General features: G+C 42.9%; 50 protein-coding genes and 3 tRNA genes (1 of these 53 running past the window's edge). 27 read left to right on the forward strand and 26 right to left on the reverse strand.

Annotated features, from left to right (window positions below):
- The 10 genes from A8O23_RS18090 to A8O23_RS18140 form a co-directional block, all read left to right on the forward strand.
- Positions 1–614, forward strand: a 614-nt coding sequence (locus A8O23_RS18090; protein WP_204377719.1) for a hypothetical protein, incomplete at its 5' end; no start/stop codon positions are given.
- A gap of 82 nt (positions 615–696) precedes the next feature.
- Positions 697–1,290 (forward strand): hypothetical protein, encoded by a 594-nt coding sequence (locus tag A8O23_RS18095; protein WP_066624481.1) that lies wholly within the window; start codon positions 697–699, stop codon positions 1,288–1,290.
- An 89-nt stretch (positions 1,291–1,379) separates the two neighbouring features.
- Complete coding sequence (locus A8O23_RS18100; protein WP_066624483.1) at positions 1,380–2,228, forward strand: T9SS type A sorting domain-containing protein; 849 nt, start codon at positions 1,380–1,382, stop codon at positions 2,226–2,228.
- Between the two features lie 644 nt (positions 2,229–2,872).
- A complete protein-coding gene (locus tag A8O23_RS18110; RefSeq protein WP_066624488.1) occupies positions 2,873–3,526 on the forward strand; it encodes a hypothetical protein in 654 nt (217 codons plus the stop codon).
- Positions 3,527–3,607: 81 nt separating this feature from the next.
- Positions 3,608–4,261 carry a tetratricopeptide repeat protein gene (locus A8O23_RS18115; RefSeq protein ID WP_066624489.1) on the forward strand — a complete coding sequence of 218 codons (654 nt, stop codon included), beginning with the start codon at positions 3,608–3,610 and terminating at the stop codon, positions 4,259–4,261.
- A 123-nt stretch (positions 4,262–4,384) separates the two neighbouring features.
- Positions 4,385–4,765, forward strand: a complete 381-nt coding sequence (locus A8O23_RS18120) for a hypothetical protein (RefSeq protein ID WP_066624490.1) — start codon at positions 4,385–4,387, stop codon at positions 4,763–4,765.
- Positions 4,766–4,906: 141 nt separating this feature from the next.
- Positions 4,907–5,632 carry a hypothetical protein gene (locus A8O23_RS18125; protein ID WP_066624493.1) on the forward strand — a complete coding sequence of 242 codons (726 nt, stop codon included), beginning with the start codon at positions 4,907–4,909 and terminating at the stop codon, positions 5,630–5,632.
- A 31-nt stretch (positions 5,633–5,663) separates the two neighbouring features.
- On the forward strand, positions 5,664–7,628 hold the full coding sequence (locus A8O23_RS18130; protein WP_066624496.1) for a HEAT repeat domain-containing protein: 1,965 nt from the start codon (positions 5,664–5,666) through the stop codon (positions 7,626–7,628).
- A 417-nt stretch (positions 7,629–8,045) separates the two neighbouring features.
- On the forward strand, positions 8,046–8,756 hold the full coding sequence (locus A8O23_RS18135) for a hypothetical protein (protein WP_066624499.1): 711 nt from the start codon (positions 8,046–8,048) through the stop codon (positions 8,754–8,756).
- A gap of 307 nt (positions 8,757–9,063) precedes the next feature.
- Positions 9,064–9,435, forward strand: a complete 372-nt coding sequence (locus tag A8O23_RS18140; RefSeq protein WP_066624507.1) for a VOC family protein — start codon at positions 9,064–9,066, stop codon at positions 9,433–9,435.
- A gap of 330 nt (positions 9,436–9,765) precedes the next feature.
- On the opposite strand, the gene A8O23_RS18145 is transcribed toward A8O23_RS18140, so the two are convergent.
- The gene (locus A8O23_RS18145; protein ID WP_153042270.1) at positions 9,766–10,089 is read right to left on the reverse strand and encodes a hypothetical protein; all 324 of its coding nucleotides are present in this window, start codon (positions 10,087–10,089) and stop codon (positions 9,766–9,768) included.
- 321 nt (positions 10,090–10,410) lie between these two features.
- Complete coding sequence (locus tag A8O23_RS18150) at positions 10,411–10,971, reverse strand: GAF domain-containing protein (protein ID WP_066624510.1); 561 nt, start codon at positions 10,969–10,971, stop codon at positions 10,411–10,413.
- Between the two features lie 602 nt (positions 10,972–11,573).
- Between A8O23_RS18150 and A8O23_RS22110 the strand changes: the two genes are divergently transcribed.
- On the forward strand, positions 11,574–11,744 hold the full coding sequence (locus A8O23_RS22110) for a GAF domain-containing protein (protein ID WP_377132096.1): 171 nt from the start codon (positions 11,574–11,576) through the stop codon (positions 11,742–11,744).
- Positions 11,745–11,762: 18 nt separating this feature from the next.
- Here the strand turns inward: A8O23_RS22110 and A8O23_RS18155 are convergent, their stop codons facing one another.
- From A8O23_RS18155 to A8O23_RS18180, 5 genes are all read right to left on the reverse strand, one after another.
- On the reverse strand, positions 11,763–12,179 hold the full coding sequence (locus tag A8O23_RS18155) for a hypothetical protein (RefSeq protein WP_066624512.1): 417 nt from the start codon (positions 12,177–12,179) through the stop codon (positions 11,763–11,765).
- A 29-nt stretch (positions 12,180–12,208) separates the two neighbouring features.
- Positions 12,209–12,496 carry a hypothetical protein gene (locus A8O23_RS18160; protein WP_239693443.1) on the reverse strand — a complete coding sequence of 96 codons (288 nt, stop codon included), beginning with the start codon at positions 12,494–12,496 and terminating at the stop codon, positions 12,209–12,211.
- 888 nt (positions 12,497–13,384) lie between these two features.
- A complete protein-coding gene (locus A8O23_RS18170; RefSeq protein ID WP_066624520.1) occupies positions 13,385–13,783 on the reverse strand; it encodes a response regulator in 399 nt (132 codons plus the stop codon).
- Positions 13,784–14,077: 294 nt separating this feature from the next.
- Positions 14,078–15,154: a sensor histidine kinase gene (locus A8O23_RS18175; RefSeq protein WP_066624531.1), complete on the reverse strand. Its 1,077-nt coding sequence runs from the start codon at positions 15,152–15,154 to the stop codon at positions 14,078–14,080.
- A gap of 646 nt (positions 15,155–15,800) precedes the next feature.
- Positions 15,801–16,184, reverse strand: a complete 384-nt coding sequence (locus A8O23_RS18180) for a DUF305 domain-containing protein (protein WP_153042271.1) — start codon at positions 16,182–16,184, stop codon at positions 15,801–15,803.
- Positions 16,185–16,751: 567 nt separating this feature from the next.
- Here A8O23_RS18180 and A8O23_RS18185 point away from each other — a divergent pair.
- The gene (locus A8O23_RS18185) at positions 16,752–17,033 is read left to right on the forward strand and encodes a hypothetical protein (protein ID WP_066624533.1); all 282 of its coding nucleotides are present in this window, start codon (positions 16,752–16,754) and stop codon (positions 17,031–17,033) included.
- Between the two features lie 95 nt (positions 17,034–17,128).
- Here the strand turns inward: A8O23_RS18185 and A8O23_RS18190 are convergent, their stop codons facing one another.
- The 7 genes from A8O23_RS18190 to A8O23_RS18220 form a co-directional block, all read right to left on the reverse strand.
- Entirely contained in the window at positions 17,129–18,208 is a 1,080-nt protein-coding gene (locus tag A8O23_RS18190; protein ID WP_066624536.1) for a sensor histidine kinase, read from the reverse strand.
- 570 nt (positions 18,209–18,778) lie between these two features.
- Complete coding sequence (locus tag A8O23_RS18195; protein WP_153042272.1) at positions 18,779–19,243, reverse strand: site-specific integrase; 465 nt, start codon at positions 19,241–19,243, stop codon at positions 18,779–18,781.
- Positions 19,244–19,381: 138 nt separating this feature from the next.
- On the reverse strand, positions 19,382–19,708 hold the full coding sequence (locus A8O23_RS18200) for a hypothetical protein (RefSeq protein WP_066624539.1): 327 nt from the start codon (positions 19,706–19,708) through the stop codon (positions 19,382–19,384).
- Positions 19,709–19,736: 28 nt separating this feature from the next.
- Complete coding sequence (locus tag A8O23_RS22115) at positions 19,737–20,099, reverse strand: hypothetical protein (protein WP_066624540.1); 363 nt, start codon at positions 20,097–20,099, stop codon at positions 19,737–19,739.
- A gap of 267 nt (positions 20,100–20,366) precedes the next feature.
- Complete coding sequence (locus A8O23_RS18210; RefSeq protein WP_066624548.1) at positions 20,367–20,858, reverse strand: hypothetical protein; 492 nt, start codon at positions 20,856–20,858, stop codon at positions 20,367–20,369.
- A gap of 10 nt (positions 20,859–20,868) precedes the next feature.
- Positions 20,869–21,930, reverse strand: coding sequence for a cobalamin B12-binding domain-containing protein (locus A8O23_RS18215; protein ID WP_066624697.1), 1,062 nt, complete (start codon positions 21,928–21,930; stop codon positions 20,869–20,871).
- 9 nt (positions 21,931–21,939) lie between these two features.
- On the reverse strand, positions 21,940–22,239 hold the full coding sequence (locus tag A8O23_RS18220; protein ID WP_066624550.1) for an antibiotic biosynthesis monooxygenase family protein: 300 nt from the start codon (positions 22,237–22,239) through the stop codon (positions 21,940–21,942).
- A 574-nt stretch (positions 22,240–22,813) separates the two neighbouring features.
- Here A8O23_RS18220 and A8O23_RS18225 point away from each other — a divergent pair.
- From A8O23_RS18225 to A8O23_RS18245, 5 genes are all read left to right on the forward strand, one after another.
- Positions 22,814–23,203 (forward strand): hypothetical protein, encoded by a 390-nt coding sequence (locus A8O23_RS18225; RefSeq protein ID WP_153042273.1) that lies wholly within the window; start codon positions 22,814–22,816, stop codon positions 23,201–23,203.
- 175 nt (positions 23,204–23,378) lie between these two features.
- Entirely contained in the window at positions 23,379–24,359 is a 981-nt protein-coding gene (locus A8O23_RS18230; protein WP_239693447.1) for an aspartyl protease family protein, read from the forward strand.
- A 26-nt stretch (positions 24,360–24,385) separates the two neighbouring features.
- Positions 24,386–25,828: a glycogen-binding domain-containing protein gene (locus tag A8O23_RS18235; RefSeq protein WP_161486766.1), complete on the forward strand. Its 1,443-nt coding sequence runs from the start codon at positions 24,386–24,388 to the stop codon at positions 25,826–25,828.
- 151 nt (positions 25,829–25,979) lie between these two features.
- On the forward strand, positions 25,980–27,131 hold the full coding sequence (locus A8O23_RS18240; protein ID WP_066624562.1) for a transglutaminase domain-containing protein: 1,152 nt from the start codon (positions 25,980–25,982) through the stop codon (positions 27,129–27,131).
- A 49-nt stretch (positions 27,132–27,180) separates the two neighbouring features.
- Positions 27,181–27,915, forward strand: a complete 735-nt coding sequence (locus A8O23_RS18245; protein WP_066624565.1) for a ThuA domain-containing protein — start codon at positions 27,181–27,183, stop codon at positions 27,913–27,915.
- Positions 27,916–27,979: 64 nt separating this feature from the next.
- Here A8O23_RS18245 and A8O23_RS18250 read toward each other — a convergent pair whose 3' ends face one another.
- A complete protein-coding gene (locus A8O23_RS18250; protein ID WP_066624568.1) occupies positions 27,980–28,489 on the reverse strand; it encodes a YciE/YciF ferroxidase family protein in 510 nt (169 codons plus the stop codon).
- Positions 28,490–28,684: 195 nt separating this feature from the next.
- Positions 28,685–31,504, reverse strand: coding sequence for a DUF4961 domain-containing protein (locus A8O23_RS18255; RefSeq protein WP_066624569.1), 2,820 nt, complete (start codon positions 31,502–31,504; stop codon positions 28,685–28,687).
- A 202-nt stretch (positions 31,505–31,706) separates the two neighbouring features.
- Between A8O23_RS18255 and A8O23_RS18260 the strand changes: the two genes are divergently transcribed.
- Positions 31,707–33,728: an alpha amylase C-terminal domain-containing protein gene (locus tag A8O23_RS18260; RefSeq protein WP_066624570.1), complete on the forward strand. Its 2,022-nt coding sequence runs from the start codon at positions 31,707–31,709 to the stop codon at positions 33,726–33,728.
- Between the two features lie 174 nt (positions 33,729–33,902).
- Here A8O23_RS18260 and A8O23_RS18265 read toward each other — a convergent pair whose 3' ends face one another.
- Entirely contained in the window at positions 33,903–35,222 is a 1,320-nt protein-coding gene (locus A8O23_RS18265; RefSeq protein ID WP_082883153.1) for a glycosyltransferase family 4 protein, read from the reverse strand.
- 215 nt (positions 35,223–35,437) lie between these two features.
- On the opposite strand from A8O23_RS18265, the gene A8O23_RS18270 reads away from it, so the two are divergent.
- On the forward strand, positions 35,438–37,870 hold the full coding sequence (locus tag A8O23_RS18270) for a glycoside hydrolase family 31 protein (RefSeq protein WP_239693444.1): 2,433 nt from the start codon (positions 35,438–35,440) through the stop codon (positions 37,868–37,870).
- Between the two features lie 127 nt (positions 37,871–37,997).
- On the opposite strand, the gene A8O23_RS18275 is transcribed toward A8O23_RS18270, so the two are convergent.
- Positions 37,998–39,797 (reverse strand): glycosyltransferase, encoded by a 1,800-nt coding sequence (locus tag A8O23_RS18275; protein ID WP_066624573.1) that lies wholly within the window; start codon positions 39,795–39,797, stop codon positions 37,998–38,000.
- Positions 39,798–40,199: 402 nt separating this feature from the next.
- On the opposite strand from A8O23_RS18275, the gene A8O23_RS18280 reads away from it, so the two are divergent.
- Positions 40,200–40,631, forward strand: a complete 432-nt coding sequence (locus A8O23_RS18280) for an acyl-CoA thioesterase (RefSeq protein ID WP_066624575.1) — start codon at positions 40,200–40,202, stop codon at positions 40,629–40,631.
- Between the two features lie 69 nt (positions 40,632–40,700).
- On the opposite strand, the gene A8O23_RS18285 is transcribed toward A8O23_RS18280, so the two are convergent.
- Positions 40,701–43,259: a PAS domain-containing sensor histidine kinase gene (locus A8O23_RS18285; protein WP_066624580.1), complete on the reverse strand. Its 2,559-nt coding sequence runs from the start codon at positions 43,257–43,259 to the stop codon at positions 40,701–40,703.
- A 469-nt stretch (positions 43,260–43,728) separates the two neighbouring features.
- Here A8O23_RS18285 and A8O23_RS18290 point away from each other — a divergent pair, with 469 nt between their 5' ends.
- Positions 43,729–45,315: a M20/M25/M40 family metallo-hydrolase gene (locus tag A8O23_RS18290; RefSeq protein WP_082883154.1), complete on the forward strand. Its 1,587-nt coding sequence runs from the start codon at positions 43,729–43,731 to the stop codon at positions 45,313–45,315.
- 230 nt (positions 45,316–45,545) lie between these two features.
- Positions 45,546–46,901: a sensor histidine kinase gene (locus A8O23_RS18295; protein ID WP_082883155.1), complete on the forward strand. Its 1,356-nt coding sequence runs from the start codon at positions 45,546–45,548 to the stop codon at positions 46,899–46,901.
- Positions 46,902–47,268: 367 nt separating this feature from the next.
- On the opposite strand, the gene A8O23_RS18300 is transcribed toward A8O23_RS18295, so the two are convergent.
- On the reverse strand, positions 47,269–48,927 hold the full coding sequence (locus A8O23_RS18300) for a M1 family metallopeptidase (RefSeq protein ID WP_066624582.1): 1,659 nt from the start codon (positions 48,925–48,927) through the stop codon (positions 47,269–47,271).
- Positions 48,928–49,337: 410 nt separating this feature from the next.
- Here A8O23_RS18300 and cysM point away from each other — a divergent pair, with 410 nt between their 5' ends.
- The 3 genes from cysM (at position 49,338) to A8O23_RS18315 (ending at position 51,684) form a co-directional block, all read left to right on the forward strand.
- Complete coding sequence (gene cysM / locus A8O23_RS18305; protein ID WP_066624584.1) at positions 49,338–50,216, forward strand: cysteine synthase CysM; 879 nt, start codon at positions 49,338–49,340, stop codon at positions 50,214–50,216.
- 173 nt (positions 50,217–50,389) lie between these two features.
- On the forward strand, positions 50,390–51,055 hold the full coding sequence (locus A8O23_RS18310) for a site-2 protease family protein (protein ID WP_239693445.1): 666 nt from the start codon (positions 50,390–50,392) through the stop codon (positions 51,053–51,055).
- A 14-nt stretch (positions 51,056–51,069) separates the two neighbouring features.
- On the forward strand, positions 51,070–51,684 hold the full coding sequence (locus A8O23_RS18315) for a MarC family protein (RefSeq protein ID WP_074988432.1): 615 nt from the start codon (positions 51,070–51,072) through the stop codon (positions 51,682–51,684).
- Positions 51,685–51,704: 20 nt separating this feature from the next.
- Here A8O23_RS18315 and A8O23_RS18320 read toward each other — a convergent pair whose 3' ends face one another.
- The 6 genes from A8O23_RS18320 to A8O23_RS18345 form a co-directional block, all read right to left on the reverse strand.
- Entirely contained in the window at positions 51,705–52,580 is an 876-nt protein-coding gene (locus A8O23_RS18320; RefSeq protein ID WP_066624586.1) for a universal stress protein, read from the reverse strand.
- Positions 52,581–52,598: 18 nt separating this feature from the next.
- Entirely contained in the window at positions 52,599–54,245 is a 1,647-nt protein-coding gene (locus A8O23_RS18325; protein ID WP_066624588.1) for a BCCT family transporter, read from the reverse strand.
- 18 nt (positions 54,246–54,263) lie between these two features.
- A complete protein-coding gene (locus A8O23_RS18330) occupies positions 54,264–55,412 on the reverse strand; it encodes a hypothetical protein (RefSeq protein ID WP_066624590.1) in 1,149 nt (382 codons plus the stop codon).
- Between the two features lie 359 nt (positions 55,413–55,771).
- Positions 55,772–55,845 (reverse strand) — tRNA-Arg (locus tag A8O23_RS18335).
- Positions 55,846–55,910: 65 nt separating this feature from the next.
- Positions 55,911–55,984 (reverse strand) — tRNA-Pro (locus A8O23_RS18340).
- A 113-nt stretch (positions 55,985–56,097) separates the two neighbouring features.
- Positions 56,098–56,185: transfer RNA gene (locus A8O23_RS18345), tRNA-Ser, on the reverse strand.
- A 281-nt stretch (positions 56,186–56,466) separates the two neighbouring features.
- Here A8O23_RS18345 and A8O23_RS18350 point away from each other — a divergent pair.
- Both A8O23_RS18350 and A8O23_RS18355 read left to right on the forward strand, forming a co-directional pair.
- The gene (locus tag A8O23_RS18350) at positions 56,467–57,435 is read left to right on the forward strand and encodes a vWA domain-containing protein (protein ID WP_066624592.1); all 969 of its coding nucleotides are present in this window, start codon (positions 56,467–56,469) and stop codon (positions 57,433–57,435) included.
- Positions 57,432–57,671, forward strand: partial view of a tetratricopeptide repeat protein gene (locus A8O23_RS18355; protein ID WP_066624595.1) — the beginning only. It continues 672 nt past the right edge of the window; only the first 240 of its 912 coding nucleotides appear in the window; the start codon lies at positions 57,432–57,434; its stop codon lies beyond the right edge, outside the window. Before A8O23_RS18350 ends, A8O23_RS18355 begins: the two co-directional genes overlap by 4 nt.

The raw sequence follows: 57,671 nt of genomic DNA on the forward strand, positions 1-57,671 counted from the left end.
AATCATGCTACGGCCGACGGCCTAGCACGTTGTATTTTTATACGAGACCGTTGGCATTAGTTATAAAAAATATGAAAGTCTATTTTATAGCTCTTTTGCAATTCTTTCTTTTATTCCCTTTGCAAAGGGATAGAATTAAAATGCCAAAGGAATTCGAAAAACCAGAAAAATGGTTGGAGGCTGACAAAAGAGCTAGTTTAGGATATTTCCAAAAACCAAACCCCGAATTACAAACAATGGATTTGGCGAAAGTAATTTCTATCGTCAATTCGGAACGCGATTTGAAAAAGCTATTTTTAGCAAGAGATTGGTGCAGAGAGAATTATCAATTATGCTTCCCGATACTGATAGAGAAGCTTACTGATACTACATATGTCGGTTTAACGAATTTTATTGACCTAATGGTGCCTGGAAGAAATGAGAAATCATGGATTTATGGCCACGGTGGGGTTGTGAATGAGGACATATACATTAGGGCTGGCAGGGCCTCATATATCCTGAACCAAATAACAGGTGAGGACTTTGCTGTAGTAAGGGTAAAAACAGATTACAATATACTAAAGCAATTTAAAAAGGCTTGGAATGCTTATGTAAAAGCATTAAAGAAAAAATAACATCTGCCAACATTGTTTAAAATTATGCACCGGCCGACGGCCTAGCACACTTTTTACACGAGTCCGCTATGCAATAGTAATCATGAAGGTTCCTAAAGGTTGTCTAATTCCCATAGTTGTATTGGAGGTGCTTTTTGGAGCCCTTTATATATCAGGCTTAAATACTGAATATTACTATGCAGAATTGTCTAGTGGCAAAGAGAATTTAGTTTTAGTTAATGATGAAAATTTTAAATTAACGTTTGCTTTAAGTATAGATAAGGATACAGAGAGCTCAAAAGCTGGTTTAATATTAGCTGGGTTTACCCTGACAAGTGTTAATAATGACGTCAGAATTGATACAGCAGAAATTATGACTTTTAATTCTATTGGAGAGCCTTTAGAATTAGATAGTGTTTATGCCATTGATGGATTTTATAGTTGGAAGGAAGAGATGAATTATAAATCAAAATCTTTTCCCTTGCTTCCAGATAAATTCAAGACAGTCAGTAAAAGTATTGAAGCTTACTTTGTTTACAGTTGGCGCTTCAAGATAAACAAAATACATGTCGACACTGTGCAGGTAAAGGTTAATACCACAGTTAAATCTAAGAACAGAACTTATAGGATTGAAGAGACTTATCCCTTTGAATTGAAGTCAAGGATTTATTTTAGAAGTCCAATAAGAGCACATTAAAAACTACAGCATAGAACATTGTATAAACATCAGCTCCGCCGACGGCTGTCGCCGTCGTTTATACTAAGCGTTGATAATAATAAGCAAGTATGAAAAGAAGCCATCCATTCCTATTCATGTTAGCGATCATATTTGTGTTTAGCTCTTGTGATGGGCAGCTTACCTCCATCGACAGGGTTAGCTTTGACAACTTCTTCCCCAAGCCCAATAAAGATCTGTCTAAAATTATTGGAAACACTTTACTCTTGAAAAGCGGGTCAGATACAATATATCTTTCTATATCATCAGACAAGGATATAAATCTTATAACTGAGACGCTATCTGGCGACACTGTCTTCTACGGCAAAGTGAATAAGTTCAGGGGGTTGTACTACTTTAGTCAAGCTGTGAACGACACCTCTTATCTGATTCATGCTGTTAAAATTTCAGATAATTTAATCTATGGACTTACATCTGTTTTTCAGCAAACAGCTCTTATCGATGATGAAATAAGAAAAGGGAAGTTTCCCAAACTTGTAAAGTACATCCCCACGGACAGCAGCATTTTTATGCTAAGAACTGATAAGAGAGAGATGAGAAAGTTATATAGCAGCATAATAGGCACGATAAAACCTGACACAGTACTTCAGGATCAGCAAAAAGGAGGAGTTGAATTAGATGCAGTTGCTGCTAAAGAACAGATCATGGATGCGGAAGAATCAGAGCTCTTCTTCAAGGTATACCCAAACCCTGTCTCAGACTTTGTGAATGTAATGCTGCAAGAGCAAAACATAAATTACCAGCTTATTGACTTAAATGGAAAGACAATGGCTACAGGAATATTAAGCAAACAGACAAACAGAATTAGCACAGCAACGCTGACGAATGGCATCTACATATTAAACCTTACAGGTGCAGGTGGTAAAACAAAAGAATCTGTTAGAATAGTAAAGAATTAGTATTGTTAACCACACCTTTACCATAGCTACGCAATGGCAAAGCCAATCCGTTGGCAGAAATTTTAAATATGAACTTGAATATTGCATGCGGTATAAAATGGTTGAAATAATAGGTAGTTATAGATTTCTGATTATTGTAGCAACCTTGTTAATTACTACGTTGATAATCGAGTCTCCTTTTACATTTCGACATACAGAAGAACCACCTACACTTTTATATTTCGCAATATTATTTATTACTACAATTGTTTACCTTATCCCATCCGACAAATTAATAACTGCAGAAAAATTAATATTAAGTCTGTTTATCGTAAGCTTATCGATGCTTGGAGGATTATGGTTTACAAATTTTACTTTGGGAGCTCTCTATGGTTACGACGATTATTTTGGTTATCTTGAGTCGCCCGACCTTTTAGAAAGCTTTACATTTTATTTTACTTCTTCTTTATTAAGCATTGGGGCATTCTCAATTATCCTAAAATAGGAAACAAGCAATTAAAAAAACTTCTGCCAACAACGTGTGAACCTCACCTCGGCCGACGGCTTTGCACGCCTCATGCACGAGGCCGTTGGCACCAATTAAAAATTATGAAATGAAGTCTATTATTAGATTAATCTTCTTAAGCATAATTTGCACTTCTTGTATGTTTAAGGTTCCGTCCGATTTAAAGCAAAATTTTAAATATTGCTTTAATGGGGGAAACACTGGCTTGGACTCATTGATAAATTTACAGGGTTATTATACAATGGGATATATAAGTGGTAATTATCCCTATATTAAAAACAAAAATTATTATTCGAATAACATTTCTAAACGTCAATTTGATTACAATACCATCGAAAATATTGATACATTAGATATTCATTTAATGTTTTTTAAAGATGGCACCTTCCTATATAATTTTTTTTCAGGAAATCGTCAAAAGAGCATTTCTGAATATTTCAAATGGATTGTAGAAGCTGCCGATGAAAGAGAAAAGAATAGATTTTACAAAGGTTACCGTTGGGGTAGCTATATTGTATCTAATGATACTATTAAGGCTCAATGGTTCAATATACCAGGAAGTTTAAATGATTCTTGGTATAGTGGAGAAGTCTGGTTTCAAATACTCTCCAAAAATGAGTTGCAGGAAATAAATCATCCAAAAAGTATGGAGCAAAAAGAAAAAGCGAAAAAGGGAGGAATTGCTAGATTCAATTCACTTCCAGCCAGATTTACTCCAGTAGAAATATTACCCAATCCTGATGCCAAAATCAAAGAAGAGGAATGGTTTTGGTGCAAACCTACCAAAATATAATAAAATAACAGGTGCTAATCACACCTATACGGCAGCTAGGTCGCTGCATAGCCAAGTACTTGGGCAATATTGAAAAGAATTATGAAAAGCATTTTACCCCTTCTTGTATCTATTATTCTAATTGCTTCATGTTCTACCCAGAAAGAGCAGATAAACCTATTGCCAATGTATGGGCATGCGAAGAAGAAACCATATCAGTTGGAGGCTGATAAAGCTTTCCTTGAAAGGGTGGATAAAGAATTCAGTAATAGAAAAGAAGCATCTGAGCATTATTCAGAGCTTGCTTGGGGCTATTATGAAAAAGGCGATTTGGCGACTGCCATGAGGCGCTTTAATCAGGCATGGCTTCTTGACAGCCTTAACTGCCAACCTTATTGGGGATTCGGAAACATATATGGAATACAGGGTAAAGTTGAGGAGTCAATAGATTTCCTTAAAAAGGCAATGGAGCTAAACTGTACAAACCCAGGTATTCTTGAAGCCTTCACCTCCAATTGGCTTGAACTGTACGTAAGACGCAAGGACAACCAATACTTAGATAATGCAGAGAAGTCAATCAGTGAAAGTTTGAAATCAGACCCAACTAACGCCCGGATACTCTATCAGAAGGCTGAATACTTTTACCATCGGGAAAATTTCGACTCTGCATATGTGTATGCTGACAAAGCTATAAAAATTGACTCTTCTTCTGTTTCTTCTGAATTCATGCAAATTTTAAAGACTAAGAAGAAATAAAAGGTTTATTGGTAGTTAAAGTTAAGAAAAACATTGGCTAACGGCCTAGTGTAAAAGGCATCTTCGGCCGACGACCTTCGCCGCCGTTTACACTAGCGTTAGCCAAAACTGAAAAATGAAAAATTGGGAGAATATAAAAGACCATATGATTCGCCGCCTCCAAGGTCATATAAGGCTTGGCTTAACGACCTTGGACTGAACTGCGTTGGCAACTGCCCACCCGATGATGAGGTGTTTACTTTCGACGATTTCAGTTCAATACCAGAAGTAAAACTCTATAAAATCAAAGAAACTGACCTTTACGAATTCTGGAGACAATACGGTGATGTGTGGGGTGAAAGAAGGACTGTTGAGGAATGGCTTAACGACTTAGAACTTGAAATAATTGACCCGACAGAGGAAGAGTTAAAGGAATTAAATCTTTACCTGGGCTATGATGAATTTATGGATTGGGGAGCCGGGATTATTACAGGAAAAATGAAAAACCAGATTTCAATCTTATAGATTTCCTCTCAAACCTCTTTAAAAAGAAGTGAGGCAGAACTAAAAAGAAAACCTACCCCTAACACTGTTTAAACGCCAGCATCGGCCGACGGCCTCGTCCGCCGTTTAGCCAAGACATTGTACTTCACAAAAAACAACAAAATGATAGAAGGATTGCCTAACTGGGTTAATGTGTTGTTTCTGCTAACAGTGGTAGCAACAGTTGTGTTGTTCTATTATGCAAATGGTAAAAGAACAAAACTGCTTTTTGGTTTTATACTTTGGAGCGTCTTGCAATCTGTTTTAGCCATTAATGGTTTCTATCAAATCACTGACACGCTTCCTCCTAGATTTATTTTGGTGTTATTACCAGCCGCCATCATGATGGTGATAGGGCTTTTGCCTAAGTACCGTACTAAGCTGTTAAAAAATAGAAATAGAACCCTAAGCACTTTACTTCATACGGTAAGAGTACCAGTAGAAGTCGTTCTATTTTACCTCTTCATATATGGAATGGTACCAGAACTCATGACTTTTGAAGGAAGGAATTTTGATATAGCAGCTGGGTTAACAGCACCAATTGTAGGAGTTTTGATTTTTACAAAAAGAGCTAGTAACAAAATGCTGATTGCCTGGAATGCTTTTGCCTTATGCTTAGTACTTTTTATTCTATTCAATGGAATATTGTCATCAGAATTGCCTTTTCAGCAATTTGGTTTCGAGCAACCCAATAGAGCCATTAACTATTTCCCGTTCATCCTCCTTCCAGCTGTTGTGGTGCCTACTGTTGTTTATACCCATTTATCTGATTTGATAGCACTTTTAAGTGAAAGAACAACAGTTAACCACAAGGCACAGATTCTAAATTCTGCTACGCCTCGGTCATAGTCTGTTCTAATCCTGGCAACCTTTGCAAAACATGATTCGACCAACCCTCATCTTTATCATTTTAGCTTTTACTCTTTCCACCCTAACAGTACAGGCAGACAGTTGGGTTGACCCTAACTGGAAAGAAATGATTGACAGTTCAGATGTTATTGCTCTGGTGGAATATACCTCAAATGGAGACTTCAGAGCCAAGGCAAAACCTATAACTATTTATAAGGGCCAACTAAGCTCAGGGGAGATTTGGATTTCAGGTTTCAGTAACCGTTATGGGCCCATAGACAAAATGAGCATTGGTGATAAGTACATTGTATTTCTCAACTACAATAAACCCACTGACAGATCACTAGAATATTGGCAAGAACAAATAAAGGAAGAACCTGAATTGACTGCTTATTATGAAGCACTAAAAGCAGGAAACGCCTACTATGTTTGGTCACCAACGTCAGGAGACTTAAAGGTGGAAGGAGGCAAAGTACAGTACGACTTGCTCCAAACCTCATATTACAACAACCAGGAATTTTATCCACTTGCTGAATTCGAAGACTTTTTAAAGGCCACTACTAAGAAAAAGAGCGCAAAATTTCATAAAGAGATTTTAAAGAAAGTAAACGTTGATGCTACTAAAGACAATTCAGCACAGCATTTAATGATGCTGCACCTAACGTCATTCAAAACTTATCACCCAATCTTCCAGGTCATTGCAGACGAACAAAAACCAGAAGCATGCTACGCGCTGGCTCAGTTGCTTGGTGCTATAAAGGGTGAAAAATCACGAAACATACTCGTACAGCTTCTCCATAATAAGAACAGCATTGTTCAAGGAGAAGTGGTTAGACAACTTTCAAACCAAGACCCTTCCTTCATAGGGCCTATTCTTCTTGCTCATTTAGATTCAGCAGGTGAAGGCGGCATTTATCCTTCAAACCTGATGGATCCTGTCATGAACAGAGTAGATGGTGGTAAAATTGAAATTATAAAGACACTTGGTAAACTTAAATATAAACCAGCCGCTAAAGCATTATTGCCTTTACTTGAAACAGAAGATGCCCACCTTTTTGAATTAGTCGTCAACGTACTTATTGAATTAGGTAATAAAGACTTTGTCCCCTACATCAATGACCATCTAAAGAAAAGAACACCCTCTCTCCTATTTAAAATATGTCAACTAATTACTGACCATAACCTAACAGCATGTAAGCCGGCCTTAATGGAGTTCATTTCTAATCATAACCGGAATGACCACCCTAGCTATGAATACTCTATTTCATCTTTTATGGGCTTGGCTCACTTTGATGATCAAGAAACAAGAGACTTTCTGTTGAAAGACTTCGAAAATCTTCTGACTAACCAGGAAATAGAAAGTGGTAAACTAAATGATTGGATTAGAGAATACATTGAGACATTCAAAGACTTAAAAAGCACCGAAGCGAGACCCCTCATTTATAAATCCCTTTTTAAATGGTTTGGGTTTAACTATGACTTTGCACTACATCCTGAGTTATTCGAGATAAAAAGGAAGATTGAAAACTCAATAAGTCAAAAAGCCCAAGCTATCTTAAGCGGAAATGGAGTAGAGGAAATACAAACCATTGTTTTCATAAACAATACAGAAGAATTCGGCAAAAACTTCTCTCCCTCCTACTACCCTATTATTTTGATCAAACTAGATCGTACCGAACTGAACCCAGAAGGTAACAATGAAATATGGGCCGTACTTAAAAATGTACAGGAGAAATTAAGTAAGGAGTTAACTATTCCTATGGAGCAGATAAGTTCCAAGAGCGGTTCTTATATTCATAACCTTGATGACAGATTTGAGGGTCAAATAGACTGGTCTCCAATGAACATGTTCTACCAGTACGCCAAGGAGTTGCCGAACGAGAATGATCTACTGTTCTTGAAATCTCTAAAACAAAGTGGTTTCGCAAAGGACGACTTTGATAAAAAACAACTGGACAGGGCAATCAAAGAAATAGAAGTAAAACTTAAAAAATAAAAGTATAGGCTGGTAACAAAACCCAGAACATAAGACAGACTCCACCCTTCGTAAGTTTTAAGCCCGTATGGTTATCATAAATTTAAAAAATGGTTCCACAGTACATTATAGTTACAAAGGCAACTGTTTTAGACCTATTTTCATAAAATCAGGGCAAAAACAGTAGATAAATGCAAAGCAACTTAACTTACTAATATCATCTAATGTGTACTCCTCACATATATGGTAGATTACTAACTCTCCTTTAAATTGAAGCCGAAGAATTAACGTAAGCCGAGGCCTTCGCCGCCGTGAGTATGAATGCGCTGGTTTAAACTTTAAAAAATGATGAGGCTATTAGTACTAATATTTATTTCTCTATTAAGCCATGAAGCAGAGATACCCAAGGTAAAGACCAGGGTAATAAAGAATTTTTTCGTGGAAAACGGGAAGAAGAACCTTACTGCTGTTACGAAAGAGAAATACAACAGAAACGGGGATCTGGAGTATTATAGTATCTATAAATCCACTAATAAAAGATTTACGGAAGTATTCTTCATCAACAGCTACGACTCATTGAACAGAAGAATTAACATCAAGGAATTTGCCGTTGAAAATAAAGATACCGTTAGGAAAACAAACAGAATAATTAAATATTACCCTAACCATACTGTAGAAAAAGTCTATGGCGGGAACGGCGAACTTCTGTCCAGAGTAGAAAAGCTATTCTCTGATTCCACCTCTCTACTGATCGCTAAAATCAGCTTTTCATTAGTACCTATAGAACCTTTCAATTCAGAATGGATGGAAAGTGAAAAATACTACTATGATTCCTCCAGAAGGCTTATTAGAATTTCCCGAATACGTACATTAGGCGCAGACGGCAGAGAGCTGAAATACGAATACACCGACGAAGCGACAACCATCTGTAAGCAGTATAACAACAACGGAAAGCCGGAAGTAGTGACAACCACAGTAAAGGAACCCAGACAAAAATTAGAGTTAACCGAAGTCTATTCTGATACCGATACCACCAAAGCCGGAACCAGAACAACCTATAACGCCTACGGATTAATTGAATCTTCTCATAATTACCCAGACCAGAACCAAGGTTTTCATGCAGAATATTCTTACCTATACTTTAAATAAGGTTTTTTATGGATATGAGGTTATATGCAGGCTTCAATGCTGAAATCAACTACAGCAGAATCTAGATTTTCAGCCGGAATTGTCAGCTCCCGTTCTGAAGCTCCTCATCTTATCATCCACAAACCTGCTGTACCAATTCATTATAGTAGGAACAATTACAATAGGCTTTAAGCACATGGGGGAATTCGGAAGGGTACTTTTCTCAAAGAACTTCCCCTTGTAGTTTGATAGTAGGTTCAATTTTTCCAGCGTTTGATACTGTAGGCGTGCAACAATAATCTAAACTACCACAGAGAAAAAAGACATTATGAAATTAGGTGCATTTTCAATTAGTCTCAGTGTCAAGAATCTGGAGACATCACAGCAATTTTATGAGAACCTCGGATTCAAGGTTTCTGCTGGAAGTATGGAGCAGAATTACCTCATCATGAAAAATGGAAATGCTCTTGTGGGTCTGTTCCAGGGCATGTTTGAAGGAAACATTTTAACATTTAATCCAGGTTGGGATGAAAATGCCAAAAACACTGAAGAGTTTGATGATGTAAGAGATATTCAGCGGCAATTGAAAAAGAACGGAGTAGAATTATTGAGCGAAGCTGATATTGAAACCTCTGGACCTGACAGTTTCATGTTAACTGACCCAGACGGAAATGTTATTTTAATTGACCAACATCGGTAAGCATTACACAAACCAAACACCCTGCTGCCCCAACTATAATAATAGCAGTAACTTTAATTCCGGAGGTAAGTTGGCTAAGGGAGAAATTTACCTGTATAGCTTGTTGCTAAAAGGAAAGACTTTGTCAAAGCTTCACCTGTTTCAAATAGGAAAAGCAAAAGCTGGCAATACATTAGAAGTTTCCACAATTTCATTTATTCACAATATTTTATTAATTCAATCGCCCAACCACTAAATAGGATTCAACAGGCTTGACTCTTAATTAAACCACAAGTGAAAATATTAGTGTAAAATATTTTACTACCATTTTTCTGCTAAAATTTTATTCAATCATTGTTTGTCTCCCTCGGATAACCCATTCGGCATTTGGCTATCTCTCAACCTTACTACAAACGCATGGGTGTTACACCCCAATTCTATAAAATAAAATTTAGCTTTTCGCTGCATTGAAAAATGGTTTGAAGACGAAGAAAAGACCATGTATGCGTAACGTGCAAGGGCTTCGTAGTTTCTCTTTCTGTAATAGTTTAATGCGTCTGCACTCATACTTTGAGCAATTTCAGCCACACCATACCTTCTAAGTACACTTTCAGGAGGATGCCCTATCCTATCTTCTTCTTGCAATTGATTGGCAAAAGCATTCGCAGTATGCATGGTAGTTGTATCGAGCTTGACCACCACATCTACTCCTGCTTCTTTGCTCCTTTGCTCTTTCAGTACTTTAATGTACGCCTTATTGAGTTTAATTAGTTCTTCTTTGGAACAGGTATCGCATAAATTATCTTGGCTATTGATACCAATGTAAGAATTTTAAAGGGTAGAATACATTTAAACCTGACCATCTTTCAATTTCAAACTTTAGAATTCAATTTGTTAATCGACATACAGATGGCACCCAATCAATAATTCCTATAAATAAAAAAAGCCTCTTAAATGAGGGGCTTAGTCTTTGAAGGATATACAAATGCAAATAATCTATTGGCCCCTAAGCTCTTTGTTCTCCAATTCAAGTTGGGTTATACGCTGGTAGCTTTTAGCCAAGGTTTTTCTGGCAGCCAGCCTTATCTCTATTTCATCAACTACAATGGATGCCAGGTCTTCCAGCATCTGCATCTGCTCCCTGCTCAGGTAGCGTTGCTTTTTGTCTATGACACAGAAGGTTCCGAGATTATACCCCTCTTTTGTAGTAAGGGGCGCAGCAGCATAGAAGCGTAACCCGAACTCTCCGCAGACCAGTGGGTTCGTAAGGCAACGTGGGTCTTCTATTGCGTTCTCCACGAGATAGACCTCGTTAGAAAGGATGGCTGAGGCACATAGCCCTGGCTCTCGGTCAATCTGCTCCACCCCATCAATCCCGAACTTTGACTTGAACCATATCCTGTCATTGTCCACCAGACTGATGATGGCGATTGGCATGTTGAACATCTTGGAGGCCAATGCCGTGATGCGGTCAAACGCTCCGTCTGGAGGAGTGTCCAGTATTTCATACCGCCTAAGTGCGTCAAGCCTCTTTACCTCGTCTACTACCACTTTCATAAAGTTACTATAAAAATTCACAGGGCTTAGTAAAATTAACCTTTTTTACATAGAAAACCCATCTAAACTACAAATTTATCTCTTAGTAAAACTGCTATCTACAGTACAATGAGCAGACTTAAAGTAAATTAATCTTTCTTTATTAGAAATGTGCCAATTAGGCCAGAAGTCATATCGGCAGTACAAATATAAATTTGCTTTTCAGTAATGGCAATAATGAGGTGAATCTGGCTAACTAATATTTCAACACCAATTTACCCATGATTTTAGAACCACCAGTTTTTACCTTAAATCGTCTCAAGCCAGAATCTCCAATAAATCTCCATGGGAGAGTGGCTTCGGGAAATAGGAAATAGAAGTAATTTCATCAAACCATTCCATTTTCAAATACCTAAACCTCCTGCCTGTTCAAAGTTTAGATAGCCTTGGTAAATTAGGTTGACAAGAATAAGTAGTATCTATATACCGTGTGAGGCTGGAAGGTTCAAGTCAAGTGAGCATAGGTGTTAGCCTGTGTTCACTTGACTTACTTAGCTCTGACGTAACCGTATTCAAGGATGCCAGAGACAAACAGTGCCTTGTGACGAACCCTATGGTCACATGTGAACGGATTACAGTTTTACGGTGCCGCACCCTTGACCACGTCAAGAGGGTGCAACATCGGGGCTTTATGCATCGTGGATAAGGAACCGAGGGAGTTCACCGAATCAGACCAGAAGACGCTCGCAAGCCTCGCATCTTTCGTGATGGCAGAGATAGAGAATAATGCGTAGCTAGTCTTTCCTATACGGTTAATCTTCTATGGACAGAAGCCAAGCCTCCGCATCCGCCTCCTCCTTGAAAGTCCTTATCTCAAACTCTCCGTCAATCTTCTGAACCAGGGATTCTATGGTCATGGAGGCGTAGATGCTGGAAGGTACCACCTGAGCCAGAAAGCGGAGGCCGCCTTCTTTCATTTTGGGCGTCCACTCGTTCTGCGCCCAACCCAGAGCCATATCCCATGACCCTACCACCTCCTTGTTGCTGTTGAGCAGTTTGGCGTATGGCCTATCCGCCATCATCTCAAGGAATTTATAACCGCCCTCCATCACGGTCTCCACGGACTGCGCACCGAACCACCGTGCCTTTACAATGTCTCCGCCATGCACCCTCTCAGCCTCGAAGAACACGTCTCCGAACACTTTCTTCAACTTAACCTTCTGTTCCATATTTGACATTCTTTATTGAGGCCAGACGTTTAATTGCTCGCTTGCTGCTGGAGGAGCCAAGCTTTGGCATCCACCATGTTTTGGAAAACCCTCACCTCGAAAGCCCTTATCGAAGAGAAAAAATCGGAGGCGGTGGCCTCAGCGAACGACTCAGGGGTGGTTATGAGTGCGAAATACTGAACCCCAGACTCAGCTGCCCTTGGACTCCATTCATTCACGACCCAGTCAAGTGAGTGGTCCCACCCGCCTACCACATTACTGGTGTCGTTCAGCACGCATGAGTAACCAGATTCTTTCACGGCCTGTGTGTATGCCAATGCGCCAGACTTTATGTTGTCTTCCGTAAGATAGCCGAACCAGTCCGTATGGACCCACCTGTTCCTGTCGTCAACCGTGACGGTCAGAAATACCTTCCCGAAAACGTTCTTGTAATCACGTGTCATACTATGGCTCTATGGCAGTTTGCTCCAAACGCAAATATAACCAGAGCCTGCTTACGGTATATAGCGTAATAGGGATAAAATAAACTACGAATAAGATTTAAATCTTTAGTTTGGGCTTAGCCCCGTTGCCTCCTTCTTTGGAAATCTCCTGCTCGCTCTCTTTCACACCAAGGCAGTTACCTATTGGTTTGAGGCGCATAAATGGGTGTTGGCCTTAGCGACACAACGGATGGAGAAGAAGCGAAATGTCTGGCTAATGCATACAGCATTCATATTGCCGAATGATAAAAACCGTATTTACCCGAGCAAAACAGGTATTTATGCCCTGTACGAAATTACTTTAAAGGCGTAAAAATGGGCATGGCTTTCTTCTTTGACTACATCAAGAGGTTGGAAATCTCACAGTTAAACAAAGACCAGGCGAAACAGTGTCTTTTCTATATCAACTGCTTTGGACTGGAAAATGACAGGATTAAGGACGAATCATTTCCTATACGTGAGCAGGTTATAAAAAGACTCGAGCAACTCTACGAAGAAGACAACCAAACCCAATAATGTCGGGCGGCCTTGTTTGGCTTAGTACTGAACCTACTTGGCGACATCTAAACCTTCAGTCACCAGTTCTACCAGGTTTCTCAAAGCGGTACGCCCTATTTTCCCTTCACTGCAACAAGCAAGGGTATAAGTAACGAATTGGTTGGGCAAGGTGGACTATACGACCTTGCATTTCCCGAAGCTTGAGATATAGAAGCAAACTCTAACTTACGTAGGTTCACATTCCAAGATTCTGATTAGGCATGGCTCAGTCAGGGGCTTTGCCAAGAAAGTCACCCCGAAATTCTCCAAATCCTTCACCATCACATTATAGGTTGTCTTATTGCTATTGAGAACGACCTTGGTTTTAGTGAAGTCCACCATGCCCTGGCCAGCAAGCATCCTTGCAAATGTAAGGCCGTCCATTACTGGCATCTCAACGTCCGTGATGATGATATGGGGGAGGTTGTTGCTGAGCATGTCCATTTGCAGTAATCTCATTGCCTCCGCCCCGTTTGCAGCGGCCACAATTTCCGCTTCCCCGAGAAGTTTCTTAATCTTGCGCCTCATTATAAATAAATAGGTGCTGTCATCATCGACCAGCAGTATCCTTTTGGTAGCCGCCATTCATTTCCCAAACAGACCAAAGCTGTCTTTTCGATAAAACACATTTAATAGTATGGACAAGGTTCATGGATATACATTATGCCGCACACCATAAGTTCCTTTTTTTACTGTAGAAACGCCTGAAGGTAGCTTGAAATGCTATAAACCCAAGGGTATGGAATTCATTTTGCACTTGCCAGCCCACACTGCGAATCCTGTCCAGCCGATTGTCTTATACGGCTTTTATTTATTGGCAGCCACCCAATCTGGGCGGGTAGGCTCTAAGGGGGCCTGAAGAAATATCCGTATTAGCTATTACCTGAAGTACACCCTGAAGGTGGAGCCTTCGCCCAACGTACTATCCACCTCAATCTTCCCACCCATTTCCTCGACCATGTTCTTGACTATGAAGAGGCCAACACCTCTCCCTTCCACATCTTCCCGAAGCCTGGTGTATCGGTTGAAAATCAATTCTATTTTGTCTTGCTCTATCCCAATTCCATTGTCGCTGACGGAAAGCATGGTGAAGCCTTCGGATATCTCCGTCTTGATGCGTATCAGCGGTGACCTGTCTGGCGATTTGTACTTGATGGCGTTACTGAGAAGGTTGAAGACAATGCTCCTGACGTTCTTCCTGGGAAGGTGTATCTCCGATTTGTTTATCTCGGTTCCGAACACTGCGCCAGAAGCATCTATTTTGTCCTTTAGGGCGAGCAGGGAATCCTCTATCAGATTCTCGAAATTCACCCGCTCAGAGGCGTTGTCGAAGTCTCGGTCGGTTTCCTCCACCTCAGTCAGTTCCGCTATGGTTTTATCGAGATACTCTACCGACTTTCCCAACAGAACCAGAACCTGCTCTTTATCTTCCTGACTGGTGGATTTTTCCGTCAGTATATTTATCAGGCTACCCATGTTGCTGAGTGGCCCCCTCAAATCATGCGAGATGGTATACATGGCGTTACGATACCTCTTGTTAAGCTGCTCATACCCCTTCAGGGTCAGGATGCGGTCATTGATGTCTATGAAAGTGATAATGACACCGTTTGCCCTGTTCTCTTTTCTTATGATGTAGGGAAGGATGTTCATCTGGTACCACAGCTTGTCAGTGGTCTGAATCTCTTTTTCCAGACCAAGTTTGCTGTCAATCACCTCATGTATATTGTCTAAAATGGTGGGGAATCGGATGTTGTTTGCTACATCTTCTATATGCTTGCCGAGGTCACTGCTCGAGAGGCTGAACTGCGTCATGGCCGCAGGCGTGAACTTGCGCAGTATCATGTCGGCATCCACGAAAAGTTGAGGTATGATGGTGTTATTGAAGTAGTTCTCTAACTCTTCGTTTAGCTCAATAAGCTTTTCAATTTCGTTATTTCTTCCAGATGCTGTACCCATGAGCAGGATTCGTATAAATTAATTTTTTAAAGTTCATCAATTTTTAACAATTGAATCCTACATATATCTAAAGGACTTTGTTCACCTATGCTTTTCTCAACAATGAAATAACTCATTTATGTGCAAAAATGAGCTTATATTTTAAGAAAAGAAGGGGTTTCTACCATGTAAAGGCAATCAAACAGTTTATGCTTCATTCATTAGACCGAATTACATTTATTGTCCTTGCTAAGCTAATTTGGCATTGCTACATTATTGAACCGTAACACAAGTACATGGATGCTATACCCCGACCATATGAAATACAAATTGGCATTCCTACCCCACCTGAAGTTTGACGGGTTCAGGTGAGGCAGGAATATACCATCAAAGCGTACCTTGAAAGTATTTCGTTATGCCTCCTAAGCGATAGTCTCACGTATCTGGTCACAGACATTGACATTCCTGAAACTCCAAATATATCAAGGACACCCTCAGGTGGAAACCAACCCTATAGTGATAGTTTATCTATATGTAGGCATGCATCCATGAGTAATGGCCTGTACCTTGGCTATTACATTTAATATTAATTTTTTTGTAAACTTGACTTAGATATGATTCCCTAAAGGCCAATCGATTTATGTTTGGATGCTTTCCGCACTTAAGATTATTTGCCTGACTTCAACCTTTTGATGTGAGCTTTCATTTCTGCAATTCCCTTTTCTTGTGCCTTAATTATTTCCTCTTTCATTTTCCTTACCTCTGGGTCTTTTATATCTGCCCTTTCACTTGCGAGAATAGCTATCGAATGGTGCGGAATCATAGCTTTCATGTACAGCACATCACCAATTGGGGTTTGAGTCCTTGCCAAAGCTAAAGCACCTATAAACAACAACAGACTACCCAGAACAATAGCTATGTTCTTGTTCTTGTACATGTCCTTCATGAAGAAAAACATTATCACTGCCATTGCGGCAATACCTAAGCAAGCCATGTAAAACCATGTGAGACTGAAGGAAACATGGTCTATCTCGTAAGTGTTAAGGTACATTGTTATTGTACATTGCGATAAAGGAGCAAAGTAACATCAATACGAATTTCGTGTAGTTACTCTTACCTCCTTTGTGATGAGCCATTCCGTAGTTATTCTCCATTTCGTCTTTTATAAGGTTGTTGTGCTTATTTCACTTTCTATGCAGACAATTTCTGTATATACATAGACATACGATTATCTGTACTATTAGATAGTGCAACGTCTACTTTAATAGCAGGTCTAAGGAATAATCTTAAGAACATTATTTAGGCGTACAATACAAGAGCTTCGAAATTTCTAAGTCCATAGAATTTCACTGCGTCTTCACTCATACCTTTGGGAATTTCTGCCACACCACACTTTCTAAGGACACTAACAGGTGGATAGCTTATCCTGTCTCCTGCTTTTAACTCATAGGCAACAACAGCAGCAAACAGCTTAGACTTCCCTGTGAATTAGGTGTTCATATAACGAAGAAACACGGTATTTCGGGTTCAAATACGTATTTTCTTACATCCAGACAGTCCATTGGAAACTAAGAATCAATTCTTTATGTATTATTGAAATCTATCAAATAGGAATACCATGGTCCACCTCAGCGAGAAAGTACTGTCGTTTGTGAAAGGCGGCTATTTGCTGACTGACATACCTAAAATTGGGTCTACCTCAATCTCCATTCATCAAATTTGCAATGAGTTCACCGTTTTAACAACCTATGAGGAGCCACATATAGACAGGTACGTTTACTACTTCAGGAACGTCCAAAACCCTTACACCATCCTGAAGGTTGACTACAACCATGGTGTGTTAAAATCAATACTTGCCCCAGCTCATTTCTTTGAAGATGATTTCTTAGCCTATAATTGACAGGCAAGTTCTCGCTCAAACTTTCGTATCACAGCGTTTGACAACCAGCATTAGCAGGTGTTTCAGAATTAGGACAGGGAGCCAAATAAGGTTTGTTACTTTCTGAAGTACACCTTGAAGGTGGTTCCCTCACCCTCGGTGCTTTCCACTTGAATTTCCCCCCCCATGCCTTCCACCATGTTCTTGACTATGAATAACCCTATACCTGACCCCTCGATATCGTCTCTTAATCTGGTAAAACGGTCGAAAATCACCGACCTCTTATCATCTTCCATACCCATTCCGTTATCTTTCACTGTGAGCAAAATAGACTCTCCAACCTCCTCCGTTTTGATTTGGATTTCTGGTGACCTATCTGACGATTTATATTTGATAGCATTGCTGATAAGGTTGTAAATGATGCTTCTGATGTTCCTGCGGGAGAAACTAATCTCTGTTACATTTAGCTCACTGGTAATATTCGCTTTAGTTTCAGTTATCTTGTCTTTGAGTGATAGCTTTGCATCCTCTATCACATTGCCGAAGTTTACCCGCTCTGGTTCCTGGTCGAAACCTCTGTCATTCCCACCTATGTCCACAAGGTCGTCCACCGTCTCCTTTAGTTTTGATACTGCTAAGGTTAACATCTCTTCAACTTCTTTTATCACGGCCCCGTCACCGTTTGCTTCCCCGAGAATACTCACCAAACCCTCCATATTGGAAATGGGGCCTTTAATATCATGGTACAGTGCATGAATGACAACTTCATGGTTCCTGTTTAGCTTCTCATAGCTCTTTAGTGTCTGTATGCGGTCATTGATGTCAATGAAGGTGATGATAACACCATTGGTTCTGTTCTCTCTCCTGATTATATAGGGAAGGATGTTCATCTGGTACCATACTCGGTCGGTTGTCTGTATTTCCTTTTCCAGACTCACATTGCTTTCGATTACCTCATGTATGTTTTCAATGATAGTAGGGAACCTTATGTTATTGGAAACATCATCAATGTGCTTACCTAAGTCGCCTTCGGATAATTTGAAATGAGTCATGGCGGCAGGGGTGAACTTGCGGAGCTTCATGTCAGCATCCACGAAAAGCTGAGGAATGATGGTGTTGTTGAAGTAGTTCTCCAATTCCTCATTCAACTCAATCAGCTTCCCAATTTTATCTGCATTTCCAGGTGCCTTTCCCATGAGTATAAGTGTTTAAGAATATTGATTATTCCAAAGTAGTTACATAAATCTATGTGAATTTGTTTTACATTGATTACCCTCATAGGCCAGTTTAAAATTATTCGTAACCAGAGTAAAGACGAAAGGCAAGAAAAAGTATCATAGTTTAGGTAAGTTTTCTGGTAACTTGCATTCACATATTACAGAATGGAACCATGTGCGGAAGATACTCAGTATTATTCTGGAAGAAACGGTAGACAGGTCAAAGCACAGCACGATATTAAAAGTACATCAGCTTCTTATAGAAAATTTCGGCAGGAATAAGATAAAGGGGCGATCCAGGGTATTTATAGTGCCTGGCAGTTGAAACGGGATTTCAAGTCGCCCAACATACCACCAGTATAAGTAATTTGCGGATTGTATTTGTTTAATGAAATCAATTTTCAACTGCGGATTCTATTAGTTCAAAAACCTCCAAGTAGGATTTCTTCACAGAAAATATTTCAGCCATCTCTTTGTTAATTTTTGATGTATTATTTTCATTCAATCCCGATAGATATTTCTCCGTAACCTGCAATCCACCTACGTGACCTAAGGATTTACAATGTCATATACATCTACTCCATTCATAAGCATCAAGCTTGCGTATGAATGCCGACTAAGATGCGATTTCAATGTAATTTTCAACCCTGCCTTCTTTTGAAGCAACTTCAGATGCCTATCATAAACTAGTGACTTATTCTTCATCTTCTTATACTGGGCTTCTGTAACCTTAGAAAAGTCATTATTTTTAATATTCCTGAAATCAAAATCTCGCAAAAAGTCAAAAATAAATATTTCTCCATTCTTTGGTAGCATTGAAAACTGCATGATTTGCTCCTTATAGTTCTCAAATAAATGACTTTGGACACTCTCTACTTCTTTAGCTAAATCAAGTGAAATCGTCTCATTAACTATGGAATCAAAACCACCTCTGACACCTCTACTTTTTAAAACTTCTATTTTATAGTTATTTAGTCTCACCAATTCTTTTTCAATACCTTTTATAGTTCGCAAAGACTTAATACTTATCCTTTCAGCAAGTTTTTTAAATTCACAAATTAAAATATTTCATACAATATCATTTATATAAACACTAATGAAAGTGCCTGTCTTAAACCTTTTATATTCACTGTGATTACTCTTTATCATATTTCAGCGAAGCAACTGCAAGTCAGAAACCCGTATGCACTGTAAGAAAAGTTGTGCAAGAAATTTATTTCTAGTATCCCATATTTGCTCTCCCTCAAGAAGATAAAGTTTAAATATCTTAGATATTTCATCCTCACCCAATGCTACCTTGTTTACTTTAGTATTTTTAAATTCAAAGGAAGTAAACGGGTGGCGGAGAAAATCATAGAAGTTTTCACCTATCGCTTTGTCAAGCACTTGCCTTGTCAGCTTCAGGTAATGATTAGCTGAATTGGTTGACATTTTTAACAAGAAAAATCTATTAAGGTCATAAATGTATTTAGTATCCATATCACTAAACAAAATATTCACCTGTTTCCTATCCCTTTATAAAGGCTATTAACTTGTTTAAAACAGTTTGATACTTAATGCGGCTTCCATGATAGATTACTCTTGGTAAATACTCATTTTCGAAATAAGACAAAAATGACTCCTTACTTTTAAGTGTTGCCTTAAAACCTTCCTTGTCTGATAGGTTCTCAAAATCTTTAATCCGAGCGGATACTTCCTTATTTATTTCTACGTAATCTACCGCATCGGTTTTTCTGACTGTGCCAGACTTCTTATTCCACAGCTTAACAGGCAATTTGATTTTAAGTGAGTAATAAGTAGACTTTGACTCCACTGTTTTCCTAATAGCGTTTGTACCAACGCTATCCGTAGAATATTTTACCCGAAGCACTGCCTTGTAAGAAGTAGCATTATCATTACCTTTACTCTGAGTTTGTTGTAAGTTAATCAGTAAATAGTGACTTTGTATTTGGTGTAAAATAAAGTGTAAAATATTCTTTCAATTTTCAAGGCAAACCAAGAAGCACCAAATAAAGACAAAGCACTGATTATCAACAATAAACAAGACCCCTAGTTCAACGGTTAGAATAGCCCTTTCTATAACTTTTAAGAAGGTGTTTTAGGTGTGTTTTTGTGAAAACACACCTAAAACACCTTCTTAGCTTTTGATAGCTTCATTTCTTTGGTGTGCCCGGTGCAGTTCAATGTTTTGCCTGATAAGCTCGCGGCGGGCGTTCACCAATTGGTTATTTACCCGGCTCAGCTCTTCCAGTAATTCTATATGCTGCACATCGGGTTCCCATATTTTGGAAGGTTCTATCTGACCATTTACTATCTGAAAAGTGTCTGACTGAGCTACAGAGGCGGTAGACAAGAAAAGCCAAATTTCATCTGTAGTAAAAGTAGCTCCTAAGGTAAAAGCTTGGTCTTGCGGATAGTTTTTCAAGAAAATATCACCCATCAGCGCAGACTCCTGCGGGAACAGCTTCCACCACTGTCGTACTGTTTCAAGGCAGTCTGGCTCCAGTAAATCCGTGAACTGTTGGTCCAGCGCCAGGTTCGCTACATCAGGAAAATCTGTTTTCACCACCTCTACCACTTTTCCCGCCAAATTGCAGCGCCAAATAATTCCTTTTGTCTTTTTCTCCATTATTACTTCTTTACTTCTCCTGCGCCAAAAGATTCTGCGCCACTTGTAAGGCTTCCTGTGCATTGGTGCCGTAGCCATTGGCGCCTACTTCTTTCCAAAGGTTCTTCTCTGTATTAAACGGATAACCGCCCACTAGTATTTTTACCTGCTCCAGTCCCTTAGTTTCTTTTATGGCCTTTATGGTATCTTTCACGGCGGGCACATGAAAAGTCATGGTAGCAGAAAGCAGTACCAAATCTGGTTTTTGATCACGTATGGCACTTATGATAGCCGTTACCGGTACATTAGCCCCTAAATAATAGGTATCCCAGCCCTCCATTTCAAAAAAGTCACAAACCATACGCACCCCCAACTCATGCATATCGCCGGAAACACAGGTAGCAATCAGTTTTTGTCCGTTCCGCTCCGTCCCGAAAATGAGTGGGTAGAGCTGTGACATAATACTTTGAGTGATGGCCGTGCAGAAGTGCTCCTGAGCCACGCTTATTTTGTTTGTTTGCCACAGGCGACCAATCTTATGCTGTACCGGTTGAAAAACCTTCAGGTATATTTCCTTCACGGTCACGCCCTGGTTTACTTGCTCCAAAATAAGTTCTGTGGCGGCGGCCCGTTGCCCGGATAATAATAACTCCAGATACTGTTGGGCAACAGGTTCTAAGGGAGCCTCTGTCGTGACATACCTTATGTTATTGTTTTGTTCAAGCAGTTGCAACGCACCATTCAGGTGGTTGGCTACCCGCACGTATTGGTCAATGGGCAGGTTTTGGGCAACGGCCTCTTTCAAGGCAATGAGGTTAGCATGAAAATCCTGCACCGGCAACTGGCGGGTGGCCAACACCTGCTGTGCCCACAACACGTAATCGCTGAACAAGGCATCACTGTCACAGGCTACCGCTTCTATGAGGTAAGAAAGGTGGTAGCTGGTGTCTTGCAGGCACTTTTCTTTTCCTGCATCACGATAACGTTTTGCCAAATCCGGATTCTGATGAAACACCATTTTTGTGGCGCTTTCAGCCAATTTAGGAGACATGCGTTTTAACATGGCGGCCGTTTGTTTACTGGTGTCAGCCATGCTTTTCACTTAGTCTGCTATATGTTCAAAAAAACGCACTTTGGCAGAACGAGGCACCAGCTTCAATCCTTTAGGTATACCACTATGAGATTCATGGTACAAATGGCTGTGGTGCCACACTTTATAACTCTCCTCATCGGTCCACTGGGTAATAAGCCAGATTTCCTGCGGATTGTCAGTAGGCGAAATCACCTGCATCTTAATAAAGCCAGGAGCTTCGTTTACTAATTTAGGTCGGTTAAGAAAAGCTTCCTTAACGGCCTCCGCCATATCGTTGGCTATGGTAAATGTACTTAGGGCAATGAACATATAAGTGCATATAATGAAAAAACCGCCACCAGATGGACTTTAAAACATTTGATAAACATCAATATTTTGTTCTTCCGTCCAGCAAAGAGGGGTTTACCTAAAGCCAAGTTATCTTTCTTAAAGAGAAGCGCCAAGAAATTTCTGTCATTTATCAAGTAAATCTTTTCTCCTATATTTAATAAACTACAATACCTCAACAACTTACCTGTCCATTCATTTATTTAATCTGATTTTGAATTTTTAATTAAGAATTGATTGAACTGTTTTTCGCCTGTTTTACAAAAAGTAAGCTAAAAACGCCTTGGTCATAGGGTTGTAGCTGGTCTTTCTTTTATTTGGATCGAAGAATTACCCTGCCCGGAAAGCTTTAAAAAGTTGAGCAAGAATTACCCTTCTACAGGATTACCTCTGGCTGATGTCCCTCTTCAAATGAACTCAACCGTTCAGGCTGATTTCTATAAAAATATAATGACATACCTGCTTTATTAGAAGCCGCCTTTTCTTTATCTTGTATCAATTTATACCCAAAGCAAATTTCTTAGTATCAAAGGCTAACTCTCTTACCAATATTACCATGTACCAGCTATCGATGCTCCTTTTTTTACTACTTTCTTTTGTGGGTGTGGCACCAGAGAGAACCTATAAAGATTTAGTGGGCAAATGGGAAGGGGAAGACGGGAATGGCTTTCATACGGTTTTGCAGTTTATTGATAACCAGAAAGTAATTTTCACCGTGGAAGGTGAAGAAATGCCCGCCGCCACTTACAAAGCCGATTTCAGGAAAAACCCCATTTGGCTGGATATCATCAACGTGGTGGAAGATGAAGAAGAAATTCTGGAGGGTATTATTCAGTTTCAGGACAGAAACACCATCAAATACCAGGTTTTTCCGGACGGTGACGGTCCGAGAAAATTTGACACCTCAGACCCGGAGACAATTGTAGTGCTTAAAAGAAAAGGATAACCCTTTTGCTATATTTGTACAGCTGTACTTAAAACAATTGGCAGCTATTGTGCTTTATTTGTTTATTTGATTACCTCCTTCCACCCTTATTATCTGATTATCATTATTTGAACCAGCCTTTATGTCGCTTTTCAGCAGATGGGTTACATATTTTTTAGTACTGGTTTCAAGCGTGATGCCATTGTGCAGTTTCGGGTATTCTAACGGTGGTACCCCTATTAAAAGTGAGAAGCCACAGCCTGCCACTTCTTCCCTGCCTGACCCTTTTGACACTGCTTTCTTTCCTGAGATGTTGGCCGGTGACGATTCTTTGTCTTGTGTAGTGCCTTTTATTAGGGCAGGTAATTTAATTCTAATTAAAGCCACCGCTGACACAACCGAAGGTAATTTCATACTAGACACGGGTGCTCAGAACCTGGTATTGAATATTACTTATTTTCGTGACTACCCCACCATCCGGAACTCCACTGCTGAACGCACCAGCGTGAATGGCTCCTCAGCCTCAGTGGTGAAAACCATGGTAAAAAAACTAACCGTAGGAGATTTAATTTACCAGCGAAGCAGGGCTGACCTGATCAACCTGGGGCACATTGAAAATAGCAAAGGATTAAAGATTCTGGGCTTACTGGGCATGGACCTGTTCCGGCAATGCGAGATGATCATTGACTATGAGAAAAGCTTAATTTACTTCCACAGAGTGGGCAGAAAAGAATTTAAGACCTACCGTAACCGCTTATTAGAAGACACCTCGGCGCTGGCCAGCACCATTCCCTTTGAATTGATGGACAACCGCATAGTGGTGCGGAGCGAATTAGTGGGCAAAAAAGTGGATTTCATTATTGACAGCGGCGCCGAGACAAACCTGCTGGACAGCCGCCTACCTAATAAAATATTTGAGAATGTAACCATCACCGGAAGAGTGATGTTAGCCGGTACAGATAGCCGTAAAACAGAAGCTCTTCGGGGGAATTTACGGAACATTGTGTTCGGTACTTTGTCAATTGACCATTTACCGGTATTGGTAACCAACCTGGAGAAAACCTGTTTTTCTTATAACGGCTGTATAAACGGAGTGCTAGGCTTTGATTTTCTGACGGTGAACAGCAAAAAGATCGGGTTTAATTTTGTGAGACGAGAAATGTATATATTCAAATGAGGCAGCCCCTGAAAAATTTATTTGGTGTGGCGCGCTTCACTTTGGCCACCCTGTTGCTTTTTCTACTGATAACGGTAGGTGTCAGCGCACAAACACATGTCAAAAAATACACCGTTAAAAACGGCAAAATGTTTATTGAGCTCAGCAAAGATCTTACTGCCGCCGCGGTAGACAGCTTTATTGTTCAGTTTGATTTAAAAGATCTGGGGCTGAAGCATCTTTTCAAAAACCAATCACCTGATTCTCTTCAGCAACAAGGCTGGCAATTAGAGAAAAACACACCCGGCTTATATGTCATCAGTAAGCCGCTTATGGGTCTGGAGCATCTGGAGAACCCCGCTGAGAAAATAATGCTCACCGGCAAACAACCCGATTTTGAGAACTTCTTCCCGGCAGTGAATAGCAATGTACGGTTTGGGTACAACCGCTTTAAAAACAAGGCTCCTTTTGCGGTACAAGACTCTACCGTTACTTTTTACCTGCGCAATTATACCAAAGCCAACCAGGTGAAACTGGCAGGTAGCTTCAATAACTGGTCGCCTACTGCACAAAGCATGATTAAAACCGATAGTGGTTGGGTGGCACAGGTAAAACTAAAGCCGGGCAAGTACTGGTATAAATTTGTGGTAGATCACCAATGGGTGTTAGACGGTGACAACCAGATCAAAGAAAACGATGGCAGGGGCAATACAAACTCGGTTTTCTTTGTGCCCAACACGTTGTTCTCTTTACCCGGCTTTACCCAGGCTAAACGGGTGTACCTGGCGGGCAGCTTTAACAACTGGCGCGAAAAAGAGCTGTTGATGCAAAAGAAATCTGACGGCTGGGCTTTGCCCCTGTACCTGGCTGAAGGTACCCACACGTATAAATTCATAGCCGACGGGAACTGGCACCACGACAGAAACAATAAAGACAGCTACCCCGACGAATTTGGAGGAGTTAATTCAGTTAAAAGATTTGGCACCCCACAGATTTTCAGGCTTAACGGCTTTCCTAATGCCCGCACAGTCATTTTAGCTGGCTCGTTCAACAATTGGAGAGAAGATGAACTGTACCTGACCAATACCGCTACGGGTTGGGAAATACCTTATACCTTAGGCCCCGGTAACTATGAATACAAATTTAAAGTGGATGGGCAGTGGGTAAAAGACCCATTGAACCCGCTAACGGTAGAAAACTTCAACGGCAGCGGCAACTCCTACTTGATCATTCAGCCCAATTATACCTTCCGCCTGAAAGGGCACGGCAAAGCACGATCTGTTTATTTGGCCGGCGACTTCAACGGGTGGAGCCCTACTGCCTTGCCCATGAAGAAAGAAGGCGACGACTGGGTTTTCAGCGTGCACCTGCCCTTAGGCAAGAACCGTTATAAATTTGTGGTGGACGGAGAATGGATTATTGACCCCTCTAATAAATTGTGGGAACAGAACGAGCACCATACCGGCAACTCTATCCTCTGGATTGAATAATTTTTTCTGAAAGCAATTACCTGTTTTAGGCCTGCTTTTGAAAAAGCAGGCCTAAAACAGACTTTTTGAAACTTCCTGATTAGCGATTGATCAAAAAAACTGTTCATTTCTACTTAAGTTACAGCGGAAACCTGCATATTAGGTAGCAGAAATGCGGTACTCCTCTTCTTCTACTTTTTCTGTGGCACCTACTCATGGCTATACCTATATAAGAAGCGCCTGTTTTCTGGTTCTACTGCTGTTGTTGGGCTTTCATGCTCAGGCCCAAGATCCTTTTGCCAATTATATCTCCCAAGATTCCATTGATGCCTACGCACTTCGTACACCCAAAAACCTCACCCATTCCATTGAAACATTAACGCACCACCTGGTTTTTCCCTATGAAAGGGAGCAGGACAAGGTACGTAGCATCTACGCCTGGATAGTGGGTAACTTAAACTACGATCATAATTTGGCCAGAAAAGAAAAGAGGCCAAGAATTAAACCTCACCTTATACTTAGGTACCGGAGAGCCGTTTGTATAGGCTATGCAGATTTGTTTAACGCCATGTGTGCCCAGGCAGGCATAAAAAGCACCTGGGTAAGCGGCTACACCAGAGAATACAACTTCAAAAGCAAGAAACCCTTTTCTTGGTCTGAACACGCCTGGAATGCGGTAAACATTGAAGGTGAATGGTTCTTGCTAGACCCCACCTGGGAAAATAAAAGCATCCGAAAAACTAAGGTTGTACACCAGGGGAAAACGGTAGAACGAGTGAAGATCTCTGTTGGAGATCAATATTTCCTCACAAATCCGGAAGACTTTGTACTAGACCATCTCCCTGATAACCCGGTGTGGCAATTGCTTCCTTGCCCCCTCTCCCTATCTGATTTTCAAATGGGCCTGCCAAATGTAGAAGCACTCCTTTTACGCCCTGACACCTGCTATAATTATAACGACACGCTGGCTGCCCAAGAAAAGCTCAATCCTGCTTACCGGGAATTACTTTCGGGCTACACCGCCTATAGCTATAACCCAAAGAACCATGTAACATTGGGTTTGTCATTAATGAACTATGGCAGTCATTTGTCTCTGCTCAACAGCAAGAACAAAGATTTGGACTGGCTTGGGCGGCTGGAGCAGGAACAATTGGTGCTTTCTTATTACCAGCAGTCATTACCCCACTTGCGCAAGAGCAAGAGAAAGCACTTTTTGAAGGCCTGTAAAAAGAATATTAAGAGCTGCAAAAAAAGGCTGCACAGCTATAAGCAAAAAGCTAAAAAACAGCGGCAGATCATGGAAAAACAACGGCAGAAGGTTTAAACATCTGCCCTAAACCCATTACCTTTCTTGTTCACTAAGTCATATCTTTATGCGAATAGCCCTACTCTTTCTGGTTTGCTTTTTTCTTTGTGGTTGCTCTACACAAAATTTAAAAGGGAATTCCAAAAGCAGTCTTCCAAACATTCTGGTTTTTTACAAAACCACTGGCTATTATCACAAATCAATTCCTGAAGGGCTGAGAGCCATTCAAAAATTAGGTCAAGAAAATGGCTTTAAAGTAGACACCACTAAAAACGCCGCCTATTTCACACCTGATTCACTTGCCAAATACAAAGCGGTTGTTTTTTTGAGCACTACCCAAGATGTGCTCAACCCTGTTCAGCAAACAGCATTTGAAAAATACATACAGGCGGGTAACGGTTTTGTGGGGATTCATGCCGCTACAGACACGGAGTATGATTGGCCTTGGTACAATCAATTGGTAGGCGCTTATTTTGAAAGCCACCCTGAGGTACAGAACGCGACTGTAGTGGTGCAAGACAAATCTCATATATCTACCAGCTTCTTGCCTGACCGCTGGGACCGCCGTGACGAGTGGTACAACTTCAAGAGCATTAACCCCAATATTAAAGTGTTGGCCACCTTAGATGAAACCACTTACAAGGGGGGCAAGAACGGCCAGCAACACCCTATTATTTGGTACCATGAGTTTGATGGAGGCAGAGCCTTTTACACAGCCGGCGGCCATACAAATGAAAGCTTTCAGGAGCCCCTCTTTTTACAGCACCTTTTAGGAGGCATCAAATACGCCATTGGAAAATAACCCTTACAAAAAGAAAGAGCTGCTCTGTTATAAGGGCAGCTCTTTCTTTTTATGATAAAGTCCATTAAAGGATTCCTTTTCCGGGCATGGCTTTCACGTTCACATTATTTTTAGCGATCACATTGAGCAGAGTATCTGTTTTCTGCTCTTCTTCCAGGGTTGTTCTGAGCATGTCGGCAATCTCGGTAAAGCCTAGTTCCTCTGCAAGATAAGTGGCGGTACCGTAGCCGGAAATTTCATAGTGCTCTATCTTTTGGGCTCCGCAAATCAAAGAAGCATCCATTACCTCTGGCGTAGCGTCTTTGTGCATTACCTTCTCCCCTTCGGCTATCAAACCTTTCATACTAGGGTTACCGTCACCTTCAGGACTAATGCCAAGTTGAGCGGCAACTTTCTCCAGACGCTCTATCTGAACTTCTGTTTCTTTCAGGTGTTTGCTGAATGCCTCTTTCAGTTCTTTATTCTGCGCTTTCTCTATCATGCGTGGCAACCCCATCAAGATAAGCTTTTCACCACTGTATAAATTCTGCACCTCGTGACTTAGCAAGTCCTGCAGTGTTTTTAAATCGGCCATGGTTCGTATTTTAAAAGTTAAACATCTATTTCACCTCCTATGGTACGAGCGGGAGTGTTAGTAGTTAGTATCTGCCAGGCGGTTTTCAGTAATCAACATTTTAGAACAATACGTAAAGGCAGCGGGCTGTTTTGAAGCTGATTTCTGAAAATCAGTCCCAAAACAGCCCGCTAAGTCTGCAACAATGAAGGAAGCTTACAGAACCAGTACCTGTACTGTTTTAGCGGTACTGCCAGTGATAAGCTTGCACAAATACATACCTGGAGAAAGCTTGGCACCTTTGTCTGAAGTGAGAGTTTGCTGTAGTTGCTGGCTACCTGCTGCCTGACGGCCTAAAGAGCGGTTCACTACCAGGCGCCCAACCTGATCATACAGTTGTAAAGTCACTTCTGAAGAGGAAGCTAACGTGTACCTCACGTTCAGTAAGCCAGAAACAGTAGGGTTAGGGTACGCCACCATGCTTTCCACCAGTCCGCCCTTTTCTTCTTTTACCTTGGTCAATATTCCGTTGTCATTTAATCTGACAGAGGTATATAAACGAAGTTCACCTGGCTGCAGGGCAATGTTCTGGTTCACATTGTTTACAGTTACCTCCTGACCGGTTATGTAGTCATACCAAGTGCCAGTGCTCTGGAAGTTAGGGTTGATGTTGCCCGCGGTTACGCCAAAATTCCCCAGCACCGTTACATTCATGCTAGAATGGTTTAAGTGAATAGATTTAAGCGCACCAGATAAATTAAGGTTATAATCTGTTGTCTCGAAAGCTGGGTGATCAATGCGTAGTTTAATTAGCGCCAAGTACACATCATAGAGTTTTTTACGCTCCGGCACGGTGTAGTAATTCCACAAGATAGGCTTGTTTCCGGTGCGGCCGTTTTGATTGATTGGAATATCATATCCCAACTCTCCAAATTGCCAAATCATTTTAGGACCGGGTATGGTGAAGAAAAATCCGGCGGCTAACTGCATCCTTTCCAAGGCGGTGTTCAGGTTCTTTATGTTGTAACCGGTGGTGCTGTTACCGTACTGCAGTGCCTCTACCATTTGGCGTTCCTCATCATGGCTTTCCATGTAGCCTACCACATGCGGATGGCTCCAGCCACGTTGTTTATAGGAGATCCAGTTGAAGTTGGAGTTATTGGTATAGCCCAGAATAGCTTCTTTGTAGTTTGTGTGCAGGTTACCCCACAGCATCATTCCGTAATTAGCTAGAACTGTTTCTTCATCATTATTGGCAAAATGCTCCAGAATTACATACGCGTCATCATCTACTGACCAGATGTGGTCTGCCATGCGTTTTAGAATATCTATCCGGCTTTGGTCATATTGGGCCCAGGCATCCCAACTTCCTATCGTCTGCTTCTGAGTGAAGCCTTTAGAAAGGTCGAAACGGTAACCGTCTACTTTGTACTCCTGCAACCAGAATTCATTTACCCTGTCAATAAAGTACTTAGTGGCCGCACTCTCATGGTTGAAATCATGGCCTACGTTTGCCTCATGTTTAGGGGTGGGGTTAAACCAGGGGCTTTCAGGTGTTGTTTGGCCGGTAGCACTGTTGTAATACAGCTGCACCATAGGTGATTGCCCGTATGAATGGTTTAACACCATGTCTAATATCACCGCCATACCACGCGCATGGGCGGCATCAATAAACTGCTTCAGCTTCTGCTTTGTGCCATAGTATTTATCTGGAGCGAAGTAATAGGCGGGGTTATATCCCCAGCTTAAGTTGCCTTCAAACTCCTGCACCGGCATTAACTCTATGGCGTTCACTCCCAGCCGGCTCAAATAGTTCAGGGTGTCAATCATGGTCTGGTAATCATGCTTTTCTATAAAGTCACGTACCAACAGTTCATAAATGACCAAATCTGTTTTCTTGGGCTTATCAAAATTTGCCACTTGCCAAGTGTACTCTGGCTGACTTGTCTGAAATACCGTAACCATTCCGCTGGCTTTTCCGGTGGGGTAAGGCATCAGGTTAGGGTATGTTTCTGCAGAGATGTATCGGTCTTCATTAGGGTCCAGTACTTTTTCAGCGTAAGGATCTCCTATTCTTATGTTTTCATCTACCAGATACTGGTAAGCATATTCCTGCCCCGGAGTAAGATTATTAATCTGAACCCAAAATCGATTTCCATCGGGGGTTTTGTTCATAGGAGTGGCTCCTACTACCCAATTATTAAACCCACCCACTACATAAGCACTTTGCTTTCCGGGAGCATAAAGGTGAAGCAGTACACTGGTGGGGCTCAGGTAAGTGACGCCGTCTTTGGCATTGGCGGGCAAGGCCTCTACGGGCATAGGTGCCCGAACCACAAAAGTGAAAGAATCTGCCGTAATGGTGTTGTTCACCTCAGCTACCAGTTTCACTTTATTGGCACCGGTAGTGGTTGCGGTGACAGAACGTGTAATGATGGTGGCATTGGCTTCTTCCTGTACTTTTTCGCCGTTTATGTACAGCATTAGCTTTGCGCTGGCAGATGAGTTTCCCTGCACCTCCACCACTTGGTTCTGGTTCACAAACAGCCCATTCATGCCTACTGTAGGCTGTGAAAAAGAAACGTTAATGTTGCCGGTTTGGTAGATAGGAACCTGTATGTCTTTGCCCCCTGTATCTTTTCCCTCCCGGCTACCGTTAGAGTTCCGGAACACAAACATCAGAGCCTTGATTTCTTCATTGGCCGGTACGTTATAGTAAGTGCGGGGTGTTAGGGTGATCCGGTACATATTATTACCTAAAGGCTCCATTCTGGCTTTTTCAAGGTTTGTAGTCCACCCAGCTATCACATGCTTCCAATCAGACTCATTGGCGCTGTTGTTCGTTAATACACCAGTATGGGCGTAAATAGGAGGAGCCACATTGGCCAAACCACCGGTGCCTTTGGTAGCATCAAACGTAATAGTGACAGGCTCATCAGCGGTGGGGAAAGCCGGAGACCATGTGACCACCTGCGCCTGTACCGCCTGCACCAGAAACACCAGCAACAAGCCAAGCAAACGAAACGTAGTTTTCATACAATAGGCAAAGTTTATAAGGTAAAACAATCTGAAAGAATTGAAAACGAATTTACGAAATCGATTTCCTTAGCAATTTATTAATTATACCTTATTAACCAATGCCTTTTTTATCATTTTTACACCCATTTAAAATCTAACGCCTTACCAGTTGCACTGTGCTGCGTAGAAACGTAATTTACCCCAACTATATACTAGACCCATGCCTAAGACGAAGACTTCTCTCCCGCTTGTAACATCAGACTCTTGGCTTACCCCTTATGCCCCAAAGCTGGAGCAAAGGTTAAAAAGGTTTAAAGAGGTGCAGAAAGGCATAGTTAATGACGCCGGCAGTCTTTCTGATTATGCCTCATGGTACAAGCAAATGGGCCTTCATTATGAGCCAGAGAACAAAGGCTGGCGTTACCGTGAATGGGCTCCTGCCGCAAAGGCCCTTTTCCTCATCGGTGATTTCAACTTTTGGGATCGATCGCAACACCAGCTTACCAGAAATGAAGAGGGCATTTGGGAAATTTTCTTGCCTGAATCTGAGGTACAGATAAAACACGGCCACCGCTACAAAGTACATGTTATAGGAGCAGACAACTCAGCTAAAGACCGAGTGTCACCTTTTGTGTTCAGGGCAGTGCAAGACCCCCAAACTTATGATTTCTCGGGTCAGGTGTGGGCTCCGGAAGTGGAATTTGAGTGGACAGACCAGAAGTTCAGCGTTAAAAAAGTAAAGCACCCCCTTATTTACGAATGTCATGTGGGCATGGCCCAGGAAAAGCATGGTGTTGGAACATACCGTGAGTTTGCTGACCAGATTCTACCGCGCATAAAAGAGACAGGGTACAACTGCATTCAGCTAATGGCGCTGGCCGAGCACCCCTACTATGGTTCCTTTGGCTATCACGTGTCTAACTTCTTTGCCCCTACCTCACGTTTCGGCACTCCTGAAGACCTGAAATACATGATCAATGAGGCGCACCGCCTGGGTATTGCAGTGGTCATGGATTTGATACACGCCCATGCGGTAAAAAACGAAGCAGAGGGACTCGTGAATTTTGATGGCTCTAACGGGCAATACTTTCACGCTGGGCCGCGCGGCCACCACCCCGGCTGGGATTCTAAATTGTTCAACTACGGCGTGCCTGAGGTTCGCAGATTCTTACTTTCTAATGTTAAATACTGGCTCGAAGAGTTTCATATAGATGGTTTCCGATTTGATGGGGTTACTTCTATGTTGTACCACCACCACGGCGAAGGCGTCGCGTTTGACCATTATGACAAATACTTTGATGCCGGAGTAGACGAAGACGCTATTCTGTACATGCAGCTTGCCACCGACCTTTCTCATACATGCAAGGCCGGTTCTATTTTGATTGCAGAAGACATGAGCGGTATGCCTGGTCTGTGCCGACCAATAAAAGAAGGCGGAGTGGGCTTTGACTTCAGGTTGGGCATGGGAATACCTGATTACTGGATCAAGACCTTAAAGCACAAAAAAGACGAAGAGTGGAACCTGGATGAGTTCTGGCACGAGCTTACCAACCGCCGGCCTTTAGAGAAAACAGTTGCCTACGCTGAATCTCATGATCAATCCTTGGTGGGTGACAAGACCATTGCTTTCTGGCTCATGGACAAAGAGATGTATACCCACATGCGTACCAGTGACAAAAGTCTGATTATTGACCGCGGCATTGCCCTGCACAAAATGATCAGGCTGTTCACCATGGCTCTTGGGGGCGAAGCTTACCTCACCTTTATGGGCAACGAGTTTGGTCACCCAGAGTGGGTAGACTTTCCGCGTGAAGGAAACAATTGGAGCTACCAATATGCCCGCAGGCAATGGTCATTGGTAGATAACCCAGATTTACGCTACCGCCACTTGTGGCAGTTTGAAAAAGACATGTTAACTGTGGCCAAAAAACACAAGATGTTAGAAGGAGGAACAGCCCATAAACTGCACCAGGACAACCACAATAACGTAATAGTTTTTGAACGCGGAGGTCTGCTGTTTCTCTTCAATTTCCATGTTAGCCATTCAGTTCCTGACTATATTTTCCCTGTAGATCATGCAGGAACTTACCAAATAATTCTTTCCTCTGATTCACCTGAAACAGGCGGTCATAACCGAGTAGACACCTCTATTCTATACTTTACCCAACCTACAGCCTATGGCCCTAGAATGAGTATTTATTTACCAAACCGTTCAGCACTGGTGTTAGCCAGAAGAGACTGATAAATAATTCTGTTTTGCGCCTCTTTTGTAGAAAACAGGCGCAAAACAGAGAGGGATAATTTATAAATCTTCACTGACCTCCATTGGCGAAGAACAAGTAGTATGGACCAACAAAAAGGCTCCTTTATCAGAGGAGCCTTTTTGTTGGTATTGTTAATGGTACTATGATTGTTGTTAATCTATTACCCCATATAAAGCATCTAGTACCTTATCAGCGGTAGCATCCCAGGTCATTTCTTTGATGGCTTGCTGGTTTGCCTCAACTTTTTTCTTGCGGTATCTGCTGTCTTTCAGTAAGTGCAGAATCTCTTCAGCCATGGCATCCACGTCATGATAATCGGCCACACAGGCTTCTGGTAACACCTCACCGGCACCAGTTTGATTGCTGATAACTACGGGAAGACCGGCTTGTGTAGCCTCTAACACAGACAATCCGAAAGGCTCAGATAAAGCAGGCAGACAATACACCCCTGAATTCAGGAGGAGCTCCTCAGCTTGCTCAGGTGGTAAAAAACCGGTAAAGGTAACGGTTTTCTCTAGTCCTAACTTTTGGGCCTGCTGTTTTGCATCTTCCAAAAGAGGGCCATGGCCACCCATGACGAAATGAACATTACCGTCTTTACTTGCTACTTTTTTGGCTATTTTCAAGAACTGCAGAGGTCCTTTCTGTGAGACCATGCGGCCCAGAAAGGCAACTTGGTTGACAGCCGACTTGGCTGGTTCCTGAACTGTACAATCAGAGCAGCCGTTGTATACAACCTTTACCTTTTTAGCTGGAATTCCGTACCGTTTGACAATCATTTGGGCGGTTCTGTCGCTGACGGCTAAAACAAGATCTGCTTTTTCCATTGCCTTTACCTCCAGCTCATACACCCAACCCACTGGGTCTCCTGCCTGTCTGTCAAACGAAAGGCTGTGCACGTGCAGCACCAACGGAACTTTACGCTGGGTTTTGATTTCAATACCAGCCAAGAAAGTCATCCAGTCATGGGCATACACCACGTCTATTTCACGATGAGAAGCCAGACGGGCCGCATAGCGGGCGAATTGGATTACCTCAAAGTTCATGGTTCCTTTGGCCATAGAAGCCAAAGCAATTTCAGGGTTGGCTTTAGCACTAGGCGCAGACGGTGCCGATGCTTCTACCGCTTCTACTTCTTTGGTGATGATATCAGCCAGCTCCTCCTCCTCTTCAGGTGAGGCAACCGGGGCATTATCATAGGGTAATAAGTTAGCAGACACACGCAGTGTCTTGGCAAAACGCTCCAGATTTCTCTCAGCAGGAGCTTGTTGCACCTCCGCTAGGTCTATATCTTTTAGGCCAAACACTTCGGCATGTTTCTCTAAAGCCTTGTCTTGGGCTTGAGGCACAATCATTGTAAGGTCCACCTCTTTGGCCAAAGCCTTTGCTAAATGGAAGCAAGCTTTTCCAACTCCACCATTCAGAATCGGCTGGTCTTCCCAACCCAGCATTAGTACACGCAGTCTTTTCATTTTTTACTCAAAACTCCTTTATTCCAGATGCCACAATATAAGGCATAAACATATAAACGCAGCAATATCTGCAAATATAGTCAAGGGAAATCTATTTATTTTTGCTTCTTTGCCGCCAAGAGCAGCCACCAACGTAACTTTCAGTACTAATACAAGTTTCTAATGAATTAGTACGAAGACTTACTCCGCTTGCTGCCCAAACTTTTAATGACACTATGAACGAATCAATACAGGATAACAATTACATGATCAATGACCTGGGGGCGAAGCACGAAGAATACTTCGCGGGAACCGTTACTCAGGTTGAAAACGATAAAAATTTTGCGGTATTTACCTGTGACAACCATGTTGCCTTACGTGTAGAAGCCATAAACCAACATACAATACGCTTCAGATTTGCCACGAGCGCTGGCTTTGGCAGAGACTTCTCTTATGCTATTGCTCCGGACAGACTGCAGGAAAACGTAAAACTGAAAGTAAAGGAGCTGCACGACCATTACCGGTTAACGACCAAAGAACTTATCTGCACCATTACCAAAAAAGGACTGCGTTCCCGCATAGTAGACAAATCTGGCCAGGTGCTGTTAGAAGATGAAAAAGGGTTCCACTGGCAAGACCACAAAGATTACGGCGGCGAGATAGTGAAAATGAGCAAGCACGCCCGCCCCAGAGAATTCTACTATGGGTTAGGTGATAAAGCCGAAAACATGAACCTGCGGGGCAAGCGCTTCGAGAACTGGGGTGCCGACACGTATGGCTACACCAAAGGTTCTGACCCACTGTACAAGAACATTAATTTTTTTATGGGCCTGCACAACCGGCAGGCTTACGGTGTCTTCTTTGACAACACCTTCCGTTCCTTCTTTGATTTTGGCAGCGAACGCACAGAAATCACCAGCTTCTGGGCCCAAGGCGGTGTCATGGATTATTATTTCATTTACGGCCCTACCCTTACTGAGGTAGTACAGAAATACACACTTTTAACGGGTACTCCTGAGCTGCCACCGCTATGGTCGCTGGGGTACCACCAATGTAAATGGAGCTACTACCCAGAAAGTGTGGTAAATGACATCGCCAAAGGTTTCCGTGACCGTCAGATTCCGTGCGACGCCCTGTACCTGGACATTGACTACATGGAAGGATTTAGATGCTTCACCTGGTCTAAAAATTATTTCCCTGAGCCCAAGCGCATGGTGCAGGAACTAAAGGAGGACGGATTTAAGACTGTGGTGATCATTGACCCGGGCATCAAGATTGACCCGGACTACGAAGTGTTCCAGCAAGGCATAGAGAATGACTATTTCTGCCGTCGCGCTGATGGGCCGCTGTACAAAGGCACCGTTTGGCCTGGGCTCTGCCACTTCCCAGATTTTACCCGGCCAGATGTGCGCGAGTGGTGGACAGGTTTGTTTGAGGGGTTAATGGAAACGGGCATTGCAGGTGTTTGGAATGACATGAACGAACCCGCTGTGTTTGAAATTGGTACTTTCCCTAATGACGTACGTCACTCCTTTGACGGAGAACCTTGCAGCCACCGGAAAGCGCACAATATATACGGCATGCAAATGGCACGGGCAACTTATGAGGGAGTAAAGAAATTCGTGCACCCTAACCGTCCTTTCACCATTACCCGTTCTGGTTACGCTGGGGTGCAACGCTACGCCTCTGCCTGGACCGGCGATAACATAGCCTCTTGGGACCATTTATGGTTAGCCAATATTCAGTGCCAACGCTTGAGTATCTCTGGAATTTCATTTGTGGGCTCAGACATTGGGGGCTTTATTGAAACACCAGACGGTGAACTGTACATCCGGTGGTTGCAATTGGGTATTTTCCATCCTTTCTGCCGCACTCACTCCTCTGGTGACCACGGAGATCAGGAGCCATGGTCATTTGGGGAGCCGTATACATCTTTGGCCCGGCAGTTCATTGAATTGCGGTACCAATTACTTCCCTACATCTATACCACCTTCTGGCAATACGCCACCCACGGCACCCCAATGCTGCGTCCGCTGGCTTTGTTGGATCAGAACGACCCGGAGTGTTATTACCGTATGGCTGAGTTTTGCATGGGCGACCATGTACTGGTCTGCCCTATCACGCAACCGGGAGTAGACGGACGAATCATGTACCTGCCGCAAGGCGAGTGGTATGACTTCTGGACAGATAAATTGGAAACTGGTAAACAAGAGGTTTGGGCTGATGCTCCATTAAATCGTGTGCCTATGTTCATCAGGGCTGGAGCAGTATTACCTCTGTACCCGGTACAACAGTATGTTGGTCAGATAGAGGCACCTGAAGTCTCTCTTCACGTGTATTACAGTGAAAACTCCTGCCAAAGTGTACTATATGAAGACGGTGGTGAAGGCTATGGCTACGCAGAAGGAAATTACCTGCATAAAACTTTCTTCACGGCCACTTCCTTTACCACCTTTTCTGTTTCACAGAAAAGGGAGGGCAAGGGTTCAGATAACTACAGCATGTACCATGTGGTGATTCACGGGTTACCGGCGCCAACGGCCACAGTGGTGGTAGACGAACAGGAAATACCTTTTGAAACGGTACCAGAAAGCAATTTGCTCTTGGTGAAAGTGCCGGCAGCTTTTGAGCTGCTCAGTCTGCACTCTGAACCAAAAACATCTGTTTAGAGAACGCTTATCAACAACAAGTCGTGTGTTTTAGGGCTGTTTTGGCTAAAACAGCCCTAAAACACAGACTTGTTTATTATGCTAAAGCCGTAGCTTTTTCTAGTTTGCAGGTTAGTGAAGAAACAAACTATTCTTCGGAGTTGGTGGTCAGGGCCAGCTGATACGCCCGCTCATAATGCACCAGTAATTTTTTCCAGTCAAACATTTCTGAAAGGCCTTCCACCTTGTTTCGTTGGGCAATACGCTCACGGCGGCTCATTTCCACGTAATCAAACATGTGGCGGGTAAGCTGCTCGGCGGCATCGTCAAAGCTTCTTTCGTGGCGGTCAATTACATAAATACCTTTGTCAGTGTATTTTTTCACGTGCTTCTTCACGTAATCACCAAATCCTGAAAGGTCACTGGTGACGGCCGGAATACCGCTCGCCACACATTCTAAAGGGGTATACCCCCACGGCTCATAGTAACTCGGAAAAACGCCCAAGTGGCAGCCTCTCACAAACTGACCATACTCCATACCGAACAGCGGGTTAATGGGCGAGATAAAGTCTGGGTGGTACACCACCTTCACCCTATCATCAGCATTGTTAACCAAGTTGGAAGTACGCAGGAAATGAAGAATCTCATCAGTTTGGTCATTCACCAGATTGTGCGTGACTACCGGCGGTAGCTGATGCGTTTTCCAGGACTGAATGGTTCTGCGGTAGCGCAGTTTCCAATAGTCGTCCACGAAGCTGTTTAGCTCAGGCAACTTATGATCGGTGCAACTGGCGGCGGCATTGAACAGCCGCTCTCCTAACTGTTCCTGAATTGATTCTACCGTATCCTGAATTTCCTCCATCAGCGCCTTTGAATGCAGCACCGCCGGATTGATGGAATAAAAAGGTTGTTTGGTCACGAAAAACATTACCACCGTCATGTCTGATTTTGCCTGCTTCATGCGGTGATTCAGGCGAGCCAGGGCCTCCAGGGTAAGGTCAAAGCCTTTGTTGCGGTACTCATACCTACCAGAGGTGAAGAAATAAATGGTTTTCTCCAGATCAAAGGGGAAGCTCTGGAAGAAATGCCCCATCACAAAGCGGTGGATCTTCTTCTTATACGTTAAATGCAGGTTCTGAAACTCGTGCATGGCCGTAAACCGCCGGATGTTCAAGCCATTGGGTAGTACGGTATCTGGTATGCGGTCCAGCAGGTATATACACTCCCGCACCGTTACCTCACTTACCGTAGTAAACACATGGGCCCCGTGTGCGGCAGCCCTTTCTATAGACACTGCCGGTTCAATATTGAAATGACGGGCTTCGTGCTGCCAATCTACCGAGGTGAGTTGATCATAGAAATTAGGATCATTCATGGCCAGGTAACGGCCCAGTAAGGTAGCGTGGGTGGTAAAGACTATTTTTACCGGCACTTGCTCCCGCCTCAGGTCCGGAATGGCAGAACCCACCATCCATTCATGGAAGTGCGCCACTACTTTGGTTTTATCAGCCAGTATTTTTATGTACCGCTTCACCATGTCACCGAAGGCCAATACCTGGTTCAGCAGATCTTCATTGGAGGTGGGTATTCTATGGTTCTCCCAAAGAAAGTATTTTATCTCGCTCAGTCCCCTGAAGGCACTTTGCGGGTTGATTAATACAATTTTGGGACGGCCAGTCACTAGCCAGGTGCCGTAGTAACACTCAATGCCCTGCTCTCTCAGTTCCAGCACTGCCTTTCCGTAGACATCAGAATAGTCGTCTGAAGGCTCAAATTCGGCAGCGGCCTGGTTTGGGAAGTAAGGTCCAATCAGACAATATTGGTCACCCCAATATTCCATCATGGCCGGTACTTTGGACCGGATTACCGTATAAATTCCACCTACTTGGTTGCAGGCTTCCCAGGCTATTTCTAATAAGTGTGGAGAGGCAGTAGACTTTTTGTCCATGGGCAGTTCGATTTTGACCTATATTACTCAAAAAAGCAGAAAACGGATGTAGTAAACTACTCTTTTTCTAAAGAATTTTTACTTTAGAGGCACACCTTTTTAAAACTATCGTAATGAAAAGACTGCCGTAGAAAATGATGTTAGACGCATATAAACTTTAGCTCTAACATATCTTTCTCTTTCTTAATACTTTCTGCAAAGTATACAGTTTAACTACGGCAAAAGATAAATGCGGGGCTATGAACCCAGCTAAAAACTTACTGGCAGAGTTTAAAAATTTCAATTCTGGAATTACCAGTAAACATGATAGAAAGGTTAAAGCATTAAAAGGACTACCCACTACATAAAATCGGGCTGAAATTCAGCTTCACTAATTTTAACAACAACAGCAGAACAACACCTATGAGCACCGTATATGAAGGCCAGGTAATTTGGTCACAGATTGATGCAAACATGCACCTGCGCCATTCGGCTTACGCCGATTTTGCCGCCCAAGCCCGTATCGCCATGCTAGATAGCTTGGGACTTGATTTTAAATCGTTTCAGAAGTTACGAATCGGACCTATTCTTTTCAGAGAAGAATTGCAGTACCTGCGCGAGGTTTCCATCAATGACACGGTTAAAATACATTCGGTACTAACCAAAGCCAGACAAGACGGGTCACGCTGGTCTATCAGGCACGAGGTGTTTCGTGGTGACGGCACCAAAGCAGCGGTTATTCTGGTAGACGGAGCCTGGATAGATATTGCGCAACGGAAATTAGCTACCTTGCCACAGGAACTCTCCGAGAAGTTTATGGGCTTACCCAAAGCTGAAGAGTTTACGTTGGAATAAAAATAGCCTCTGTTTTAGGGCTGTTTTTGTAAAAACAGCTAACAGAGGCTAACTAAAGGATATTGATAGCTATGCTTTCTGGCTGTTCAGATAAATCAGGAAGCGGGTTCCGCCCTCAATCTGGCTGGTTACTTCTATCTGTCCGCCCATTGACTCTACGTGGGTTTTAACCAGAAACAACCCTATCCCCCTGCCATTTTTATTTTTATGAAACCGCTTATACATTTTAAAAAGATCTTTTTTTGCCTTCTCCAAATCAAAGCCGGTGCCATTGTCTGAGAAAGATACGGCCACTCCTCTTTCTTCACTGTAGTAGCACTTAATGATAATCTGCAGCGCTCTTTTCTGGGAACGGTACTTTATTGAATTAGAAAGTAAGTTGTAAAAGATACTATACAGATAGGCTTTGTTCCCCTGCACCGTGAGGTCTTTACCTACTTCTAACTTTACATGGGCTCCACAATTTATAAGCTGCTCCTCAAAACTCTGCAGCACCTGCTCCAGTAAGCCTGCTAACGGAACATCTTCCTGATCCTGCACATCTTGTCTGTCACGGATGGATAACACCATGTTCAGGTCTCGGAGAACAGTGTCCATCTTGAATACTGTTTTCTTCAGATGGCTCAGTGACTGTTCAAACAAGGGGGAGCTTTTGTCTATACCGGTTAGTAATTCTGCCAACCCTAAGGCATTGGCCACCGGGGCTCTTAAGTTGTGGGAAATAATGTAGGTAAACTGCTGCAAATCGCGGTTCTGTTGGAACAAATCTTTCGTCATTTCCTTCTGGCTGTACTCTATCTCTTTGCGGCTGGTGACGTCTTTAAGAATGGCAATATATTGAATGATTTTCCCGTCTTTGTCACGAATGGCTGTGATGTCCATTGACAACCAGAACTTTTCACCTGACTTGCGGTAGTTGATTATGTTTACATTGAATGACTCACCTAAAGCAAGCTTTTGCCGGAGTATTTCTACTGTTTCAGGGTCTGTTTCCGGCCCTTGTAACACCGAACCTGGCTTTTTACCTTTCACCTCTTCCAGGTTATAGCCGGTAATTCTGCAAAAAGCTTCATTTACCCAATCTACATACCCATTGGCATCAGTAATCACTACACCGTTTATGGTTTTACTCGCCACCAATGACAGCTTTTCCAGCTCACGCTTATTATTTATTTTATCAGTAATATCTGCGAAATAAACAGAAAGACCTTCTTCAGAGGGAAAAGCCTTTACTTCCAACCATATGTCAAGCCGTTCAAGGTAGGCTTCAAAGTGTACAGCCTCTCTATTTTGCAGGGCGTACCGATAATGCTTGAAAAAAGTACCGTCTACTTCTTCCGGAAAGACATCCATGATTTTTTGTCCGATCAGCTCTTCCCTGTTCACTTTTAGAATTCTTTCAAACTCCTTGTTAACAAAAGAAAGCCTGTACTCTTTGTCCAGAAAAAAGAAGGCGTCGGTAATACTTTCAAACACAGAAGCCAGCTGTTGGATCTGCTGCTTGATAGATAAATTGGAAATAGATATTTGTGTAATGTCACGCAAACGGCTAAACACCCCTGTCACCACGCCATTCACAAAAACCGGAATTTTAGTGACATCAAATACCTGACGTGGATGATCTGCCAGTGAAAAGCTTACCTCATAGTTAACTACTTCTCCTGTGACAGCTTTTTGCATACTATCCCAGCAAATAGGTTTTACCTCTTCGGGCAGCAGGTCAATAAGTTGCATTTGCAACAGCTCTTCTTTCTCGGCTTGAAAATACTTTAGAAAGGCTGGGTTGGCATCTAGAATTAACCCTTCTTTATTTTGGTAAATGATTAAATCAGGGTTGTTTAAAAAAAGAGCTCTGAAGCATTGCTCACGCTCCTTTAATTTTTCGCGGTCTATAACCCGTTCAGTGATGTCACGGGCGCTGATTACTATTCCTCCTACTTCGGCATTATCAAGGTAGTTTATTCCATGCAATTCAAGCCATCGCCAGTTACCATCGGAATGCTGTACCCTGCACTCTGATAAAGTTCCCTGACCCGATGCCAGTACCATCTCCCATGCTTCCTGCGCCTTGGCAAGGTCTTCGGGGTGCACCAGTTTAAAGGCATTGAAGTCTACTAACGCATCTGTCTTACAACCTAATACTTTCTCGGTTGCACCGCTGGTGTACAGAAAATCACAGTTTTCATTCAATACAGCCTGCATGTCTGCTCCTTGGTTGATGAGTGACCTCAGAAACTGTACTTTGCCGTTTTGAGTTGAGCTTTCATCTGCCACTGGTTGGTTTAATCTAGCCACACAGTACATACTTTGCTGCTCCTCCACAAAAACAACTGACCAAGTCAGCCCCACACTCTTCCCGCTCTTCGTAAGGTAGCGGTTCTTAAAATCTACTACTTTTTTACCTTCTTTTATTATTTCCTGAGTGACGGCTTTAGTCTTGGGTATATCTAACGGAGAGACGTAATCAATGAATTTTTTCCCTTCCAATTCAGAAGGAGCATATCCTAAAATTGCTTGACTAGCAGCACTGACATGTAAAAACAAACCATTTACATCAATGGTACAAATCATGTCACTAGAGAATTGAAGCAAGCCCTTGAGAACTTCTGCATCCCAGGTATTCGTCATAGTATAGTATTTATATATTCTATTATATATCAGTTAATTTAAAGGGTATAATATTACTAAATTCAAAATAAAGTCCTTTAAATTAAGTTTATTATCAATTTTTATATTAATAATATCCTAAATCTACTTTACATAAAATTCTTCCTCACTTAGAAAGAAGCACAAAATCTCTCAACCAGTCAGCATTTTATAATTACCGATCTGGATTGAATTATTTGTTTGTTACGCAGCACCTACAAGTTAAAGTTTTTTCAATAAACAAGTTAATGTTAACTTAAAACTTTATCTGTTTTACCATCTCTATCACCTATATAGAAGCGCTTTTTGCAGGCATATATTCACCATTTCACTCAGGTAGGCATTCTTGAGCACTCCTAAAACAATTAATTTTGACTTATTCTTCAGCCTCTCTCTACCTTCCTTGCATTTGAACTTGCCCCTATTCATCTACTTTTTATAACTTGGTCGCATGAAAACACACATACAAGCTATCAATAAGCGTCTGCTCTCTCTCCGGCAGGCACTTTTCCTCTTTGTCTTTTTTGCCGCTGCCACGGCGCAGGCGCAGACAAAAGACCCAATGGTGGAGCGCATCTTGAAAGAGGCAAACGAAAATTCACAACTGAAAATGTTGGCCCATGAACTGATGGATGGTATTGGCCCAAGGCTAGTTGGTACGCCGCAAATGAAGAAGGCGCATGACTGGGCAGTAGCCAAATACCAAAGCTGGGGTATTCCTGCCCGTAACGAGAAATGGGGAGAATGGCGCGGCTGGGAGCGCGGAACTTCTCATATAGACATGCTGCAGCCTTGGGTAAAATCTTTAGAGGGAACCCAATTGGCCTGGAACCCCAGCACCAAAAGCAAAGGCGTAACCGCAGAAGTAATCACCTTACCAGAAGTAACCGATTCTGTTGCTTTCCAGAGATGGCTGCCAAGCGTGAAGGGTAAAATAGTTTTAATTTCAATGCCACAGGCTACTGGCCGCCCTGACTACAACTGGCAAGAGTTTGCCACCAAAGAATCATTTGACAAAATGAAGGCTGAGCGTACTGCTCAAACCGAAGCTTGGCGCGAAAAAATGCGCAGGATTGGCTACAATTCTCGCGAGCTGCCGGTAGCGCTGGAAAAAGCCGGCGCAGTGGGTATTGTCGCCTCTTACTGGTCTAACGGCTTTGGAGTTAATAAAATCTTCAGCGCCTATACCAAAAAAATACCTACCGTTGACCTTTCACTTGAAGATTACGGCCTTCTTTACCGCTTAGCTGAATCTGGTAGAGCCCCCAAAATCAACATCAACACGCAGTCAAAAGAACTAGGGGTTGTACCTGCTTTTAACACCATAGCTGAAATCAAAGGATCTGAAAAGCCTAACGAGTACGTGATCTTGTCTGCCCACTTTGACTCTTGGGATGGCGCTACCGGCGCTACCGATAACGGTACCGGCACTATTGTAATGATGGAAGCCATGCGTATTCTGAAGGAAGTTTACCCTAACCCAAAAAGAACGATATTGGTAGGGCACTGGGGAAGCGAAGAGCAAGGCCTGAATGGTTCTCGTGCCTTTGTGGCGGACCACCCTGAAATTGTGAACAACGTTCAGGCAGTTTTCAACCAAGACAACGGAACCGGCAGAGTGGTGAACATCTCCGGACAAGGCTTCCTTCATGCGTATGATTATTTGGGCCGCTGGCTTTCTAAAGTACCTGCCGATATTCGTCAGCACATAGAGACCTCTTTCCCGGGCACTCCTGGCGGTGGCGGATCAGACTATGCATCCTTTGTGGCGGCTGGTGCACCGGCTTTCTCCCTTAGCTCCCTGAACTGGTCTTATTTCAACTACACCTGGCACACCAACCGAGACACCTATGACAAAATTGTTTTTGATGATGTGCGCAACAACGTTATTCTCACCGCTATTTTGGCTTACATGGCCAGCGAAGACCCAGAGAAATCATCTAGGGAGAAAATAGTGATGCCAGTCAACCCAAGAACCGGACAGCAAACTAACTGGCCAGAGCAAAGGCAACCAACCCGCCGTGGCGGATTAGACTAATTCTATCCATTACAGGTTAAACTAATACAGAAGAGGCACCCAAAGGGGTGCCTCTTCTGTATTGATTATGCTCTTCAGCTTAAAGCTCATAAAAAAATGCGTAGGCTTTTCTCTTTCTTTAGAAGATAAGTACCTTTATGGTAATCGCACCAAAGCGAAGATTTCCCCCACTAAATACAGTATCAAGTTTCTTTGGCTCGTTTGGGTTGAGGTATATATTTTAATTGCATATGGGGGGTAGCATAGTAGGAAAAACCTTTACCTCAATTCAAGTTGCTTGGGCAGACCTCATTGGCCCAGTAGATAAATTTCTGCTGGAGCACAGAGTTTATAACACCTTTTGCCTTATCACCATCATTGCCGTAGGCTACAACATTCCCTTCAATTATGCGGTAGGATTGTATTGGTCTTCTTTTTTATCTGCGTTCATGATGGTGGTATTGGCCACTTCCTACTACCTCTCCAGATTTAGACAGAAACATCAAACTAGTTTTGTTCTGTCTGCTGCTACCGTTACGGCGGTTTTTGGAATTAACTATTTTTTCAATGCTGGTATAAATGGCCCCACGCTGCTACTGCTAGCCTTATCTTATTTCCCTATTATGGCGGTAGCACCAGCCAGTCAACGCTGGTTGTGGACCTCGGCTAATATAATATTGATGGTGGCCCTGATGGTGATAGAGTTCCTATACCCCCAGTCTGTCTCCGGCCACTATACTACCCGTGAAAGCCAGTTTGTAGACATGGCCTCCTCTTACATGATTGTTTTCATTCTGATAAGAGTGTGCACTGTATACCTGGTAAAGAGCTACAATGCCGCCAGATTTGCCTCTGAGCAGGCGGCGCTTGAGCTGCAATACCTCAACCAAGATAAAAACAAGCTTTTTTCAATTGTATCACATGACCTCCGCGCACCCTTGAGTAACATTAAAGGGTATTTGGAGATATTGGCTACATCAGACTTGCCAAACCACCGCCGGTCTGAAATAGAAAAACATTTACTTGTGGCCACCCAAAATACTCTGGAGATGCTCACAAACTTGTTGGCCTGGTCTAAAAACCAAATGGAAGGCGCTGAAAAAGAGTTTATTCCTTTGCAAGTGCGGCCATTGTTGGCCCCCACCCTTGAATTGTTCAGTGACATTGCCCGGGGCAAAGGCATAACCATTGAGAATCATATTTCTCCAGACATTGCTGTTACCGCTGATCCGGACATGCTCCAGCTCATTTTCCGGAACCTTGTGAACAATGCCATAAAATTCACCGCACTAGGTGGGCAGATTACTCTTGGCTCAGAAACAGTAGGCCAGTCTGCCATTTTTACCGTTACCGATAGCGGCACCGGTACACCCGTCTCTCTTAAAAGTGATATATTCCTTTTGAAAGGCCACAGAACCTACGGTACTAAATCAGAAAAAGGCGTCGGCCTTGGTCTAGTTCTGTGCCGGGAATTTACGGAAGCCTTACAAGGCTCTATCTGGTTCGAAAACCATCCTCACTCCGGAACTACCTTTTACCTTCGTTTACCCTTGGCGCTGAATTTTACAACTCCTGCTGTGCCTGTACAGGAATTGGTAAAAGTTTGATATTTCCTCAAGAGAAAAAATATCAAATCAGATTTTGGTAAAATTGATAACAGGGCTCCTGCTACTGGAACTTTAGAAAATTAAGTTAATATATTTGCTGGCCTTCAAAGCCCCTCTCCTTTAATATTTTATTTACAAAAAAATGAACTATCTATTATTTCAGAGTAGCAATATTTTCTGACTCAAATAGCTTATAGGAATTGGTATATCTGAAGGAGCTTTTAGGTAATGGATAAGATTGAGCTACGCCTTAGGGAAAGCTCTAACTACGTTCTTTTTCCAAAGTGCTATAGACTTACCTAAACATGCTTTAAAATGAACGGCTGTTTTAGACCCACTTTTTTTAAAACAGGTCTAAAACAGCCGTTCATTTTATTCTTTTCTCGCCTACGTAAAAATTCTCATCTACAGTCAAGCTCTTTATGGTTATTGGGAGCTTAGCTTCTTTCCAGGTGCCAGTAACTGGCTGTAGCCACTGCTCTTTCTGGTTTACCCACACCTTTACCGGAATACTGAAACCTTGTACAGAATTTGCCCAACGATAAAATAATTTTTTACCTGCAAATCTGTACTCCAGCACCGGCACCTTTGTATCTCTCAAGTATTGATCAAAGAAAGACTTTAAATCTATTTGCAGCTGCTGACTCAGATAACTTTCTATTTGTTGAGTGGTAACGGTTTGGTGGTAGAAATCTTTGTTCAGCCCCCTCAGGACTTGACGCCACTTCTCATCATTGTTTACCAGCTGGCGCAGGGTGTGCAGCATATTGGCTCCTTTGTAATACATATCGCCGGAGCCGCTGTGGTTAACGTTATAAAACCCAATGATAGGCCGGTCGTTCATGATGTTTTGCCTTGTTCCAATGACATACCCACTTCCTGCTTTTTTGCCGTAGTAGTACTCTACAAACAGATTTTCTGAGTAGGCGGTAAAGCTTTCATGAATCCACATGTCGGCAATGTCTTTGTAGGTAATGTTGTTGGCAAACCACTCATGCCCACTTTCATGAATAATGATAAAGTCGAACTTTAGCCCCCAGCCAGTACCGCTTAAATCTCTGCCCAAATAGCCATTTTGGTATTTATTACCGTAGGTAACTGAACTCTGATGCTCCATACCCAAATAAGGCACCTCTACCAGCTTAAAACCATCCTCATAAAACGGATAAGGACCAAACCAATGCTCAAAAGCCTTCAACATACGAGGTACATCTTTGAATTGCTTTTTGGCCTTCTCCAGGTTATAGCGCAGCACATAATAACTGCAGTCTAGCTTTCCTTTTTCGCCTATGTATTCTTCAGAGAAGTGAACATAATTTGCAATGTTCACATTCACCCCGTAATTGTTGATTGGGTTGGTAACGGCCCAGTGAAATGTTTGGGTACCGTCAGGGTGCGTCTCTGTTTTTCTGAGCCGACCATTTGACACGTTGATCAAGCCCTGCGGCACCCGCACCCGAATCATCATACTGTCCGGTTCATCATACATGTGGTCTTTGTTAGGCCAAAAAAGGCTGGCGCCGTCCCCTTGCACCGAGGTGGCTATGAAAGGTTTGCCATTCGCGTCTTTCTGCCATGTTACTCCTCCGCTCCAGGGTGGGTTTATACTTACCTGCGGCTTGCCACCGTAATGCACCTCTACCGTTTCTTGTGCCCCCTGCTCCTGCTTCTTCTGAAGTGTCACGAACCAAGCATTTCCATCTTGCCTTACCTTCAACTTTGTGCCGTTTTGCACCACCTCAGTGATTTGCATAGGTGGTTGCAGGTCTATCTGCATTACTTGCCTGGGTTCCAAAACTTTGTAACTGATATGATTAACTCCCTGCATGGTATTGTCTTGTAAATTTACCTGCATCTGCAGATCATAGTGTTCTAAATCCCACCAGACCCGCTCAGGGGTAATTGATCCGCGCAGTGTATCTTGGCGGGTGAAAGAGCTGGAATTCTGGGCAAAGGCAACGGTGCTCCCAAACATCAGCAAGAACCTCACGCTCCATTTAGTATATTTTCTGAGTATTAATTTCATTGATTTTTATCTTCTGGTCAGGTGCAAGTTAAGCCAGATAAAGCAAAGGTACCTCTTCCCTGTTTTAAGCCTGTTTTTAGAAAACCAGCTCCAAAACAACCGGTAGATTCTTGTGTTAGAGGCTTAATACTTAAAATACAGAATATTTCTTCATTTGTAACGCTCCTAAAGTCAATTCATTCTCCAGAAACAATCACTAATGAAGGCCCCTCTTGCATAGGTTTTTCTGCTTCTCAAAATTCAGTTTTCAGTCTGTTTTGAAGAAAAGAGGCTGAAAACTGACTAATTTACTTCTTTCCTTCATCTTCTAATTTATTATGTTGTTTCTGCTGCATTCTTATATTTGAAAAAAGGAATACCGAATTTCAGCATTTTACCGTACCACTAGTTTTACACAAAACACCGCCTCAATGACTATATTTGACCTTATAGGTAACACGCCTCTCATAGAGATTAAGAACCTTAACCCCAACCCTAAGGTAAAAATCTTAGGGAAGATGGAAGGGCAAAACCCAGCCGGCAGCGTGAAAGACAGACCTGCCTATGCCATGCTGAAGAACGCGTTGGAGCGTGGGGAAATAAAAAAGGGCGACAAACTAGTGGAGGCAACCAGCGGCAACACCGGCATTGCCTTGGCCATGGTGGCGCAGGCGCTGGGGCTGCACATTACCTTGATCATGCCAGATAACTCTACTGCTGAAAGAGTAAGGGCTATGGAAGCTTACGGTGCAAAGCTTATCTTAACTCCCGCCGAAAAAACCATTGAACACTCCCGTGCTGTAGCCGAAGACATGGCCGCAAACCAAGGCTATCACCTCCTGAACCAGTTCGGGAACCCCGACAACTACCGCGCCCACTACGCCAGCACCGGCCCTGAAATCTGGAAAGACACTCAAGGCAAGGTGACACATTTTGTTTCGGCTATGGGCACTACCGGTACCATTATGGGAGTTTCAAGATACCTGAAAGAGCAGAGCCAAGCGGTACAGATAGTAGGCACTCAACCTTCAGAGGGATCAAATATACCCGGTATCAGAAGATGGTCTCCTGAATACCTGCCGGAGATATATGAACCAGCCCGTGTTGACAGAATTATAGATGTGAGTGAAGCAGACGCCGTGGCCATGACCAGAAGAATGGCCAAAGAAGAAGGTATATTGGCGGGCATGAGCAGCGGCGGTGCTTTATATGCCGCCACCAAACTAGCGCAGGAACTGGAGGAAGGCCTGATCGTCTTTATAGTCTGTGACCGCGGCGATCGCTACCTCAGCTCTGATTTATTTGAGTAAGACTATAAACAAGCCAGAAGGCTGCCCTTTTTGTGCCGCTGAATCCTTAATTAGAGGTTTTAGTACAAAAGCCTTATTTGCCTTTAAGGTAGAAATGGGTCTCTTTCCGGCTATAGTTTATAAATTCAGTAACCCATTCATTTATTACCGTAACTATATGAGTTATGTTTGGAATGAATGATATACCCAAGTTTTTTCTGGCCTTTTTCCTGGTGCTACCCATCATCTCTTTTGTGCACGAGGCGGGGCACGTATTTTTCGCGTGGTTAATGGGGGGCAGAAACATTAAAGTAACCATTGGTACCGGCTCTGTTTTGTTCCGTATTGGCATTCTGGAGGTGCGTAAATATTATTTTTATTACGGTCTCTGCACTTTCGATAACCTGAAACGTAACAAACGTTTTTCCAATATTCTGATTTTTGCCGGGGGAACTATCTTTAATGCACTTGCTGCCATGTTGGTGATTCACCTAGTAGAAATTAACGCGCTTGAGACAGGCATTCTCACTTACCAGTTCACTTATTTTTCGTTGTATTATATCTTTTTTGCGTTACTGCCCATGCCCTACCCAGACGGTAGCTACAGTGACGGGAAGGTGATTCTTGACCTCATCCGGAACAAGGCACTGGTAAGTACGTACCGGGTAGAATGGAATGAGGAAAAAAAACAGTGGTGTGTGCTAGACCATGACAGGAACCTGGTGCAGAGTTTTGAAGACGAAGAAGCGGCCTTGAAAAAAGGCCATGAAGTAGCGCAACTGCACAGGCCAAGCCGCCTGTTGAATAGCAAAAGCGGAGAAGAAACAGAGGTGCACAACTTCCCCAAAATACCCTTATAAATTAATCTACACTTATGATACCAGCTATTTTTAGCTTTCTGGTCATGCTCAATCCCTTCGCCTTGTTTCTTTACCTGAAGCCGGTCATGAATGATTTGTCAGACGCAGATTTCAAATCTGTATTTCTGAAAGCCTCCTTTATTTCATTTTCTATCTTTCTAATTTTTCTGCTTTTCGGGGACATTGTTTTTCAGAAGGTTTTCCGCATCAATTTTGAATCTTTCCGGATTTTTGGCGGCATCGTACTCTTCTCTTTTGCTTACATTTTTATTGTGCAGGGCAAAAAAGCTTTTATTCAGATCAAAGGTGACTTACATGATCTGGCTTCTGAAATAGCCCTGCCTTTCATGGTAGGAGCCGGTACTATCTCCCTCACCATTGTTATGTCAGAGCAGTTGGAACTATGGCAGGGTGTTGTTTCGCTGGCGGTGATCATGCTCTCGAACTTTGTCATCATCATGGGGCTTAAGCAAATCCGCCGCAGTATGCGCTCTAAAAATGTTCAGCAGGCATTTGACAAGAACATGGAGCTACTGCTGCGCATTAACGGCTTCTTTCTGGGTGCCATCGGCGTGGACATGGTGGTGACAGGCATCAGCAACCTGTTGGGTGTAACTACCCAAGCATAGGTTGCTGCGCCATTATTTAATTACTTGATAACTTTTTCTGAATACACTAGCCAAAGCGGAATATCAATGTCCATGTTATAGAGATTAGTAGGCACGCTGCCCAAGCTAAGAGATGGAATGGGGTTGTTACCTTTAAGCCCCAATACCAGCAAATCATATTTTTTCTTACGAAGCTGCAAGCAAATTCGCTCGGCGGTGCTTTTACCGGCGGCTCGAACCAAAACATAAGGGACATCAGCTATTTCATTGTGCCGTTTTTGCAGATCCTTAAACTTTCCACTTACCACTTCTACTGCTTTCTTTATAGCTTTCTCTTCTGAAATAAGCGGAAAATACTGCGTAGGCAGCTTGTATACATGCATAATCTCCAGCTTAAGCCCTAGTTGGTCTGAAAGGCTCTTACTCAGCCTGAGTCCATGCACAGAGGCGTCTGAAAAATCAATGGCGGCTAGTATGCTTTCAATATGAAGATTTGCTGTTTCAGGAAAGACCAGAACGCTGCATGGTAGTATGCGAAGAAGTTTAGTGCCCAGTGCCCCAGTACTTTTGTTGCTCATTCGCTTGCCAAGCACGGTAAGTTTTATATTAAACCTTTTTACCAGGTCGGCCATCATCACCTCCGTGTTTGGTTCTTCGCTCACCAATATCTCATGGTCGCAACCTCCAGCAAAACATTCTGCCACTATATCAGCAATGTTCGCCTCCACTTCCTGGCTCAGGTCCACATCTCCAAAGGTTTCGCGGAAATCTTCGCTCAATTCAGAGGTCTTTATATTATGTACAAAATATACCTTTTTCACCGGCAAGCGCTCACACATTGACCTGGCGAAAGTTACCAGTTTCTCGTCTATGTCGCTTAGGTCCAGGCATACCATCATGGCGTCTATTGTAATCATCTTTCTGGTATTTAAAGGTTACAGTGTCTCGTTTTTATTTCCTTCTGAAGCTTGGGGTTGCTGCTTTGCGGCACGTTTCGCCAACAGTTCTGTTACCAACTGCTGGTAATCTTTCCGTTGCTGGGCTGTATTAAGGTTGTTTACTTCCTCCAGTTCCTCACTCAACCCCCTGTACAGGCTATAGCACATCAACAGCAGAATTAGCGCGAAGGGCAAACCTGTAATGATGACAGCCGTCTGAAGGGCCTGCAGCCCTCCCCCAAGAAGCAACACAGCTGCGATACCGCCTTCTGCCACTGCCCAGAAAATACGGATTCCTACCGGAGAGTCGGTTCTGCCTCCTGATGTTAAACTATCTACTACTAGCGAACCAGAGTCTGATGAGGTGACAAAGAAACCTGCTACCAATACGATGCCTATAATGGAGAGAAACGTGGAGAAAGGAAGTTGTTCAAAAAACACAAACAGAGCGGTAGACATATCGTTGGCTACTGCTTCTGAAATGGCCGTTCCTCCTGATAACACTTCACGCAAGGCTGTGCTGCCGAACGCCGTCATCCATAAAAACGAAAGCAGAGATGGCACAATAAGTACGCCAAGCACAAATTCCTTAATGGTGCGGCCTTTAGAAACACGTGCTATGAATATGCCCACAAACGGAGCCCATGAAATCCACCAAGCCCAATAGAAGACGGTCCAGCCGCCTTGCCAGTTACCGGAAGAATAGGCTTCGTTCCAGAACGAAAGTTGCAGGAAACTTCCCAGGTAAGAGCCGGTGTTCTGCACATAAGAGCCCAAGATGAAAACAGTTGGCCCCAAAAACAGCACGGCTACCAGTATAAAGAGAGCAATCCTAATGTTCCACTCACTCAATATACGCACTCCTTTTTCTACACCTGTTACAACTGATACGGTTGCCACTGCCGTGATACCGCCTATCAGCATTATTTGAGTGTAGACATCATTATCAATGGCCGGGAAGACGTGGTGCAGGCCAGATGCTACCTGGCTCACCCCTAGTCCGAGAGAAGTTGCCAAACCAAAAAGAGTGGCCAGAACAGCCATTATATCAATAATATCACCTATAAGGCCATGAATACGCTCACCTAAGAAAGGGTAGAAAACTGAGCGTACTGTAAGCGGAAGTTTTCGGCTGTAGGTAAAGTAAGCGAGCGACAGCCCCACCAACGCATATATGGCCCACGCATGAAAGCCCCAGTGCAGGAAAGTGAAGTTCATGGCTTGCCTTGCCGCCGCCGGCGTACCGGGCTCTCCCATTGGCGGCGTCTGAAAATGGTTAATGGGTTCCGCTATACTCCAGAACAGTAACCCTATCCCCATACCGGCACTGAAGAGCATGGCAAACCAGGAGGAGGTGCTGAATTCAGGTTTAGCGTCCTTGCCGCCTAACCTTATGTCCCCGAATTTGCCAAAGGCCATGTACAGGCAGAAGCCCACGAAAATATTTACGCTCAGTATAAACAGCCAGCCCATGCTGGAGGTAACAGAACTTTGAATTTCGCTGAAAAAAGCCTCGGCATCTTCTCTGAAAATCAGCACAAGCGCTATGCTGATTATCAATATTATGATGGAGGACCAGAACACCGGCCCGTTTACATGTAACCCGAAAGACTTTTTGGTATCACTTCTTGTAACTTTACTCATCAATTATTCTTTTTTAAATCAGAAATAATAGCCCATGTTAACATTAAAGCGCATGTGCCAGCGGGTATTTCCTGGCGTGCCTGCAGAAAAGGCATTTTCCCATTCGGGCCCAAGCCAAGCATGGTTGTACCCAAAGGCTGCATCTGTGTAAATATACATGGGACCGGCCGTAAATAGCGCACCGAGCACGTTCATGTGGGAGTTCTCAAACCCTTCCACTCGCTTATTGTAGTAGCCATAGTTGTTGTATACTGTTATGCCCTGCAAAAGACGTGTTTCAATTGGCAAGTGGTAAGCAAGGCTGGCAGTATATACTTCACCCCGCGCGGCTACATTATAATTAGCTCCGTAAGCTCCCATCTCCACAACATGTTGGTCTGCCTCAGGAGCATTCTCCGGATCAATGCGGTAAAGCATGGCCTGTAGCTTAACGTTCCAGGGGCTATGGGCTGCTTTGTATTCATAATGCACCGCCGCGGCATGTCGTGTTCCGTTCCGTCTTGTATCAAGGTTGTAGAGCAGCCCGCCTTGCAGGGAAGCTCCCAGCTCATGCCCCAGACTATCCCCCATGCGCCTAACTACTTTGAAGTCCAGCTGGTTATTTTCTTTGTTCCGGCCTGTTATATCATAAGAGTAGCGATTAGGGCTGGGTTCTGATAAACCGAACACAAACTCCTCTGCACTTTTATAGTAGGCCGCCTGCCATTGCCAACGTCCTGAATCGTGTATGTACTTCACTCCCATGTCATGGTCATCTTCAAACCCAATGTAGTAGGTCATGTTAAAAAACCAGTTGTTGGAGTTATACTGCTGTATACCGAATGGAACCTGGTTAAGCCCGACTTGTATTTGAGACCGGTCTGAAAAATCGTACTGGAACCAGCCCTGCTTCAGAAAGCCACCGCCAAACGCCTGGGAATATTGCCGGTACTCTGCATTTAATTTGATGCCTTTGTAGGCTGATTCCACATTTATGCGAAACAGGTCATAGCCAAAGTCTCCACCCCTCTCTATCTGATCCTTTTTCCAGGAAGAGAGGTTGTAGTTGAACCGTACGGCGCCTCCCAGCTTAAGTAGCGGCTTTTCTTCAGGTTTCTCTTCCGGGTATTGGGCGTAGCATAATGTACTTACAAAGCAGATAACGGAGAGTAAAAGTGTTCTTATCATAAAAGAAGTCAGTCTTCCATACCTAAAGGGGCTGTCAATAGTTTGACGTTTAAATTTTATAAACGTTGTATGAACTCTGATTTAAGTATTCTTTACCGCTATATGAGATACATGCAAAAGGCCGCATGAAACAGATGAAAGCATCTAAGAAATGTAGAATATAGAAGGAGATTATTTGCAGCCTTAGGTAAGGGTAAGGGTAACGGCCGACGTTGGGTAAGAGTAAGCGGGAAAAACAAGGGTAGATATTGATATTTATAATGCGGGGACAGAACAAAGGTCAGGAAGGAAGATTTAGTGCTAAAAAAATGAAAACAAAAAAGCACTTACAAGTTTTACCTTATAAGTGCTTTTTCTAGTGATCCCGTTTGGATTCGAACCAAAGACCTACTGCTTAGAAGGCAGTTGCTCTATCCAGCTGAGCTACGAGACCATCGAAACGAAAATGAGTAATGGAGAATGTCTTTGTAGTCATCCAACATTACTCATCTTTTTTCGTCGGGGTGGCAGGATTCGAACCTACGACCTCCACATCCCAAATGTGGCGCGATACCGGGCTACGCTACACCCCGAGTCTTGCAATTTCCAGTTAACCAACTAACTAAAACCTAACCTTCTGGTGAATTGCGGTGCAAAGATATAAAATGAAATTTTCTCGTCAAAATTAATTTACAAGAATATTTCGCGGAGAGAGGGGGATTCGAACCCCCGGTACCCTTTAGAGGTACGGCAGTTTAGCAAACTGCTGGTTTCAGCCACTCACCCATCTCTCCGGGCAGCTCTTTCGGTTAAAGAGTGTGCAAATATAGCGGAACTAAAAGCAGATTCGCAAAAGCCCCGACAAAAAAAGTTGACCCTTTTTTACAGATATTCTCCAGCGTCTTCAAATCCAGTGGCTTATAATTGTAAAACCAGTGAAATTATTTTTCGCAAAAGCCGTTCTAAACTGTAATGAGGGGTTTTCTGCCATTGATTCACCATTTCCGGCCTTGCCTTTGCTTTCGGAACTTTGTCTTAACTTGCAGCCCCTGCTCAAGTGAGCCTGATTTCGCCTATGACCTGGTACCTTCCTTTTACTTCGGTAGAGTTTTTCTTTTGCCTGCTGTTCTTGGTGCTGTACGGAGGCTACCTGTACCGTATTAAGCGGTTGGCTCATCAATTTGGGCAGAAAGCAAACGTTCTTTGGGCAAAAACTATCATCAGGACCATCTACATGGCTTTATTGATCATAGCGCTGCTGGGACCATCCTTCGGGGCAATGACAAAGGAAATTAGAACAAACGGAAAAGATGTGTTTGTAGCCGTGGATCTTTCGTTGTCTATGAATGCCACCGATGTTCCCCCAAATCGCCTGGAGAAAATAAAGCTGGAGTTGCTGGAGTTCATCAAGAATACCGATGCCGACCGAGTAGGGCTCATAGGTTTCAGCTCTGAACCTTTTGTTCTCAGTCCCCTGACCTACGACCAGGGCGCGCTGGAACTGTTTATTCAAACATTGAAAACCAGCCTTGCCCCGGCAGAGGCCGCCCGTTTAACCCCAGTTCTGGAACTAGCAAACCAGAAGTTCTCAGAAACAGAAACAAACCGTGAACAAGAGCGATCTAAATTGCTAGTCATTTTTTCTGATGGCGAAACCTTTGGAGAAAACATTGTAGAAGCTGCCCATGCCCTGAATGAGGCAGGCGTGCGGGTGTATACGGTAGGCGTAGGCACCTATACGGGCGGCAAAATTCCGCAGGGCCGGGGTTTCAAAAAAGATAATGATGGCAACACGGTTATCACGCGGTTAGAACCCACTACCTTGCAAGAAGTAGCAGCACTTACAAATGGCGCTTATTTTGAGGTAAATCAGAACATAAGTGAAGTACCAAGAGTGCTAAGCGCAGTAAATGCCGTTAAAAGTGAATTACGCCAAACCAAGGTAGTGGAAGTAGCCGCCAACAAATACCTTTACCCCTTGCTGGCAGCCTTCCTGCTTATAGCCCTGGATGTATTATGGACTTTACAGGTACTTAGAATATGAGAGTCTGGTGGTTGATCGTCTTGTTCTCCTTCTCCCCACTTGATGGTTTGCAGCGCATTGCCCTCCGGAACCAATACGCCCAACAGGCACAGCAGGCATATCAAACGCAGCAATACCAACTGGCGGCAACCCTATATGAGAAAATACGCCAGCAAGACGGCAATACTCCCTCTCAAGCCGTGCAGTTCAATCTGGCCCACTCCTACTTTCATTTACATGATTACTCAAAGGCTGCC

The sequence above is a fragment of the Rufibacter roseus genome, from assembly GCF_001647285.1.
In the GTDB taxonomy this organism is placed as follows: Bacteria; Bacteroidota; Bacteroidia; order Cytophagales; family Hymenobacteraceae; genus Nibribacter; species Nibribacter roseus.

Bases quoted from the DNA above. Each gene is read 5' to 3' on its own strand.
- A8O23_RS18095 (WP_066624481.1), top strand. From the start codon at position 697: ATGAAGGTTCCTAAAGGTTGTCTAATTCCCATAGTTGTATTGGAGGTG.
- A8O23_RS18100 (WP_066624483.1), top strand. From the start codon at position 1,380: ATGAAAAGAAGCCATCCATTCCTATTCATGTTAGCGATCATATTTGTG.
- A8O23_RS18110 (WP_066624488.1), top strand. From the start codon at position 2,873: ATGTTTAAGGTTCCGTCCGATTTAAAGCAAAATTTTAAATATTGCTTT.
- A8O23_RS18115 (WP_066624489.1), top strand. From the start codon at position 3,608: ATGAAAAGCATTTTACCCCTTCTTGTATCTATTATTCTAATTGCTTCA.
- A8O23_RS18125 (WP_066624493.1), top strand. From the start codon at position 4,907: ATGATAGAAGGATTGCCTAACTGGGTTAATGTGTTGTTTCTGCTAACA.
- A8O23_RS18130 (WP_066624496.1), top strand. From the start codon at position 5,664: ATGATTCGACCAACCCTCATCTTTATCATTTTAGCTTTTACTCTTTCC.
- A8O23_RS18140 (WP_066624507.1), top strand. From the start codon at position 9,064: ATGAAATTAGGTGCATTTTCAATTAGTCTCAGTGTCAAGAATCTGGAG.
- A8O23_RS18145 (WP_153042270.1), bottom strand. From the start codon at position 10,089: ATGCATACTGCGAATGCTTTTGCCAATCAATTGCAAGAAGAAGATAGG.
- A8O23_RS18150 (WP_066624510.1), bottom strand. From the start codon at position 10,971: ATGAAAGTGGTAGTAGACGAGGTAAAGAGGCTTGACGCACTTAGGCGG.
- A8O23_RS18155 (WP_066624512.1), bottom strand. From the start codon at position 12,179: ATGGAACAGAAGGTTAAGTTGAAGAAAGTGTTCGGAGACGTGTTCTTC.
- A8O23_RS18170 (WP_066624520.1), bottom strand. From the start codon at position 13,783: ATGGCGGCTACCAAAAGGATACTGCTGGTCGATGATGACAGCACCTAT.
- A8O23_RS18175 (WP_066624531.1), bottom strand. From the start codon at position 15,154: ATGGGTACAGCATCTGGAAGAAATAACGAAATTGAAAAGCTTATTGAG.
- A8O23_RS18180 (WP_153042271.1), bottom strand. From the start codon at position 16,184: ATGTACCTTAACACTTACGAGATAGACCATGTTTCCTTCAGTCTCACA.
- A8O23_RS18185 (WP_066624533.1), top strand. From the start codon at position 16,752: ATGGTCCACCTCAGCGAGAAAGTACTGTCGTTTGTGAAAGGCGGCTAT.
- A8O23_RS18190 (WP_066624536.1), bottom strand. From the start codon at position 18,208: ATGGGAAAGGCACCTGGAAATGCAGATAAAATTGGGAAGCTGATTGAG.
- A8O23_RS18200 (WP_066624539.1), bottom strand. From the start codon at position 19,708: ATGGATACTAAATACATTTATGACCTTAATAGATTTTTCTTGTTAAAA.
- A8O23_RS18210 (WP_066624548.1), bottom strand. From the start codon at position 20,858: ATGGAGAAAAAGACAAAAGGAATTATTTGGCGCTGCAATTTGGCGGGA.
- A8O23_RS18215 (WP_066624697.1), bottom strand. From the start codon at position 21,930: ATGGCTGACACCAGTAAACAAACGGCCGCCATGTTAAAACGCATGTCT.
- A8O23_RS18220 (WP_066624550.1), bottom strand. From the start codon at position 22,239: ATGTTCATTGCCCTAAGTACATTTACCATAGCCAACGATATGGCGGAG.
- A8O23_RS18225 (WP_153042273.1), top strand. From the start codon at position 22,814: ATGTACCAGCTATCGATGCTCCTTTTTTTACTACTTTCTTTTGTGGGT.
- A8O23_RS18230 (WP_239693447.1), top strand. From the start codon at position 23,379: ATGCCATTGTGCAGTTTCGGGTATTCTAACGGTGGTACCCCTATTAAA.
- A8O23_RS18240 (WP_066624562.1), top strand. From the start codon at position 25,980: ATGCGGTACTCCTCTTCTTCTACTTTTTCTGTGGCACCTACTCATGGC.
- A8O23_RS18245 (WP_066624565.1), top strand. From the start codon at position 27,181: ATGCGAATAGCCCTACTCTTTCTGGTTTGCTTTTTTCTTTGTGGTTGC.
- A8O23_RS18250 (WP_066624568.1), bottom strand. From the start codon at position 28,489: ATGGCCGATTTAAAAACACTGCAGGACTTGCTAAGTCACGAGGTGCAG.
- A8O23_RS18255 (WP_066624569.1), bottom strand. From the start codon at position 31,504: ATGAAAACTACGTTTCGTTTGCTTGGCTTGTTGCTGGTGTTTCTGGTG.
- A8O23_RS18260 (WP_066624570.1), top strand. From the start codon at position 31,707: ATGCCTAAGACGAAGACTTCTCTCCCGCTTGTAACATCAGACTCTTGG.
- A8O23_RS18265 (WP_082883153.1), bottom strand. From the start codon at position 35,222: ATGAAAAGACTGCGTGTACTAATGCTGGGTTGGGAAGACCAGCCGATT.
- A8O23_RS18270 (WP_239693444.1), top strand. From the start codon at position 35,438: ATGAACGAATCAATACAGGATAACAATTACATGATCAATGACCTGGGG.
- A8O23_RS18275 (WP_066624573.1), bottom strand. From the start codon at position 39,797: ATGGACAAAAAGTCTACTGCCTCTCCACACTTATTAGAAATAGCCTGG.
- A8O23_RS18280 (WP_066624575.1), top strand. From the start codon at position 40,200: ATGAGCACCGTATATGAAGGCCAGGTAATTTGGTCACAGATTGATGCA.
- A8O23_RS18285 (WP_066624580.1), bottom strand. From the start codon at position 43,259: ATGACGAATACCTGGGATGCAGAAGTTCTCAAGGGCTTGCTTCAATTC.
- A8O23_RS18290 (WP_082883154.1), top strand. From the start codon at position 43,729: ATGAAAACACACATACAAGCTATCAATAAGCGTCTGCTCTCTCTCCGG.
- A8O23_RS18295 (WP_082883155.1), top strand. From the start codon at position 45,546: ATGGGGGGTAGCATAGTAGGAAAAACCTTTACCTCAATTCAAGTTGCT.
- A8O23_RS18300 (WP_066624582.1), bottom strand. From the start codon at position 48,927: ATGAAATTAATACTCAGAAAATATACTAAATGGAGCGTGAGGTTCTTG.
- cysM (WP_066624584.1), top strand. From the start codon at position 49,338: ATGACTATATTTGACCTTATAGGTAACACGCCTCTCATAGAGATTAAG.
- A8O23_RS18310 (WP_239693445.1), top strand. From the start codon at position 50,390: ATGAATGATATACCCAAGTTTTTTCTGGCCTTTTTCCTGGTGCTACCC.
- A8O23_RS18315 (WP_074988432.1), top strand. From the start codon at position 51,070: ATGATACCAGCTATTTTTAGCTTTCTGGTCATGCTCAATCCCTTCGCC.
- A8O23_RS18320 (WP_066624586.1), bottom strand. From the start codon at position 52,580: ATGATTACAATAGACGCCATGATGGTATGCCTGGACCTAAGCGACATA.
- A8O23_RS18325 (WP_066624588.1), bottom strand. From the start codon at position 54,245: ATGAGTAAAGTTACAAGAAGTGATACCAAAAAGTCTTTCGGGTTACAT.
- A8O23_RS18330 (WP_066624590.1), bottom strand. From the start codon at position 55,412: ATGATAAGAACACTTTTACTCTCCGTTATCTGCTTTGTAAGTACATTA.
- A8O23_RS18350 (WP_066624592.1), top strand. From the start codon at position 56,467: ATGACCTGGTACCTTCCTTTTACTTCGGTAGAGTTTTTCTTTTGCCTG.